Origin of the sequence: Psychroserpens sp. AS72 (genome assembly GCF_038900375.1) — a bacterium.
GTDB lineage: Bacteria > Bacteroidota > Bacteroidia > Flavobacteriales > Flavobacteriaceae > Psychroserpens.
The window spans coordinates 115,344-163,964 of record NZ_JBBMRC010000009.1 but is presented as its reverse complement, the minus strand read 5'-3'; the positions used below and the strand labels follow the sequence as shown (position 1 = coordinate 163,964).

At 32.1% G+C, this 48,621-nt stretch carries 50 protein-coding genes (1 of these 50 cut by a window edge); 18 read left to right on the top strand and 32 right to left on the bottom strand.

All coding sequences use genetic code 11. The features are described 5' to 3' along the window. Positions 1 to 455 precede the first annotated feature (455 nt). The 15 genes from WNY78_RS15330 to WNY78_RS15260 all read right to left on the bottom strand — a co-directional run bounded on the left by WNY78_RS15330 (position 456) and on the right by WNY78_RS15260 (position 15,065). A complete protein-coding gene (locus tag WNY78_RS15330; protein ID WP_342874094.1) occupies positions 456 to 896 on the bottom strand; it encodes a T9SS type A sorting domain-containing protein in 441 nt (146 codons plus the stop codon). Continuing rightward, complete coding sequence (locus WNY78_RS15325; protein ID WP_342874097.1) at positions 863 to 2,158, bottom strand: M43 family zinc metalloprotease; 1,296 nt, start codon at positions 2,156 to 2,158, stop codon at positions 863 to 865. The genes WNY78_RS15330 and WNY78_RS15325 overlap by 34 nt, the downstream gene beginning before the upstream one ends. A 36-nt stretch (positions 2,159 to 2,194) precedes the next feature. Further along, on the bottom strand, positions 2,195 to 2,668 hold the full coding sequence (locus WNY78_RS15320) for a hypothetical protein (RefSeq protein ID WP_342874093.1): 474 nt from the start codon (positions 2,666 to 2,668) through the stop codon (positions 2,195 to 2,197). A gap of 439 nt (positions 2,669 to 3,107) precedes the next feature. Then, complete coding sequence (locus tag WNY78_RS15315) at positions 3,108 to 3,341, bottom strand: DUF6095 family protein (protein ID WP_342874092.1); 234 nt, start codon at positions 3,339 to 3,341, stop codon at positions 3,108 to 3,110. Further along, the gene (gene murQ / locus WNY78_RS15310; protein ID WP_342874091.1) at positions 3,331 to 4,149 is read right to left on the bottom strand and encodes an N-acetylmuramic acid 6-phosphate etherase; all 819 of its coding nucleotides are present in this window, start codon (positions 4,147 to 4,149) and stop codon (positions 3,331 to 3,333) included. The genes WNY78_RS15315 and murQ overlap by 11 nt, the downstream gene beginning before the upstream one ends. A 133-nt stretch (positions 4,150 to 4,282) precedes the next feature. Then, positions 4,283 to 5,224, bottom strand: coding sequence for a pyridoxal-phosphate dependent enzyme (locus tag WNY78_RS15305; RefSeq protein WP_342874090.1), 942 nt, complete (start codon positions 5,222 to 5,224; stop codon positions 4,283 to 4,285). Positions 5,225 to 5,305: 81 nt separating this feature from the next. Then, complete coding sequence (locus tag WNY78_RS15300; RefSeq protein ID WP_342874089.1) at positions 5,306 to 7,525, bottom strand: NADP-dependent isocitrate dehydrogenase; 2,220 nt, start codon at positions 7,523 to 7,525, stop codon at positions 5,306 to 5,308. Between the two features lie 177 nt (positions 7,526 to 7,702). Beyond that, positions 7,703 to 8,272 carry a pentapeptide repeat-containing protein gene (locus WNY78_RS15295; RefSeq protein WP_342874088.1) on the bottom strand — a complete coding sequence of 190 codons (570 nt, stop codon included), beginning with the start codon at positions 8,270 to 8,272 and terminating at the stop codon, positions 7,703 to 7,705. A gap of 718 nt (positions 8,273 to 8,990) precedes the next feature. Beyond that, complete coding sequence (rplS, locus tag WNY78_RS15290; protein ID WP_040279939.1) at positions 8,991 to 9,341, bottom strand: 50S ribosomal protein L19; 351 nt, start codon at positions 9,339 to 9,341, stop codon at positions 8,991 to 8,993. A 336-nt stretch (positions 9,342 to 9,677) separates the two neighbouring features. Continuing rightward, positions 9,678 to 10,016 carry a hypothetical protein gene (locus tag WNY78_RS15285; RefSeq protein ID WP_342874087.1) on the bottom strand — a complete coding sequence of 113 codons (339 nt, stop codon included), beginning with the start codon at positions 10,014 to 10,016 and terminating at the stop codon, positions 9,678 to 9,680. A gap of 11 nt (positions 10,017 to 10,027) precedes the next feature. After that, positions 10,028 to 10,705: a tRNA (guanosine(37)-N1)-methyltransferase TrmD gene (gene trmD / locus WNY78_RS15280; RefSeq protein WP_342874086.1), complete on the bottom strand. Its 678-nt coding sequence runs from the start codon at positions 10,703 to 10,705 to the stop codon at positions 10,028 to 10,030. A gap of 74 nt (positions 10,706 to 10,779) precedes the next feature. Continuing rightward, positions 10,780 to 11,220: a GNAT family N-acetyltransferase gene (locus WNY78_RS15275; protein ID WP_342874085.1), complete on the bottom strand. Its 441-nt coding sequence runs from the start codon at positions 11,218 to 11,220 to the stop codon at positions 10,780 to 10,782. A gap of 81 nt (positions 11,221 to 11,301) precedes the next feature. Further along, entirely contained in the window at positions 11,302 to 11,910 is a 609-nt protein-coding gene (locus tag WNY78_RS15270; protein ID WP_342874084.1) for a tRNA (guanine-N1)-methyltransferase, read from the bottom strand. Positions 11,911 to 12,051: 141 nt separating this feature from the next. After that, entirely contained in the window at positions 12,052 to 13,500 is a 1,449-nt protein-coding gene (locus WNY78_RS15265) for a glyceraldehyde-3-phosphate dehydrogenase (protein WP_342874096.1), read from the bottom strand. A gap of 149 nt (positions 13,501 to 13,649) precedes the next feature. Further along, positions 13,650 to 15,065 (bottom strand): trypsin-like peptidase domain-containing protein, encoded by a 1,416-nt coding sequence (locus WNY78_RS15260; RefSeq protein WP_342874083.1) that lies wholly within the window; start codon positions 15,063 to 15,065, stop codon positions 13,650 to 13,652. 153 nt (positions 15,066 to 15,218) lie between these two features. Between WNY78_RS15260 and dapF the strand changes: the two genes are divergently transcribed. The 5 genes from dapF (at position 15,219) to WNY78_RS15235 (ending at position 19,275) form a co-directional block, all read left to right on the top strand. After that, positions 15,219 to 15,992 (top strand): diaminopimelate epimerase, encoded by a 774-nt coding sequence (gene dapF, locus WNY78_RS15255; RefSeq protein WP_342874082.1) that lies wholly within the window; start codon positions 15,219 to 15,221, stop codon positions 15,990 to 15,992. Beyond that, a complete protein-coding gene (locus WNY78_RS15250) occupies positions 15,992 to 16,522 on the top strand; it encodes a GNAT family protein (protein WP_342874081.1) in 531 nt (176 codons plus the stop codon). Before dapF ends, WNY78_RS15250 begins: the two co-directional genes overlap by 1 nt. Continuing rightward, positions 16,512 to 17,555 carry an endolytic transglycosylase MltG gene (gene mltG, locus WNY78_RS15245; protein WP_342874080.1) on the top strand — a complete coding sequence of 348 codons (1,044 nt, stop codon included), beginning with the start codon at positions 16,512 to 16,514 and terminating at the stop codon, positions 17,553 to 17,555. The genes WNY78_RS15250 and mltG overlap by 11 nt, the downstream gene beginning before the upstream one ends. Further along, positions 17,555 to 18,481 (top strand): DUF2279 domain-containing protein, encoded by a 927-nt coding sequence (locus WNY78_RS15240; RefSeq protein WP_342874079.1) that lies wholly within the window; start codon positions 17,555 to 17,557, stop codon positions 18,479 to 18,481. The genes mltG and WNY78_RS15240 overlap by 1 nt, the downstream gene beginning before the upstream one ends. Before the next feature lie 107 nt (positions 18,482 to 18,588). Then, positions 18,589 to 19,275 carry a peptidoglycan-binding protein LysM gene (locus WNY78_RS15235; protein WP_342874078.1) on the top strand — a complete coding sequence of 229 codons (687 nt, stop codon included), beginning with the start codon at positions 18,589 to 18,591 and terminating at the stop codon, positions 19,273 to 19,275. 50 nt (positions 19,276 to 19,325) lie between these two features. On the opposite strand, the gene WNY78_RS15230 is transcribed toward WNY78_RS15235, so the two are convergent. The 5 genes from WNY78_RS15230 to dnaA form a co-directional block, all read right to left on the bottom strand. Continuing rightward, complete coding sequence (locus WNY78_RS15230) at positions 19,326 to 20,300, bottom strand: class I SAM-dependent methyltransferase (RefSeq protein ID WP_342874077.1); 975 nt, start codon at positions 20,298 to 20,300, stop codon at positions 19,326 to 19,328. A 125-nt stretch (positions 20,301 to 20,425) separates the two neighbouring features. Continuing rightward, on the bottom strand, positions 20,426 to 21,142 hold the full coding sequence (locus WNY78_RS15225; RefSeq protein WP_342874076.1) for an SAM-dependent methyltransferase: 717 nt from the start codon (positions 21,140 to 21,142) through the stop codon (positions 20,426 to 20,428). 2 nt (positions 21,143 to 21,144) lie between these two features. Beyond that, positions 21,145 to 22,554, bottom strand: coding sequence for a PQQ-dependent sugar dehydrogenase (locus tag WNY78_RS15220; protein WP_342874075.1), 1,410 nt, complete (start codon positions 22,552 to 22,554; stop codon positions 21,145 to 21,147). Between the two features lie 74 nt (positions 22,555 to 22,628). Continuing rightward, on the bottom strand, positions 22,629 to 23,084 hold the full coding sequence (locus WNY78_RS15215; RefSeq protein ID WP_342874074.1) for a low molecular weight protein-tyrosine-phosphatase: 456 nt from the start codon (positions 23,082 to 23,084) through the stop codon (positions 22,629 to 22,631). Positions 23,085 to 23,091: 7 nt separating this feature from the next. Next, the gene (dnaA, locus tag WNY78_RS15210; RefSeq protein ID WP_342874073.1) at positions 23,092 to 24,519 is read right to left on the bottom strand and encodes a chromosomal replication initiator protein DnaA; all 1,428 of its coding nucleotides are present in this window, start codon (positions 24,517 to 24,519) and stop codon (positions 23,092 to 23,094) included. A gap of 190 nt (positions 24,520 to 24,709) precedes the next feature. Between dnaA and WNY78_RS15205 the strand changes: the two genes are divergently transcribed. Beyond that, positions 24,710 to 25,120 carry a thioesterase family protein gene (locus tag WNY78_RS15205; RefSeq protein WP_342874072.1) on the top strand — a complete coding sequence of 137 codons (411 nt, stop codon included), beginning with the start codon at positions 24,710 to 24,712 and terminating at the stop codon, positions 25,118 to 25,120. Here WNY78_RS15205 and WNY78_RS15200 read toward each other — a convergent pair. The 5 genes from WNY78_RS15200 to WNY78_RS15180 form a co-directional block, all read right to left on the bottom strand. Further along, positions 25,117 to 25,737: a YigZ family protein gene (locus WNY78_RS15200; protein ID WP_342874071.1), complete on the bottom strand. Its 621-nt coding sequence runs from the start codon at positions 25,735 to 25,737 to the stop codon at positions 25,117 to 25,119. The genes WNY78_RS15205 and WNY78_RS15200 overlap by 4 nt on opposite strands. Positions 25,738 to 25,990: 253 nt before the next feature. Continuing rightward, complete coding sequence (locus WNY78_RS15195) at positions 25,991 to 26,866, bottom strand: DMT family transporter (RefSeq protein ID WP_342874070.1); 876 nt, start codon at positions 26,864 to 26,866, stop codon at positions 25,991 to 25,993. Next, the gene (locus tag WNY78_RS15190; protein WP_342874069.1) at positions 26,863 to 27,480 is read right to left on the bottom strand and encodes an HAD family phosphatase; all 618 of its coding nucleotides are present in this window, start codon (positions 27,478 to 27,480) and stop codon (positions 26,863 to 26,865) included. Before WNY78_RS15190 ends, WNY78_RS15195 begins: the two co-directional genes overlap by 4 nt. Beyond that, the gene (ribD, locus tag WNY78_RS15185) at positions 27,467 to 28,564 is read right to left on the bottom strand and encodes a bifunctional diaminohydroxyphosphoribosylaminopyrimidine deaminase/5-amino-6-(5-phosphoribosylamino)uracil reductase RibD (RefSeq protein WP_342874068.1); all 1,098 of its coding nucleotides are present in this window, start codon (positions 28,562 to 28,564) and stop codon (positions 27,467 to 27,469) included. Before ribD ends, WNY78_RS15190 begins: the two co-directional genes overlap by 14 nt. Continuing rightward, on the bottom strand, positions 28,561 to 29,025 hold the full coding sequence (locus WNY78_RS15180) for an LEA type 2 family protein (protein ID WP_342874067.1): 465 nt from the start codon (positions 29,023 to 29,025) through the stop codon (positions 28,561 to 28,563). The genes ribD and WNY78_RS15180 overlap by 4 nt, the downstream gene beginning before the upstream one ends. 53 nt (positions 29,026 to 29,078) lie before the next feature. On the opposite strand from WNY78_RS15180, the gene WNY78_RS15175 reads away from it, so the two are divergent. Then, positions 29,079 to 29,570 carry a GNAT family N-acetyltransferase gene (locus tag WNY78_RS15175; protein WP_342874066.1) on the top strand — a complete coding sequence of 164 codons (492 nt, stop codon included), beginning with the start codon at positions 29,079 to 29,081 and terminating at the stop codon, positions 29,568 to 29,570. Beyond that, positions 29,567 to 30,451 carry a peptide chain release factor N(5)-glutamine methyltransferase gene (gene prmC / locus WNY78_RS15170; RefSeq protein ID WP_342874065.1) on the top strand — a complete coding sequence of 295 codons (885 nt, stop codon included), beginning with the start codon at positions 29,567 to 29,569 and terminating at the stop codon, positions 30,449 to 30,451. The genes WNY78_RS15175 and prmC overlap by 4 nt, the downstream gene beginning before the upstream one ends. A 231-nt stretch (positions 30,452 to 30,682) precedes the next feature. On the opposite strand, the gene WNY78_RS15165 is transcribed toward prmC, so the two are convergent. From WNY78_RS15165 to WNY78_RS15155, 3 genes are all read right to left on the bottom strand, one after another. Then, a complete protein-coding gene (locus WNY78_RS15165) occupies positions 30,683 to 33,151 on the bottom strand; it encodes a glycoside hydrolase family 2 protein (protein WP_342874064.1) in 2,469 nt (822 codons plus the stop codon). Further along, positions 33,141 to 33,848 carry a copper homeostasis protein CutC gene (locus WNY78_RS15160; RefSeq protein ID WP_342874063.1) on the bottom strand — a complete coding sequence of 236 codons (708 nt, stop codon included), beginning with the start codon at positions 33,846 to 33,848 and terminating at the stop codon, positions 33,141 to 33,143. The genes WNY78_RS15165 and WNY78_RS15160 overlap by 11 nt, the downstream gene beginning before the upstream one ends. A 109-nt stretch (positions 33,849 to 33,957) precedes the next feature. Next, entirely contained in the window at positions 33,958 to 36,246 is a 2,289-nt protein-coding gene (locus tag WNY78_RS15155) for a family 20 glycosylhydrolase (RefSeq protein ID WP_342874062.1), read from the bottom strand. Positions 36,247 to 36,282: 36 nt separating this feature from the next. Between WNY78_RS15155 and ligA the strand changes: the two genes are divergently transcribed. Together ligA and WNY78_RS15145 are read left to right on the top strand one after the other, a co-directional pair. Then, entirely contained in the window at positions 36,283 to 38,277 is a 1,995-nt protein-coding gene (gene ligA, locus WNY78_RS15150) for an NAD-dependent DNA ligase LigA (protein ID WP_342874061.1), read from the top strand. Positions 38,278 to 38,375: 98 nt separating this feature from the next. Continuing rightward, complete coding sequence (locus WNY78_RS15145) at positions 38,376 to 39,116, top strand: hypothetical protein (RefSeq protein ID WP_342874060.1); 741 nt, start codon at positions 38,376 to 38,378, stop codon at positions 39,114 to 39,116. Here the strand turns inward: WNY78_RS15145 and WNY78_RS15140 are convergent. Both WNY78_RS15140 and WNY78_RS15135 read right to left on the bottom strand, forming a co-directional pair. Then, positions 39,113 to 39,496: a DoxX family membrane protein gene (locus tag WNY78_RS15140; protein ID WP_342874059.1), complete on the bottom strand. Its 384-nt coding sequence runs from the start codon at positions 39,494 to 39,496 to the stop codon at positions 39,113 to 39,115. The genes WNY78_RS15145 and WNY78_RS15140 overlap by 4 nt on opposite strands. Before the next feature lie 116 nt (positions 39,497 to 39,612). Next, the gene (locus tag WNY78_RS15135; RefSeq protein WP_342874058.1) at positions 39,613 to 39,774 is read right to left on the bottom strand and encodes a hypothetical protein; all 162 of its coding nucleotides are present in this window, start codon (positions 39,772 to 39,774) and stop codon (positions 39,613 to 39,615) included. Between the two features lie 40 nt (positions 39,775 to 39,814). Here WNY78_RS15135 and WNY78_RS15130 point away from each other — a divergent pair, with 40 nt between their 5' ends. Further along, on the top strand, positions 39,815 to 40,423 hold the full coding sequence (locus WNY78_RS15130) for a hypothetical protein (protein ID WP_342874057.1): 609 nt from the start codon (positions 39,815 to 39,817) through the stop codon (positions 40,421 to 40,423). A gap of 1 nt (position 40,424) precedes the next feature. Here the strand turns inward: WNY78_RS15130 and WNY78_RS15125 are convergent, their stop codons facing one another. Both WNY78_RS15125 and WNY78_RS15120 read right to left on the bottom strand, forming a co-directional pair. Continuing rightward, positions 40,425 to 41,339, bottom strand: a complete 915-nt coding sequence (locus WNY78_RS15125; protein ID WP_342874056.1) for a metallophosphatase — start codon at positions 41,337 to 41,339, stop codon at positions 40,425 to 40,427. 4 nt (positions 41,340 to 41,343) lie between these two features. Continuing rightward, positions 41,344 to 42,102 carry a 5'-nucleotidase gene (locus tag WNY78_RS15120; protein WP_342874055.1) on the bottom strand — a complete coding sequence of 253 codons (759 nt, stop codon included), beginning with the start codon at positions 42,100 to 42,102 and terminating at the stop codon, positions 41,344 to 41,346. 72 nt (positions 42,103 to 42,174) lie between these two features. On the opposite strand from WNY78_RS15120, the gene WNY78_RS15115 reads away from it, so the two are divergent. The 7 genes from WNY78_RS15115 to recN form a co-directional block, all read left to right on the top strand. Continuing rightward, positions 42,175 to 42,693: a hypothetical protein gene (locus tag WNY78_RS15115; protein WP_342874054.1), complete on the top strand. Its 519-nt coding sequence runs from the start codon at positions 42,175 to 42,177 to the stop codon at positions 42,691 to 42,693. Then, complete coding sequence (gene dapA / locus WNY78_RS15110; protein ID WP_342874053.1) at positions 42,694 to 43,575, top strand: 4-hydroxy-tetrahydrodipicolinate synthase; 882 nt, start codon at positions 42,694 to 42,696, stop codon at positions 43,573 to 43,575. Between the two features lie 132 nt (positions 43,576 to 43,707). Further along, a complete protein-coding gene (gene bamD, locus WNY78_RS15105; protein ID WP_342874052.1) occupies positions 43,708 to 44,523 on the top strand; it encodes an outer membrane protein assembly factor BamD in 816 nt (271 codons plus the stop codon). Positions 44,524 to 44,535: 12 nt separating this feature from the next. Then, entirely contained in the window at positions 44,536 to 44,865 is a 330-nt protein-coding gene (locus tag WNY78_RS15100; protein WP_342874051.1) for a DNA-directed RNA polymerase subunit omega, read from the top strand. After that, positions 44,819 to 46,087 (top strand): bifunctional phosphopantothenoylcysteine decarboxylase/phosphopantothenate--cysteine ligase CoaBC, encoded by a 1,269-nt coding sequence (gene coaBC, locus WNY78_RS15095; protein ID WP_342874050.1) that lies wholly within the window; start codon positions 44,819 to 44,821, stop codon positions 46,085 to 46,087. The genes WNY78_RS15100 and coaBC overlap by 47 nt, the downstream gene beginning before the upstream one ends. Beyond that, positions 46,080 to 46,967, top strand: a complete 888-nt coding sequence (locus WNY78_RS15090; RefSeq protein ID WP_342874049.1) for a DUF4835 family protein — start codon at positions 46,080 to 46,082, stop codon at positions 46,965 to 46,967. Before coaBC ends, WNY78_RS15090 begins: the two co-directional genes overlap by 8 nt. 56 nt (positions 46,968 to 47,023) lie before the next feature. After that, a protein-coding gene (recN, locus tag WNY78_RS15085) for a DNA repair protein RecN (protein ID WP_342874048.1) crosses the window boundary here: on the top strand, positions 47,024 to 48,621 show its 5' portion. 55 nt of this gene lie beyond the right edge of the window; only the first 1,598 of its 1,653 coding nucleotides appear in the window; it begins with the start codon at positions 47,024 to 47,026; the stop codon falls past the right edge of the window.

The window sequence follows — 48,621 nt, the reverse complement described above, 5'->3', positions numbered from 1 at the left end:
TTTATTTTGTTGAGGATTTTTTTTGTTTTATACTTTAGTTTGATACATCCTTTAGATTCTTGTCTTTAAATGTTTGTGCCTTGTTTATTTGTGAGTTTTTAGTGTTATCTTTCTTAATTTCTATTCTCTTTTCAAAGAGAAAACTACTTTACAATAAGCTTAGGATAATTATTATAATTAATCTCATTGTCAATATTATGAGGATATAGAACGTTTAATAGCAATACAATTTTTCGTTTAACTAAGAACTCTTGAAATCAATATAAACAGGAGAATATGCAATGTAATATGTATATTTTAAAAAAGCATATTAGAACTTATAGTTCTATTTTGATACTGTAAACAATATATTTATATATTGTCCTAAAGTTTAACCTTATCAGTTATATATACATATATCTTAAACAAAAAAAGAGATCTTTTGAGACCTCTTTTTTTTGTTATTCTAGTATTTATTATTGTTTAATTACTCGGATTGTATTTGTTTGATTCTCGATGGATATTATTATAAAATAAACTCCAACTTGAACATTAGACATGTCAATATTTTGAATAGTATTTTGAAGGTCTATACTTATAATACCTTGACCTAAAACATTAAACACTTCGACTTTATCAATAGCTCTTGATGATTTTATTTTCAATATATCTTTAACTGGGTTAGGGTAATATGTAAATCCTTCAAATGTATTATGTTGAAGACCTAAGCTACTTGATGACCAAGCACAAATATTAAAGTTTCCTTTTAAATCATCACCAAATTCCCATACACGTATAAGTAAGACTTCTCCTGGCGTTCTTCCTATGATAGTTACACTAGAGAATAAATTATCACCATTATTATCGTCACAAGCAATTTCGATCAAAGTTCCAGACGAACCAGAGTAAACCTCCATAATGGTATCAAAAATAGGATTATCATCAGCAAGAGAGGTTTCAATGGTGAGATTCCCTGAGGATGGCACCATGACTTTAAACCATACATCTCCAGCACATAACTAGAGCATGAAACTTTATTATCATTTTCAATAGAATTAGTAGCTCTTGCATTTGTAGCAGTAACAATTGTTTCACAAACGTTGCTACCCACTGGTAAATTCATACCACCAGAGATTTCATCATTATCTGGAGGACATTCCGACGAATTTCCATCCTCTCCTATGACAACTATCGTGATGCTCAAATTTTCTGTAGAGCCGCACAATCCTTCTCGTTTTACAAAATAGGTGGTTGTGGTTGTTGGTGATACTGTTATACTTGATCCTGTTCCAATAGGGCTATCGGTTTCCACGTTAACATCATCAGGAAAAATATATTCTGAAATACATGAAGTCTTATTATACCAATGAATATTGGCATCTGTACCATTAATACCACCTGAAGCAGTCAAAGTTGTTGAGTTACCTAAGCATATCGTATAGTAACTAGCAGAAACGACTTCTAGTGCTGTGGACTTTATACATGTTTCTAAGGTAAACGGAGTGCTTTGTATTTGGTTATCTGAAACTAAAATAGTCCCATACTCATCGGTGAGGGTGTATCCTTCACCTAAATTACAGCATACATTATCTCCAAAAGCATCGTAAATGGTGAAATTATAAATACCATCTATTAGACAAAATGTTTCTGCATAATCTAAATTGGCATAAATAGATGGAATACCTAGCGCATCATCTAGACCTTCGTCGTATGGACCACCAGAGGCGACGATTTCTCCGTTTTCATTTTTAATATCCCAACTAATATCTTGAGGGTATTCATCAAAATTAATTAATAAGGTTATTACTCTATTTGAGTCTCCAGGACACGCTGGGTCTTGTGTATCATAATTGTAGGCAAGTCCTTGAGAACTGAGTAGTAATTCTCTGCCTCCCAAATAAGATTCAAACGTTGCTCTCATTCTTTGTTTTTGACCCTCAGTGAATAAATTCTTACAGGCATCACTAGAGTAATCCATGTAATTTTGTACCATATCTACTGAACCACAAGACACAGATCCTATTTGGTAACCAAAATTAGGATTATCGCTATTTGGAGTGTCGGAAACCAAGTCATCAAGAAGGCAATTAGTATTGGGACCTTCTCCCCAAATATGAATTAGATTTAGCCAATGCCCAACTTCGTGTGTAGCTGTGCGACCCTTTTTATTCGGATTTATATTTCCAGTACTACCACCAACCCAAAAATAGTCAACCTAAATGCCATTGGTAGGTCTATCAGGAAAGTTATAAACTGGATATTGTGCGAATCCGCTTAATCCTTGAGGGATGTCAGCAATCCAAAAGTTTAAATACGATCCAGAAGACCAGCCATCTTTACCACCAACATCTGAATTAGAAATATAATCTTGACCTTGACCTTCAACAACCGAAATATCTGTTGCATTATAGGTTCGGGTAATTCCGGTAGTGGGAAAACCACAAGGATCATATTGTGCAAGGGCAAATTCAATTTCAGTATCAACAGCTTGTGGCCAAATGTCATCAGCATCAGTATTTAAACGTCTAAAATCTTGATTTAGAGCGTCAATTTGTGCCTGTATGAGTTCGGCTGATATGTTTTCCTCATCATCATGATATACGACATGCACCACAACAGGTATGTTAATCACTCCGCTTATAGATCTTAAACTTGGATTTTCTTCTAATTGTTTTATTTTTTCTTCCATCACCCTCCTTCTCTCTTTGAGATTGGGATCTTTTTTTAATTGTTCTTTATAAAGTATATCGGTACCACAATGTTCTTGAGCAAATGCTAGTTGAGTTAAACAGAGGCAAAGGAATAGCGAAAAAAGTAAAGATTTACACATGTGTTTTTGATGATTAGTTGATGATATTAATAGCTCAAATATGTTATGATTAACACATTACTAAATTAAACAACACTGTGTCATTTGTCAATCACATCTTAATGTGGTATTTGATCATATGCCAAACGATATCTGAGACTGAGTTCTTATGGATACTATCGACTACGATACTATTTATTAATATTTAGAAGTACATTAAAAAAAAAAGGAGTTTAGAATCATCTTGTATGTGTATATTTGCTATATAACTCATACAATTTTTATAGTATTATTGGACGTTTCTCAATGAGAAGAGTTACTATTTAAACATACTGTCCATGATTGTTTTTAACCCTTTAAAGGCAAAATAGATGGCTAGGATACAGAATATTGAAGCAACAATTAGAATAGGGATATAAAGTGATTTTTCTGAATTACTCAATGCCACATAAAAAAGGGTAGGACCTAGAAACATTAAAACTAAAGCTATTCCCATGGTTTTAATTCCTTTTACAAGTAAGTTTTTATTTGTTCTTTTGGTTTCAGTTTCCATTGCTATAATTTTGTATCACAGTTCTTACGTTTTTATGTTTTTCTAACAAACTCTGAGCTTCTTCAAAACTAATATTTAATTCCTTTACAAGCATTTTGATACCTCTATCAACCAACTTGTTATTGCTCAATTGCATGTCTACCATTTTGTTGCCTTTTACTTTATTCAACTTAATCATGGTAGATGTTGAAATCATATTAAGTACTAATTTTTGAGCTGTTCCTGCTTTCATTCTAGAACTTCCAGTTACAAATTCTGGACCGACAATAACTTCTATAGGATATTTGGAAACTTGAGATAATGGGCTGTTTTTATTACAAGTAATACAACCTGTAACAATTTTATTTAAATTACATTTTTCTAATGCTGCTATTACATAAGGTGTTGTGCCAGAAGCTGCAATACCAATGACAACATCTTTTTCTGAAATATTAAAATTTTGAAGATCTGTCCATCCTTGGTTTGTTGAGTCTTCGGCAAATTCTACTGCTTTTCTTATAGCTATATCTCCTCCAGCTATAAGGCCAACAACTAGATCGTGAGAAACTCCAAAAGTTGGAGGACATTCTGAAGCATCTAAAATACCTAGTCTACCACTGGTTCCTGCACCAATGTAGAATAATCTTCCACCAGTTTTTAGTTTAGATACTATTTGTTCTATTAGTAATTCAATTTGTGGAATTGCTTTTTCTACAGCCAAAGGCACAGATTTGTCCTCAGTATTCATATTGGTCAATAATTCATTTATAGTCATTTTTTCTAAATGATTATAATTTGAATCTTGCTCAGTAGTTTTTGTGAATTTCATAATGTAAAAATAGCTATTTTTTTCTTCTGCGTTAGTGGTAGAAGTGACATCCTCTTACATTTTTGTAAGAGATATAACGGATGACACGACACTTTGTAGTTTTGCTACATAGGGTAACGCCCAAAATTTTAAATTATATATTAAAAGGTAAGTTGTTAACGTCCACATTTCCTCCTGAAATAATGATACCTATTTTGTTGTTTTTGAATTGTTTTTTTTCTTTTAAAACTGCAGCAAAAGCTACAGCACTTGATGGTTCAATGATAATTTTCATGCGTTCCCAAATAAAGCGCATTGCTTCAATTATTTCAATTTCGGATACCCTAAAAATGGAATTCACATGTTTCTGAATTATGGGGAAATTATGATGACCTAATTGAGTTCGTAAGCCATCAGCAATAGTATTAGTTGTTTTATTGGATTCTATCTTTCCTGATATTAATGAACGATATGCGTCATCAGCTTCTAACGGTTCTCCTCCAAAAACGTGACAATTATTCCCGAAATAATGAGTTGCTAATGCAGAGCCAGCTATGAGTCCACCTCCTCCTACAGGACAAAATATGGCGTCCAGGTTTGGTTGTTCATAAAGTAATTCAATTGAAGCTGTGCCTTGTCCTAGAATAACATTGGGATCATTAGAAGGATGAATAAAAGTTGCTCCAGTATTATTTACAATATTATCTGCAGTAGATTGTCTTGCTTTAGTTGTTGGTTCACATTCAATAATTTGTCCACCATACTCAATAACAGCATTTTTTTTAACCTGTGGAGAATTTGAAGGCATCACAATCGTTGCTTTTACTCCTAAATTTTTAGCAGCTAAAGATAAAGCTTGAGCAAAATTTCCAGAAGAATGTGTTACTACTCCTTTTTGTTTTTGCTCTTGAGAAAGTAGCATAATCGCATTTGTTGCTCCACGCATTTTATAAGCACCACCCTTTTGAAAGTTTTCACATTTAAAATATACTTCAGCATCTATACGATTATTAACCAAACTAGAGGTTAACACAGGAGTATTATGAATGAAGAGTTTAATTCTATTATGGCAATCTATTAGATTCTCTTTTGTCATAGTGTAAATTTACAATATGTTGGAAATAAAAAAAAGACCGTCATAAAAGACGGTCTTTAAATTTATAAAACAAATAGATTATTAATCTATTATTTTGTTTAGAGTAGTACTAGGTTTCATAGCGTTAGTAGTTATATCTTCATTTGGTTGAAAATAACCTTTAAGGTCTACTTCATGTCCTTGAACAGAATTTAACTCATCAACGATTTTTGCTTCATGAGCTTGTAAGTCTTTAAATACTTTAGCAAACTCGTTTTTCAAATCTTGATCTTTAGTTTGGTTAGCTAGAGCTTCTGCCCAAAATAAAGATAAATAAAAGTGACTTCCTCTGTTGTCTAATTCTTTCACTTTTCTAGAAGGTGATTTTCCATTAGACAATAATTTTTCTGTAGCATCATCTAAAGTTTCTGATAAAATGATTGCTTTTTTGTTGTTATTTACATTTCCGAAGTGCTCTAAAGAAACCGCAAGTGCTAAAAACTCACCTAGAGAATCCCAACGTAAATGGTTTTCTTGTAAAAACTGTTGTACATGTTTAGGAGCAGAACCACCAGCACCAGTTTCAAATAAACCACCACCATTCATTAAAGGAACGATTGATAGCATTTTTGCACTGGTTCCTAATTCTAGAATAGGAAATAAATCTGTTAAATAATCACGTAATACATTTCCTGAAACCGAAATTGTATCCTTACCATCCTTGATTCTTTCGAGTGTAAATTCTGTTGCTTTAATAGGTGAGAGGATTCTTATATCTAAACCAGTTGTATCGTAATCTTGTAAATATGTATTTACTTTTTTGATTAATTCGGCATCATGAGCTCTCTTTTTATCTAACCAGAAAACTGCTGGAGTTTTTGAAGCTTTAGCACGTGTAACAGCTAATTTTACCCAATCTTGAATTGGCGCATCTTTGACTTGGCACATTCTCCAAATATCACCAGCTTCAACTTTATGGGATGTTAGAACCTTACCTGAAGCATCAATAATTTGAACTTTTCCATTTGAAGCTATTTCAAAAGTCTTATCGTGAGAACCATATTCTTCTGCTTTTTGTGCCATGAGTCCAACATTAGGAACTGTTCCCATTGTTGTTGGATCAAAAGCGCCATGTTTTTTGCAGAAATCTATAGTTGCAGAGTAAATACCAGCATAACTACTATCTGGAATAACTGCTTTTGTATCTTGTAATTTGCCTTCAGCATTCCACATTTGACCAGATGTACGAATCATTGCTGGCATAGATGCATCAATAATAACATCACTTGGAACATGTAAATTTGTAATACCACGATCACTATTAACCATTGCCAAATCTGCACTATGATCTAGAGCAAATCTAATATCGTCTCTAATTTCGTCGCGTTTATCTTCTGGAAGTTCACTTAACTTTTCTAAAAGATTCCCAAAACCATTATTAACATCAACACCTATTTTTTCAAAAGTATCACCATGTTTTTCAAATAAATCTTTGAAGAATACTCGTACAGCATGACCAAAAATAATTGGGTCAGAAACTTTCATCATTGTTGCTTTCATATGTAATGAAAACAATACACTTTTATCTAAAGCATCTTCTACTTGTTCTTCTAAAAACTGAAGTAATGCTTTTTTACTCATGATTGTAGCATCAATGATTTCGCCTTTAAGTAAATCTAAACCTTCTTTTAAAATTGTTGTAGTACCAGATTTATCTGTGTGAACAATTTTCACTGTTGTAGCTTCTTCTAGAGTAACAGATATTTCATTGTGAGCAAAATCACCATGAGTCATTGTAGCAACATGAGTTTTAGAATCTTTAGACCATACACCCATTGAGTGTGGGTTCATTTTCGCAAAATTCTTTACAGCTTTTGGTGCACGTCTATCTGAGTTACCTTCACGCAATACTGGGTTAACAGCACTACCTTTAATTTTATCATAACGTACTTTGATTACTTTTTCATCATCATTAGAAGGCTCATCTGGGTAATCAGGTAATCCGTAACCGTGTTCTTGTAATTCAGAAATTGCAGCTTTTAACTGCGGAACTGAAGCACTAATATTAGGAAGTTTTATAATATTTGCATCAGGGCTTTTTACTAGTTCTCCTAATTCTGCCAACACATCTGGCACACGTTGTGACTCGTTTAAAAAATCAGAAAAATTTGCCAAAATACGAGCCGCTAGAGAAATATCTCTACTTTCAATATTTATGTTTGACGATTTAGTGAACGATTTTATAATAGGTAACAGTGAATGTGTTGCCAAAGCAGGAGCTTCATCTGTTTTAGTATAAATGATTGTAGGAGTATTTGCCATAAAATATATAGAATTTAGTATATTAAAAAAGCTTAGAAATTAAGCTGTGCAAATATACGAAAAATTGAGGTTTTTTTGAAATGTATAAATCACTAAAACATGCCTTTTTATGGATGAAGTATTTATTTTATTAAATGCTATTAAATCAATAGTAGAGAATTGGTTTTTAATCAATTTTTAGTCAATGTTAATCTGAAATATATCAAGAAGTCCTAAAGCATTTTCTGCTGAAAAGCTAGCATTCTTAATTCGGTTGCTATTTGGATTCATACTAAGATTGTAAGATGTAGAGAAATCTACTTTTTCTAAAATGGATTGATCAAAAATGGTTTGGTATAAATCACAGTTCTCAAATGTAGAACCACTTAAATTTACATTGGTAAAATCAGTTTGTTTTAGTTTACAATCTTTAAATGTTGTGTTTTTAAGCTCTAAACTATAGAAAGAAGATAAATTAAGTTGTGAACCAATAAAGGTCATAGACATTAAAAATGAGTTGCAATCCTGAAACGGGAAACCAACAAGTTTACAATTTTTGAATGTCACATCATTTAGACTCGTGTTTTTTGCTTTTACCATACTAAAATTACAATCAATAAACTTACACTCTAAAAAACTTATAGAGGAAATATAAGATTCAGAAAAATCACAATTAATAAACGTGCAATTATCATACTCTGCTAGAGCTAAGTAATCAACAGTGAAATTATGACTTTTAAATGTTTTATCACTTATATATAGGTTCATGTATTAAGATGGTTTGAGAACCCAAAGATAAAATAAGAATCTTATATAAAAAACAAAAGCCATATCACTGTAGCTGACTACTTTGACATGGCTTTTTTGAAATAGCTTTACTTAATTTATTTAACAATGCTGTTAAAACTAAGACTAAAAACTACTGTTCTCAAGTCTTATTCAATTTATGTATCACTAAATCAATGAAACGGTTCATAACTTTCAAAATGTATTGACCTGTTACTACTAGGTTTCGTTTTTAGATTGTTATTCTTGATGTATATTGTTTACTATCTTTCACTTTCGTGTTAAATACCACAATAACATTGCTCTTCCTTTTCGCATTTACTTTCGTTTCTGCTACTTTTTCTAAGCTTTCCACTTAAAACCTATTACCTGTTTGCACATCTAATACACTTTAAGCTTCATGGTTTTATAGTTACATGCTTACACATACTTTTTCTAAAACCTCAAATAACAATACTATATAAAGAACGTTTCTTTAATACAATTTAACATTAATTTGAAAGTTAATTCAAAACCAAACTAAGTTTGTTATTAATTGTTTAGTAAAATTAGGTTTTTATTTGAGGATTTCCAATTTATAGGTGATTTAGATATTCACATCTTATAAACCGTAGTTATTAACTTTTGTTGATAACAGGCTAAATATAAAAAGCCTTGACAATTAATTGTCAAGGCTTTATGAATTTTATGTAGTCGAAACTTATTTTCTTCTAACTTCTTTAATTCTAGCTTTCTTACCAGTAAGACCTCTAAAGTAGAAGATTCTTGCTCTTCTAACTTTACCTTTCTTATTCACTTCAATTTTTTGAAGTGCAGGTAAATTAATAGGGAAGATACGCTCAACACCTACAGTACCAGACATTTTTCTAATTGTAAATGTTTGAGAAGAACCAGATCCTTTAACCTGTAATACAACACCTTTAAAAAACTGTGTACGTACTTTTTCACCTTCTCTAATTTCGTAATACACTGTTAATGTATCACCAGCTCCAAACTCTGGAAAATCTTTTTTTGTTACAAATTCGTCTTGTACAAATTTTACTAAACTCATTTTATACTATTTATAATGATTGTTTCAAATCAACATTCACGATTCTCGCCAGAGGTTAATCCAAAAGTGGGTGCAAAGATAGTTAATAATTGATTATGCACAATTAATAATTAATTTTTTTTGGATGTTCCTTTTTGCTCATTCCTACAAGGTTTTCAAAACCTTGTAGAATCACAAAACATTAGTCATCCAAGACTCGCTTCCGCTAAAATGCGAAGAGCTCAAACAACCCTTTCAACTGAGAAGCAATCATGGCTACTTATTTAAACAATAAGAATGCACGAATAATCCTTAACACAAGTTCTATCTAACTAAAATGTAAATAAAGAAACTGTATTATGAATCTAAAAATTCATTTTTAGGCATATCTTTTTTAAAGTCGTTTACAACAAAAAGTAAAAAACCAATACAAAATAAGGCATAAGCTAATCCACTAATGATATTTATTATAGCATTGATTTGAATAAATGTATCCATACCATAATGTCCAGATATTAAACCCATAAAAATGCTACCAGTGTTTAATATAAAGGCAGTTATACTACCAATTAATATGAGTATTGTTGACGTTGTTCTTTTTTTAGAATACAACATGAAGCTTGCTACGATAACACAGATGCCTGCAAGAAAATAAATGACAGAACTTATTGAGTAAAGAAATTCGAAATGATCCATATCATATGATTTTAATCTTCCAATAAATCTGGACGTAATTTTTTAGTTCTTAAATAGGCTTGTTCTTCACGCCATTTTTCGATTTCCGGAAAATTTCCGCTAAATAAAACCTCAGGAACTTTCATCCCATCATACTCTCTTGGTTTTGTGTAAATAGGAGGAGCAAGAAGTCCATCTTGAAAAGAATCAGTCAATGCAGACGTCTCATTACCTAAAACACCTGGAATAAGTCTAATGATTGCATCACACAAGACAGCAGCACCAAGTTCACCACCTGACAATACATAATCTCCAATAGAGATTTCTCTAGTTATAAACTTATCTCTAACGCGTTGATCTACACCTTTATAATGTCCACAAAGTATAATAATATTTTCTTTGAGTGATACTTGATTGGCAATACCTTGATTAAGACGTTCACCATCAGGAGTCATATAAATAATCTCATCATAATCACGCTCGCTTTGTAATTTGGTAATACATTTATCTATAGGTTCTACCATCATCACCATTCCTGCACCACCTCCAAACTGAGTGTCGTCTATAGCTTTGTAGCCACCTGTTGCAAAATCTCTTAAGTTGTGAAAATGTACACTTACCAAATTAGCTTCAATTGCACGTTTTAAAATAGAAGCTTCAAAAGGGCTTTTAAGCAATTCTGGTAAAACGGTTATGATATCTATGCGCATTGTTTGTGATTTTGGATTGCAAAGATAGGGTAATTATAGGTTGAACAAAAAGCTAATTATGATTAGCCGATTTATCATTTGTTATTACTCCAAAAAAACTGCAAATCACTATCCTTAACAAATCCCAAGCGTTCATATAAATGTTGTGCAGGATTATCAAAAGCCGTTTGAATAACCAATCCTTTATTGTTTTCTGTTTGGCATAATTGCTTTGCACGAGAAATCAATGCCTCACCAACACCTTGTCCACGATGTGTTTCACTTACAAACAAATCATTAAGCATATAGATAGGTTTCATTGATACAGACGAAAATAAAGGGTATAACTGAGTAAACCCAATAGCTTTATCATTGTCATAGGCGATATAGATGACAGAGTCGTTTTTAATCATACGCTGTTTTAAAAAACGTTTTGCAGATTCAATGTTAGAATCTTGTTTGTAGAACGTACGATAGTCATCAAAAAGTGGTGCTAAATCGTTAAGGTCTTTGAGTTTTGCGCGAGTTATAATCATAAAAAAAATCTGTAATTAAAATTACAGATTTTTATTGATATTGTGATGAAGATACTGAAACAAGTTCAGTAAGACGATTTGTTAAGCTTTCTTCTGCTCATTAATCATGTCTTGCAATTGACGTCTTACTTTTTGTTCACGCTCTAAAGCATTTCGTCTATGCTCTTCAAATTCTTCTTCTATTTCCGCTAAACTTTTATTAGCTTGTTTAGTAACAGCATTGCTACTTTTAAATCTATAAATAAAGAATAACAACAATGCAGATAATACTCCAACAATACTCCAAAGCGTCAAGCTATAATTTGGTTTTGTCATTGGTATTCCAAATAATTCCATACTGTCTTTTTCTACAATGGTATTATCTAAACTTGTTTTTGTATTACTAAGATTTAATTTTAAATCTTCAATTTCTTTGGCTTGCGTTTCTACGATAGCTTGTGTATCATTTAAATTTTTGTGCACTGCTTTAAGCGAATCAATAGTATGAGCTTTTAGTGCATACAACCACGTTTTTTTTACAGTTTTGTAATCTTGCCAACTGTTTGATCGTCTAATGACATATTCAAATTGATTATCAATTGTACCACTATTTAATGATAGTTTTTCGTCATCGTTTGTGCCTTGTGCGTTTGTAGTAGAAAACAATAAAAGTGTTAATACTGTGAGTAAAAGCGTTTTAAAAAATCTCATTTTTGGTTTGGTTGAAAATTAATAGCTAATTAATAGTTGGCAATATAATAATTTATAGTGTAAAAAGTATAAAATTTAGCCTCACAAAATGCAAGGCTAAATTATATACGGTTCAAAATTTATTTTGGATGTTAGTATCTACTAGTAGTATGCAAAGCGTCTTACTTTAGCAATGTACTTAGCTAGCCTAATCACCTGATGGCTATAGCCATACTCATTATCATACCAGATATATAAGATGGCGTTTTTTCCATCTTTACGAACTATTGTTGCTTTACTATCATAAATAGCAGGAGCAGAGCACCCAACAATATCGCTAGATACTAATTCATCATTCATTTCATATTTAATTTGCTCTACAAGATTTCCTTCTAGTGCATATTTTTTCATAACGGTATTAATACTTTCTATAGAGGTCTCCTTATCTAACTCCAAATTAAGTATCGCTAAGGATCCATTAGGTACAGGAACTCTAATAGCATTTGACGTTAATTTGCCTTCAAATGAAGGTAATGCTTTAGTAACGGCTTGGCCTGCACCAGTTTCAGTAATGACCATATTAAGTGCAGCAGCTCTACCACGACGATATTTTCCGTGGAAATTATCTACTAAATTTTGATCATTTGTGTAGGCATGAATTGTTTCTAAATGTCCGCTTATTACACCAAAAGAATCTTCCATAACTTGTAAAACAGGAGTAATAGCATTTGTTGTACAAGAAGCTGCAGAAAATATATCAACCTTGTCTGGATCATGTTCTAAATGATTAACACCATGAACAATATTTGGCACGCCTTTTCCTGGAGCAGTTAATAATACTTTATCTACACCTTTTGATTTTAAATGTCTTTTTAAAGCTTTATCATCTCTAAAAGCACCTGTATTGTCAATAACTAAAGCGTTATTAATTCCGTATTTAGTGTAATCTATATCTTCTGGATTATTAGCAGAAATAATATTAACTGTCGTACCATTAATAATAAGTGCACTGTTTTTAGTATCTGCAGTCACAGTTCCTGAAAAATCACCATGTACAGAATCGTTACGTAATAAAGATGCACGTTTTTCTAAAACAGTTTCATCTATAGCACCACGAGTAACAATAGCTCTCAAACGTAATTGACTTCCTTTACCAGTCCTAGTCATTAATTCTCTAGCAACTAAACGACCAATTCTACCAAAACCATAAAGAATAACATCTTTAGGCTCAATGGCTTTATTCTTTTTTGCATCTTTTAGTTTAGCGGCAACAAAAGCAGTAGCATTGCTATAAGTTTGATCTTCTAAATGAAACTCGTAAGTTAATTTTCCAATATCTAATTTAGCAGGAGGCATGTCTAAAGCTAAAATAGCTTGAGCAATTTCTACCGAATCAAATATAGAGATTGGCTTTTGTACAAATTCTCCAGCATACTCGTGAAGATTTAAAATTTCGCTCACATTGCGATCAATTAATTGGTTTCTAAAAAGCACCAATTCAATTGATTTGTCGTACCAAAGATCGCTAACAATCTTAATAAATTCTACTGTAGCTCGTCTTCGATCTGCTTGAAAAGCAAGTTCTTTTTCGTAAGTTCCGTTAAAACCCATTGTCATTAATTTAGTGTTGTGTTGTATAAATTTTTTGCAAAAATAGTATATTTCAAACGTTTTCGTAGTGTAATATTGAAAAATTAAAAAACCTTCAGAAAACTTAATTTCTGAAGGTTTTTTTCTACTAACTAATTCACTAACTAATCCTATTGGAAAATAACTTCCTTACGTTCTAAATTGGAATTCATATATTCTAACTTAAAGATTGCGTCTTGTGTACTACCGTATTTTGCAACAAAACTTTGAATATCTTCAATAGTTTTAATTGGGATATCGTTAATACCTGTAATAATATAACCAGGTCTAATACCTAATTTAGCATATAAGAACTTATTTTTATTGTTTTGAACAACTACACCATTTGTGATTTCTGTCTTCTTTTTAAATGTCTGCGGAAGATTACGTAACTCCATATCTAAAAAATCAACACTTACAATATCACTTTTTGAGAGCGTCACAGGTATCGATTTAATTTCGTCATTTCTTAAAACTTCAACAGTTACAACATCATTAGGTCGCTTTGTTTTTAAATAACCACTTAAATCTGAAAACTTAGATATTTCAACATTATCAAGTTTCGTTATAACATCACCACTTTTAATTCCTGCTTTTTTTGCTCCTGTATTGTCTTCAACTTCATTCACAAAAAAGCCTTCTGTTGCATTTACGCCATGTTCTTTGGCAATACGACTAGGCAAAGCTCCACCTGAAACACCTAAAATTCCATCTTGTACATCTCCATATTCAATAATATCTTGGATGATTTTTTTCGCGATATTACTAGGTACTGCAAATGAATATCCTATATAAGAACCAGTTTGCGAAGAAATAGCAGTATTAATACCTATAAGTTCTCCACTAGAATTTACTAATGCTCCTCCAGAATTCCCTGGATTAACAGCAGCATCTGTTTGAATAAAAGATTGCGAATTTCTACCAGATAAATCACGTGCTTTTGCACTAATAATTCCTGCAGTTACTGTAGAAGTTAAATTAAACGGATTTCCAACTGCTAAAACCCATTCGCCCACTTTTGCAGTATCAGAATCACCAAATGCTACCGCAGGTAATTCATCTTCAGAGTCAATTTTTAAAAGAGCGATATCTGTTTTTTCATCAGTTCCTATGAGTTTAGCTTCATAGACACGATTATCATTAAGTGTAATTGAAATTTCGTTAGATCCAGCAATTACATGATTGTTAGTAATTATATAACCGTCTGGTGAAATAATAACACCACTTCCTGTTCCTACTTGTGCTCTCTGCCTAGATTGACGACCATATATTAGGTCTTCAATAGTTTGAGCTCGCGTAACCAATGCCGTATTTTTCACGTGAACTACAGAGTGAATTGTGTTTTCTGCAGCTTGAGTAAAATCTGGCGTATTAACGTTTAATGCGTTTATAGAACTAGTGTCATATGTCGCATTTAAAAATGATGGTTGCGTTTTGCTGTCTTTAACTGTGACCGCTTGTTCAGTGTTTAAAAAATAGGTGTAGGCAGATAATGCAATTATTCCACCTAACACAGAAGCAACTACTAAGGTTAAAATCTTTTTCATTTGTTATTAGGGTTTTTATTGTTTAAATCTATTAACGATTAAAATTAACTAATTATTGAAATGAAAATTCAACTTTAACGATTTTTAACGTCACTATTAACGCTCATTTAACAGTCCGATTTTTGATTCATTATTCCTATATTTGCACGACTTATGAAACTTACTTTCTATAAATATCAAGGAACAGGAAACGACTTTGTGATGATTGATAATCGTCAGCACGTTTTTGATAAAGCTAATACGAAACATGTTGCGTTTTTATGTGACAGACGATTTGGTGTTGGAGCAGATGGTTTGATATTGTTAGAAAATCATGACTCTTGTGATTTTAAGATGGTATATTTTAATGCCGACGGAAACGAAAGTTCAATGTGTGGTAATGGTGGACGTTGTATTACAGCTTTTGCTAACTTTTTAGGTGTGATCAAAAATGAGGCAACTTTTGAAGCTATTGATGGTTTGCATAAAGCCACGATAAAAAACGGAATTGTGAGTCTGCAAATGCAAGATGTCAATACGGTAGAAAAACATAAATCACATGTATTTTTAGACACAGGATCTCCACATCATGTTCAAATGGAAGCTAAATTAAAGGGTTTTGATGTGAAGTTCTTCGGAAGAAAAATTCGCCAAGGTTCGCCGTATAATGAAAGTGGAAGCAATGTTAACTTTGTTTCTAAAATTTCCGATGAAAAATTTGCAGTAAGAACTTACGAAAGAGGTGTAGAAGATGAAACCTTATCCTGTGGAACAGGAGTTACAGCTGTAGCTTTGGCAATGCATTTTATTGGAGAAACCGAAAAGAATCTAATTACACTTCAAACAGAAGGTGGCGATTTGCAAGTGGCTTTTGAAACCACAAATACCAGCTATAACAATATTTGGCTTATTGGACCTGCAACTCAAGTTTTTAAAGGTATTATATAATGATAACACTCAAAGGAGAACATATTTATTTGAGAGCGTTAGAGCCAGAAGACTTGGATTTTATTCACAGGATTGAAAATAATCAAGATATTTGGGAGATTAGTAATACGATTACACCTTATTCTAAGTATTTAATAAAACAATATTTAGAGCAAGCGCATAAAGATATTTTTGAGGTCAAACAATTGAGACTCGTTATTTGTGATTTTAATCATGTCGCTCTTGGAATGATAGATGTGTTTGATTTTGATTTTAAAAATAGACGTGCTGGTATTGGGATTTTGATAAATGATTCGGCTAATAGACAAAAGGGCTACGGAAAAGAAGCACTACAATTATTGACAAGCTATTGTAAGTTTCATTTAGATTTACATCAATTGTATTGTAATGTTTCCGAAGAAAACGAACACAGTTTAAAATTATTTAAAAATCAAGGTTTTGAAATCATAGGACTAAAAAAAGATTGGAACTACGTTAATGGTTCTTATAAAAATGAATACTTATTACAAACGATATTAAATGTACATTAAAAAAATAATTTGGGCAATTGCCATCATTGGTTTAATCCTAGCAGCAATTTTTGGTTACTACATCTATAATGCAATGCTAGCACCAAATACTGCATTTAATAATGATGAGGCTTATATTTATGTGCCTTCTAATGCCAATTATGCAGAGGTTAGAGAGCAATTAGAACCGTTGTTAAAAGATATCGATGCTTTTGATGCTTTGGCAAAGCAAAAAAAATATACCACAAACCTTAAGGCTGGACGTTTTGCAATTAAAAAAGGGATGAGTAATAACGATATTATTAATTCCATCCGTCAAAATAATTTACCACTCCAAATTGCTTTTAATAATCAAGAGACATTATCAAAACTGGCTGGTCGTATAAGTACGCAAATTGAAGCTGATAGTCTTTCGCTATTAAAAGCGATGACAGATCCTGAGTTTTTAACAGCTAGTGGATTTACAGATAAAACAGCACTTGGGATGTACATTCCAAATAGCTATGAGTTTTTCTGGAACACATCTGCAGAAGGATTTAGAGATCGCATGTTGAAAGAATATAATCGCTTTTGGAATGATAGCAGAAATGCCAAAGCAAAAGCTATTGGTTTAACAAGAGATGAAGTGATGACTTTAGCATCTATTGTTCATGAAGAATCTAAACAAGCGAGTGAGCAACCTAGAATTGCTGGTGTTTATATGAATAGAATTAGAATTGGAATGCCATTACAAGCAGATCCAACATTGAAATTTGCAGCATATCAATTACCAGAATATCAAAATACGATCATTAAAAGAGTGCTTAACAAACACAAAGAGATTAAATCTCCATACAATACGTATATGAATACGGGTTTGCCTCCAGGTTTAATTGCTATGCCAGATGTGTCTGCAGTTGATGCAGTGCTTAATTTTGAAAAGCATAGTTACTTATATTTTGCTGCTAATGCAAAAAAGTTAGGCTTTCATAAGTTTGCAAAAACATTAAGTCAGCATAATGCAAATGCAAGAGAATATCATAACTATTTATCGTCTCAAGGAATTAATAGGTAATGGTTAGAAGTCGTTACATACGTCTTGTTTTATGTTGTTTTGTAACACTATTTGCTAATTATCAATCACAATCTCAGTCTAAATTTGATTCTTTTTTAAAGCCAAATGACTCATTAAACACGTCACGAAGAAATGCTGTTGTTATTACTGAAGCATCTTTGGCAACTCTTACATTAATTGGTTTAGATCAATTGTGGTACGCAGATTTTGAACGTTCTAAATTTAAAACGATTAACGATTCTGATGAGTGGTTTCAGATGGATAAATTAGGACATGTTTTTTCTTCTTATCAGATTGGTAGAGTAGGAGCTAACGCACTTAATTGGGCTGGAGTTAATAAAAACAATCAACTTATTTATGGTGCAACTTTAGGCTTTGGTTTTTTAACAGCAGTAGAACTTTTTGATGGTCATTCTCAAGAATGGGGATTTTCATGGTCTGATATGGCAGCCAATGCAGCTGGAACAGGATTATATATTGGTCAAGAATTACTTTGGGATGAACAACGCATAACTTTAAAGTATTCATTTCATCAAACTCAATTTGCAAATCAACGACCAGATAAATTAGGTGATGGCTTTTTGGAGGAAGTTTTAAAAGATTATAATGGTCAAACGTATTGGTTGAGTGCAAATGTCAATTCTTTCTTTAAAGGGAGTAAATTACCTAAGTGGATTAACGTTGCATTTGGATATGGAGCAGAAGGCATGTTGACAGGAAAAACTGAAACTGTTGATAACCTATTTATAACTCAAAATAGGAGGCGTCAATTTTATCTTAGTTTGGATGTAGATTTGAGTCGGATTGAGACAAAATCGCGCGTTTTAAGAACGATTTTTGACGTTTTGAACGTCATAAAAGTTCCAGCTCCAACGATTTCGTTTGACCGAGAAAATGGCACCAAGCTCCACTACATCTACTTTTAACAACAGTTTAACAGCTTATTTTCAGTAACTTAATAAAAGTCGTATATTTGCATGCTGAAATTTTAGGACAGTTTAGGGAACATTTAGTCTTAAAGAAAATTAGCTTTATGATAAAAAAAATAAGTAATTATTTCGTCATTCCATTAGCTATTTGTGCCATGCTTTATTTGGCACTTAAACCTCAAGAATCATTAAATATTGATGATTATTCTACAGCAGGTTTAGAGCTCAACTATGATATGAGTCATGATCTTACTTCTCTTGATGAGGATGCTGAATATGATCATTTACAATTATCAAATCCATTTCAATCAACATACTTGTATTTTCCTCATTTAGGTAAATCTTATATAGGTTTTAAAGAAGCATTAGCTTTTAAAGAATCTAGAGGTAACTATTTTACAGTAAATACTTTGGGTTATTTGGGTAAATATCAATTTGGTGCAGAAACATTAAAACTCATTGGGATTTACAATCCTAACCAGTTTTTATACAATCCAAAACTTCAAGAAAAAGCGTTTTTAGCAAATGCTGAGCGTAATAAATGGATTCTTAGAAAAGATATCAAGCGTTTTGAAGGTAAGAATATAAATGGAGTTGAGGTTACCGAATCTGGAATCTTAGCAGCTGCACATTTAGCAGGACCAGGAAGTGTAAAGAAATTTTTGAGAAGCAACGGAAGTACAAACGTATCAGATGCTTATGGTTCTTCTGTAAGTTATTATATGAAAAAGTTTTCTGGTTATGACACCTCGTTTATAGAAGCTGATAAGAAGGCTAAGGCAGTTTTATAATTTTTATTATTAGGGTTGATGATTTTTCAAATGAGCGAAATTTATTTTCATTATCGCTTTTTGTAGACACCAAAAACAAAATTTGAAGGATTAGATTTTAAAAACTCATCTTCAAATGAGAATAATTTATCTAATACATCAGTTTTCTCTTTATCTAAGTCTATAAAATGATGAGATATATCTTTTAAAGCATTCATTAATATATTGCCTCCATAAGGTTTTTCTATAACAGTCTCAAAATTATCATGTATAGTTGGCATTATACTTATTGAGTCAACACATTCTGATGGATCTGCAACAATCATTCTAATCAACCCAGAGCCAAAGAACCTATTTTTTACAAAATTAGAATTGTAACGCTTTCTATAGGATTTGGGTATTAACTTAAGAGCCTTATTTATTTCTTTAATTTGATGCTTCGGAAATTGTAATCTATTTGGTCCTACATACTCGTTAATGATGAGTAGTCCATCACTATTAAGACAAGTATAAACTTTGTTAGTTAGTAGTTCTTCAACATTTTTAAAATGATGAAGTGATGCATTAAATAGCACAATATCATAATGATTTTGTTGAAAATTGAATTCACTAATATCTGAACAAATAAAATTAATAGTGTTCAAGTTTTTTGTTTTGGCAAGTTTTTTGGCAGCTTCTATTCTTTCATTAGAAAGATCAAGGCAGGTTATTTGTTCGAAATTTTCATACTGCGCTAATTCAATTTCATGACCGCAATGTCCACTACCTAAAGAAAGGAGCTTTAAGTTCGATTTATTTTTAAGAAGTTCCTGTATTAAAAATTGTTTGTAATTAATGTTTGGGTCTCCAGACATCTTCAAATTCTTTCTTTGTTGCACATATGGAATTATCCACCAATTTGAACTTAATTTTGAAGATTTATTGAAGGCGCTTTTAGTTCTTGAAGAATTTGATATTGTAAATTTTGACATTATAAATTGCCATCCTCTTTGTTTGCCTTTCAAGAACGTATCAATAATATCATCAAATGTTATAAATCTCATCATCTAATTTCTAGGGTGTTTGCTAAAAGAATAATTTTGAAAGGCTTAAAAAACGAAATTAGTGTTTTAAATTTAATTCACAATTTTAAAGATTATGAAAAGTTAAAATTGTAATAATAGTGAAGTTGTTAATCCTTATGAATCACAAAAATTGCTGGTCGTTTATGTAGATCTACATTAGCATTTTTCCATTCACTAACGTTCATTGTCTTAATATATTCTGATGGTAATGTGATGTCACAAGCAATACAGACTCTTGTATTTGGATGGAGTGTTGCACAAATATCCTCTAAGATTTTATTATTACGATAAGGTGTTTCAATAAATAATTGAGTTTGATTTTGTTCAAAAGACAAACGTTCTAATCGTTTAAGAGTTGCTTTTCGTTCTGCTTTATCAATTGGGATATAGCCATTAAAAGCGAACGATTGTCCGTTCATTCCAGAACTCATTAATGCCAGTACAATAGACGATGGTCCAACTAAAGGTACAACTTGAATGTTGTTTTCATGAGCGAGCTTTACAATATCTGCACCAGGATCTGCAATACCAGGACAACCAGCTTCAGAGAGTAAACCCATTGATTTACCTTTTTTACAATCATCCAGAAAATTATGGGTTTCTTCTGGAGTCGTATATTTATTTAAAAGCTTGAAGTTTAATGAAGATTGTTGTTTTCTCGAATCTACCTTCTTTATAAATGCTCGAGCAGTTTTTTCATTTTCTACAATATAGTCATCTATCATTTCAATAATTTTTTTTACTGAAATAGGCAAGACTTCCAAAGGAGGATTATCACCAAGACGTGTTGGTATGAGATACAATTTCCCAAAATTGTTTGTCATAATTACTCAATAATAAGTTTACGAATACTTCTGTTTCCTTTAGAGTTTTTAATCTCTACGACATATAATCCAATTGCTAACATTTCCGTAGAAATAATAATTAATGGTTCTTCAAAATTTGAATGTGATGCCATTATTTTTCCTTGTACATCATAAATTGTTATAGATTCAATTTGATTTGACGTGTTTGTTGAATCAAAAGTGAGTTGGTTGTTTGCTGGATTAGGAAACATTTTAATGTCACCTAATGATTGTTCCTCTACATTTAAAATTTCTTCATTAATTTTAAAAATAGCACCTTGATATAAACTTACGATATATAATTCTCCATTTACATCTTCTCCAAAAGCAGAAAAACCTAGTCCAGATAAATCTTCAACAAAAGATAAGTCATAATTTCCTAGTGATACTTCTTTGACGTAGCCAATATTATCACTACAAAAGTCTGCAAAGAAATATAAGCCTTCTAATGTGGTTTGAGTTGTTCCTCTATAAACATAACCACCTGTGATAGAGCATCCTCCAGTACTGCTATGATCATATTGTGCTACAGGAGTTTCATGAGTTATCGTGTCACAACCGGTTTGATTGCTAAAAATTGTAGTTCCCTCAAAACATTTCCAACCGTAATTTTCTCCACCAGTTGAAGATGCATCCACTTTATTTATCTCTTCTATTTCATTTTGGCCAACATCTGCAGTCCATAAGTCTCCAGTTGTTCTATCAAATGAAAATTTCCAAGTATTTCTTAATCCATATGACCAAATTTCATCTAAAGCTGTAGATACACCAACAAATGGATTGTCGGCTGGAATTAAGTAAGTTGTTCCTGCAGTAATTTGCTCAGGAGTAACATCGACATCAATTCTAAGCATTTTTCCTAACAAAGTGCCTAAACTTTGAGCTCTATTTCCTGGATCACCTCCTGAACCACCATCACCTAAAGAGATGTATAGGTAACCGTCAGGACCAAAATGTAAATCACCACCATTATGATTGCCAAATGGTTGTACTACATTTAAAAGCACTACTTCAGAGTTTGGATCAGCAATGCCTACAGCACTTCTTGTAAATCTCGAAATCACAGTGTTTTCATTGTTGTCAATATAATTGACATAAAAGAAACCATTAGTAGCATAATTTGGATGAAAAGCCGTGGCCAATAAGCCTTGTTCTCCTCCAAAATCAGTAACTAAGTTATCTATATCTAAAAAGTTAGTTGAGTTTACAGAACCATCTGCGTTAATCACTTTTATTCTACCGTCTCTTTCTACAACAAAAAGTCTATCATCTCCAGCATGCTTAACATTTACAGGACTTGATAAACCAGTTACGAAAGATTCTAAAGAGATGTCTTGAGCGAAAGTTAATGACACAAAACAGCAAGTTATTAGAAATGTAATTTTCTTCATTTTTCTTAGATTTTAGGATTTTTTTTACAAAATACGAAAAAATTAAGCGATATAACTTGTAATGCTAATGATGACTAACTTAAAAGCTGTTGAGAAATTATACTTGTAGCTTTGTCCAAAAGTTTAAATACATTCTCAAATCCAGAATCGCCTCCATAATATGGATCAGGAACGTGTTTGTCTAAAGTGGATGTGTCAACTTCAAGAATGAGCTTTACTTTAGCAAAGTCATCTGTGTCTCTAGCAAGTTTAATGACATTATCAAAATTTGATTGATCCATTACGTAGATATAATCAAAAGTGTCAAAATCTGAAATTTTAAATTGTCGTACTTGTTGTTGAGAAATATCTATACCATGAGTTTTTGCAACAGCTATTGAGCGTTGATCTGGTGAATCTCCTATATGATAATTTGCTGTACCAGCAGAATCTACGTAAAACAAATCACTTGGCAATTTTGATTCTAAGAGACCGTGTGCCAATGGAGATCGACAAATATTGCCCAAACAAACCATTAGAATACTTGTCATGATATATTTATAGAGATAATTTTTTAGAAAGGTCTTCTACGTATTTTCTAAACTGTTTGTCTGTAGACGATAGGTTGTCAACAGTTTTACAAGCATGAAGTACAGTAGCGTGATCACGTTTTCCTATTTGAGAACCAATACTAGCTAAAGAGGCTTTAGTGTATTTTTTAGCAAAAAACATTGCTAATTGTCTCGCTTGTACGATGTGACGTTTTCTTGTTTTAGATTGTAAAGTACTCACATCCATTTGGAAATAATCTGAGACTACTTTCTGGATATAATCAATAGAGACTTCACGTTTTGTGTTCTTTACGAATTTCTCAACTATTTCTTTAGCAAGACTAATTGTGATTTCCTTTTTATTGAAAGAAGACTGAGCAATTAAAGATATGATAGCACCTTCTAATTCACGAACATTGGTCTTAATATGTTTTGCAACATACTCAATAATGTCATCTTGCATTTCAACACCATCACGATAGAGTTTGTTTTTAAGAATAGACACTCTAGTTTCAAAATCTGGGCTTTGTAATTCTGCAGAAAGTCCCCATTTAAAACGAGACAATAATCGTTGTTCAATATCTTGCATGTCAACAGGAGCTTTGTCACTAGTTAAAATAACTTGCTTTCCATTTTGGTGTAAGTGATTGAATATATGAAAGAATACATCTTGTGTTCCTGACTTTCCAGATAAGAACTGTACATCATCAATAATTAAAACATCAATGATTTGGTAAAAATGTATGAAATCGTTTCTATTATTCTTTTTTACAGAATCAATATACTGTTGAGTAAACTTTTCCGCAGAAATATATAAAACTGTTTTTTCAGGATATTTATCTTTAATATCAACACCAATCGCATGAGCTAAATGTGTTTTTCCTAAACCAACGCCTCCAAAAATTAATAGTGGATTAAATGATGTGCCTCCAGGTTTATTAGCAACTGCTAATCCAGCATTTCTAGCCAAACGATTAGAGTCACCTTCAAGGAAGTTTTCGAAACTATAATTAGGATTAAGCTGAGACTCAATTTTTACGTTTCTAATTCCAGGAATTACAAACGGATTTTTGAGTTCTGGGTTTTTGTTGTTTAATGGTACATCGACGTCTTGAGATTTTAAAGCACTACGATTAGAACTAGGGATTTTTTCTGTAAATGGTTGTTTGTTACCATAGGTATTCTCCATTTTGATAACATAAACCAATTTTGCAGATTCGCCTAATTGTTTTGTAAGTGCTACTTTTAAAATTTTAACGTAATGTTCTTCTAACCACTCGTAGAAAAATTTACTAGGAACCTGAATGCTTAATGCATTATCAGTAAGCTTCACTGCTAATATAGGTTCAAACCAAGTTTTGTAGGCTTGTGGTTGAATATTATCTTTTATAAATGAAAGACAGTTATCCCATACCGATTGCGCAGTTATATCCATTCTCTAAGGTTAATTTTTGTGTTGATAATTAGTTAGCAAAAAAAAGAGAAAGCCGAGTTTCTCTTCAATCATTCTAGGTGACAAATATGTGAACAAAATTCTTAATAAAAAAATCAAAAGGGGTTGATTATTTAGAAATTTTTCCTCATGTTTAATTCGACTCGAAAGTACAAAAAAAATATCAAAATTTATGAGAAACCTTTCTAAAACAATTGAAATAGAATTTAGAGTACGTTATGGAGAAACCGATCAAATGGGAGTTGTCTATCATGGGAATTATGCGCAATATTTTGAAATGGGTAGAACCGGTTGGCTTCGCGAAATGGGATTTTCTTACAGAGCGATGGAGGAAAGCGGAATTATGTTGCCTGTAGTTTCATTGTGCATAAATTACAAAAAGTCAGCACGTTATGATGACCTCATTAAAGTAAAAACTACACTTGTAAAATTACCAACAGCAAAAATTGAATTTGATTATGAAATTGTAAATGAAAAAGGTGAGATTTTAACAACTGGAAATTCTGTTTTGGTCTTTATTGACATTAATAAGAATAGACCTACAAAATGTCCAGAATATATTTTAGATAAACTGCGAAATTAATCGTTTAAATCCTTGATGTCAATTTCGTAAAGTGTATCAAAAATCTCAAATATTGAAGAAGCATCTTTTAATCGAACCGAAATGATAAGTTCACAACTCAATTCTAAAGTCTGATTTTTTATTTTTAAATTTTTTTCTTTAATAATTCGCATCACTTTATTCATGTTTTTGTAATCAAAAGTGATGCTATATTCGACGTTTACCGTTCTGGTTACTATTTTTGATGCCTCTAAAGCCATTTGAGCTCCAGTTTTATATGCATTTATTAATCCGCCAACACCAAGTTTTGTGCCTCCAAAATACCGTACAACTACAATAAGTATGTTGGTGACTTCAAAAGATTGGATTTGTCCATAGATAGGCATTCCTGCACTATTGTTTGGTTCTCCATCATCATTAGCTCTAAAAACATGATCTTTTTCTTGCATTCCAAGTTGATATGCATAACACCAATGTCTAGCTTGATGGTGTTGTTTTTTTAGATCTTCTAGGTGTTGTTTGACGTCATCTTCTGAAGTAATAGGAAACGCGTAACCAAAAAACTTACTGTTTCTGTCCTTAAATAGAACTTCTGGTGTAGGTTTGGTGATGGTTTTATAAATATCTGTTGTTTCCATTTATGCTAAGACCTGAGTTCGAATTAATATTTGTTTTCAGTTTAAATGAATTTTAATCAATTTGCAGTTATAATTTTGAAGGACTAACTAATTAATTTGAAAAGTTATAACAATAATTGGGGGAAATTCATTAAATCTTTTTAGAAACCCAAAGAAAATGTAATCTTATCGTATAAAATCATTACAATATCTTGATATTATAATAATTTTATACTTCAAATCTCACTTTTTTTTGGATTCTGAAAATTAAATCTTAGTTCGAACTTAGGTCTAAAGTAACAATTACAATAGAAATGATGGCTAATAAGATTCCTGCCCAATTTGTTTTTGAGATGTTCTCCTTAAAAAAGAGAACACCTAAAAGTGTTGTAATCATTACGATTGCTACATTGTTTACAGTAAATAATGTCGAGCTTTCAAGACTTTCGTGATTAAGAGCTTTTAGTAGATAGTACATCGAGTAGTAATTGGTAATCCCTAAAAAAGCACCTCCAATTAATGTTTTCAACGGAAATGTAAACGGCTGCTTACTTGCTCTAAAAATTAAAATACTACAACCAATAACAAACGCAAAAGCAAAAATTGTAGCAGAAAAAATAGGTATACTATTTTCTGGTAGGTATCTAGTTTCAATATATTTTATTGAGGTATCAATAATACCAGATCCAAAAAATAATAAGATTGGAAGCCACAAGCCTTTTGTTGGGTTGCTAATGTTTTTAGATTTAACAGAACTCAAATACACTGAAACTAATGCTAAAACAATTCCTATAATTTTTTGAGCACCTACGCTTTCATGATACACATAAATCCCAAAAATTATCGGAATTATAACACTCATTTTTGAAGCGACAGAAGCGACAGAAAGTCCTTTGCGTTGCGCAGTTAATGCCATGACATTAAAAATAGCAATAAATAGAAATCCTAAAACAATAGCACCATAAATCCACTTTGACGCTATGATGGTATGAATTTCTATAGGTTTGTCGTACATCCATAATCCAAACAAACAGGCAATAAAGTAATTGACAACAATAGCTTGAAGCGTATTGATTTTATATTTATCAAATAACTTAAAAGCGATAAATATAAGCGTAGAGGCAATTATGCTTAGAAGTAGATATATCAAAATAAATCTTTATTTATGTCAAATAAATCTACAATATCTTGAGAAGTTTCATCAATATTCCATGTATGAATCCCAAGATTAGAAGCAGTATCAGTGTTGTCTTTAGTGTCATCTATAAAGAAGCAGTCACTAGCTTTTAATTTGTTTTCTTTGAGTACAAACTCATAAATATCTGCATTTGGTTTTCTTAAATTGATTTCATGAGACAAGTAAAATACATCAAAACACGATTTGAATTCTTCATAAAAAAGTATGTTTTCAGCAATCCAACTAATATGTAAATTATTGGTATTACTCAGTAAAATGAGTTTGTATGTGTTGTCTTTAGCAAGTTGTTTTATGAATTCTAATCTGTGTTCTGGGAAATCTTTTAAGATATAATTCCAAGCGTCAATAATTTCTTTTTCTGATAGCTTAGGGAAATTATCTGTGTAGAACTCAATAAATTCTTCCGTAGAAATTAATCCTTGTTCATATAATGTATTGATAGAAACAAGTTCTTCGGGTAATTCATCGACTTCAAATAATTCTAGCGCATTTGTCATGGCACCTTGCTTATCTAAATTGATAAATACATCTCCAAAATCGAAAATGAGTGTTTTAATTGTTGACATATATATGTAGTGTATCGTCTATTATTTTTTCTTCGGAAATGAGCTTGCCATAAAACTCAGGCGCTTTAATCCCATATTTAAAAGTTGTGTTTCCTGTGAAAATGCGAGCTTCATCCCAAAGATTTTCATCAATAAAGGTTTGAAGTGTTTTTGTTCCACCTTCTATAATTATGGAGTTGATATTATGTTTATATAATATAGTACGAATTTGTTGTGCAATTTTAGTCTCTTTAGTCCAATCTATAGCTTCGTATAAACCACCACCAAATTTTGTGTTTGGAGGATAAACAGTCCACCCTGTTTCTGTTTTAAAAGGTTTTTCTAATGTGTCATCATCTTCAAAGAGTATGATTGTGTCCTCTTCATAATCAAAAATTGCAGCATCTTTTGAAAGTTTAAGCTGTCTATCAATGATAACTCTAATTGGGTCTATTCCTGTCCAATCACGAACCGTTAAACTAGGATTATCTTCAATTACGGTATTTGTACCAACCAAAATAGCTTGTTCTTCGGCTCGCCATTTATGGACTAGTTGTCTGGAGTATTTGTTGGTAATCCAAACAGGTTTCTTTTCGTCTTTTTCTAAAGGCGCAATAAACCCATTTGCAGTTTGAGCCCATTTTAATATAATATAAGGACGCTTTTTATTGTGAAACGTAAAAAAACGTTTGTGATGTTCTTTACATTCACCTTCTAAAACACCAACTGTGACATTACAACCAGCAGCTTTCAGTTTTGCTATGCCTTTTCCTGCAACTTCAGGATTATCATCAATGCAGCCAATAACCACATTAGCGATATTGTACTTTGTAATTAAATCACTGCAAGGTGGCGTTTTTCCGAAGTGAGAACAAGGTTCCAGCGTCACATAAAGCGTTGCATCTTTGAGTAATTCTTTGTTTTTTACAGAGTTTATCGCATTCACTTCTGCATGATGTCCACCATAAGCACTCGTGTAACCTTCACCAATAATTTTATTGTTTAAAACAATCACACTTCCAACCATCGGGTTTGGAGCAGTAGTGCCTAAACCACATTTAGCGATTTCTATACAACGTTTTATATAAGTTTCGTGAGTTTTCAATAGTCTAGTTTAACCATTTCGGTTTCATCAATAGGATATGTATATGAAAATCCAAACGTTTTATAAACAATGTCTCCTTTATATTGCACTTTAATTTGCTTATTAAGTAAACTCGTTAATAGCGAACCAATAGCATCAGTTCCTCTCATTTTTAAAATACTATCTGTACTAATATCCACTTTTAATGGAATCGTAAATTCTTTACGAGCAGGTACATCAAAGCTTTCAGATGATAATTTAGCTAATTTAATGTCATTTACATAAATAGAAATATCATCACTCTTTAAATTGCCACCAACATCGTTTGGGTTTTCAAAAAGAGCGGTTGCTGTTAACGTAATTATTTGCGAATTAGAATCTACAACTTCGATATCCTCAATACCTTTAAAAATTGGTTTTTCTTTCACAGAGCAACTCATCATACTAATGGTTACTGTTAATAATAAAATGAGTTTGCGCATGTTCTTAAAATAGATTTATCTGTATCTTCACAGCGCAAAAATACTATAATAAGTTGAGTGAAGAAGCGATAGTAATTAGAGAAATTAGAGCAGAGGATAATTTGCAAATGGAAGCAGTCATAAAAAGCTGTTTTATAGATTTTAAACTGCCTTTAACAGGAACAGCTTATGAAGATGCCGAAACACCTTTTATGTATGAAGCATATAAAGATGAGAAAGCAGTTTATTTTGTTGTAGCAAATGGGACTCAAGTTCTTGGAGGTGGCGGAATTAAACAACTCAAAGATTACGATGGTAACGTTTGTGAGTTGCAAAAAATGTATTTCTCATCATTGGTTAGAGGAAAAGGTTATGGAAAAAAGCTGATTGAGAAATGCATAGAAGCTGCCAAAGGTTTTGGTTATAAAACGTGTTATTTAGAGACTATTCCAGAGCTTAAAGCTGCAATTCATATTTATGAAACTTACGGATTTACACATAGAAATGAACCTTTAGGTAATACAGGACATTACTCATGTGGTGTTTGGATGGAAAAAGAACTATGATTTTAAAAGACATACTTAATATATACCATAAGGAATTAGATAATCTCTTCGGAAATGAGGAAGTCAATTCATTTTTCAACATTTTGATTGAACATTATCTCGATCTAAAACGAATTCATTTGGTTTTAGAACCAGAATATGTCATCACAAAAGAGGAGGAGCAACCGCTTTTTGAAGCTTTAGCACAATTGAAATTGCAAAAGCCTATCCAATACATTCTTGGAGAAACAGAATTCTACGGACTGCCTTTTAAAGTCAATGAGCATACGTTGATTCCAAGACCAGAAACCGAAGAACTCGTAGATTGGATAATAAATAATCATTCAGAGCGTAGCGAAGAATCTCAGCTAGAAGAATCTCAATTAAAAATTCTAGATATTGGTACAGGAACAGGATGTATTGCTATTTCATTAGCGAAACATCTTAAAAAAGCAAAAGTTTCAGCTTTAGATGTTTCCGAAGACGCATTGAAAATTGCTAAGCAAAATGCAAAGCTTAATGAAGTTGATGTTGAATTTATTCATGATAATATTTTGGATAGTCGTCATGCTGAAGGTGTTTCGGCATCTCATTATTATGATGTCATAGTCTCTAATCCACCATACGTTCGTAACTTAGAAAAAGCAGAAATACAACCCAATGTTTTAGAAAACGAGCCTCATTTAGCTTTGTTTGTAGAAGATGAAAATCCTTTACAGTTCTACAAAGCTATTTGTGAATTTGCGCAACTCAATCTCAAAGACAACGGAACTTTGTTTTTTGAAATCAATGAATATCTAGGAAAGGAGATGATTGAATTGATGACAAAATTTAACTTCAAAGATATTGAGCTTAAAAAAGATATGTTTGGAAAGGATAGGATGATTTTTGGTAGAAAATAGGTTTTTAAAAACCACCTCGCTTTCATCACCTTTATTAGGAATTAAATGTTTGTTGTTTTGTCATTGTCATGGAGTTCATAAGTTTCAGCATCTCCAAATAAGGTATTGCTGGCGCTCGTTTTTAACGAGTGTCCACAAAAGTTTACTCAAATGAGCACTCGTTAAAAACGAGCGCTAGCGAAGAATTGAATATTTATTATTTCGTCATGCTGAACTTGTTTCAGCATCTCATCACAGTAAGTCATTCAAAGTTTTAATCTTCAAATCATCCAATGTATTCGCTTCAGTTTTAAATTCGATTTCAATTGTTTCGTTAGGGATTAAGTCAAAATAGTTATCACTAAAATGACCTTTTTTCATAGTATATAGGAATACGTTTTTCTGAAGTGTTGTACTTTTTAGTTTGATTTTAAATCCGTTAGCAGTTTTAGTTATAGTTTGCTCGATTGGTGCTTTTTTGAGTTTTAGATCTTTTGGTTTCGCTAGATAGAAGTAAGATGTGTGATTGCTAAATTTAGAAACGACAACGACTTCTTCTTTGTTAATGTTGAGTTTATTTATATCTAATTCATTAACTATTTTGTTGTCTGTCCCAGCATAAATTGTTTCTGCTTTGCTCCATATTATGTTTCCGTCAAAATCTAAAATGTCTATTTGTAGAGTGTTTCCTATGCCTTCTAGATTGTCATTAATTAAATGAGTTCTTAAAATATTATCTTCAATTTCTGAAGAAACTAAAACATTCTCATAACTCTTTTTAGCCTGATAATGTAAGGCTTTCCAATTTCCGAAGACATCCAAACTCGACCAGGAAACCGCAGGCCAACAATCGTTAAGTTGCCAATAGAGCGTTCCCATATTATAAGGTTTTGCGCGACGATGCGCTTCAATACCTTTTGTAATCCCATAGGCTTGTAGCAACTGGCTCACATACACATAATCCTCTGGATTATCTGGAACTGGGAAATCGCGTTTCATGTAGTCATCAATAAGCTCAAATCCGCGACTATGCTTTTGATGGTTTTTAAAGCCTTCCGAAGAAATAGTAATAGAATCACTTTGGTTAATATATCTAATCGTTTCATAGCTAGGAAACGATTGAAATCCAAACTCACTCATAAATCTTGGTACATTTTCTTCTAAATGCTCAAAAGGATAGGCGTCATGCCAAATCCACCAATCGTGAGCGTCGCCTTCGGACTTATATTTTGGATTCCCTCGTCCGTATTTTGGAGACGATTCCCAGTATGGAGTGTCTGTAAACTTGTTAACTGTTTTTGGTAGAATAGAGTTAAATACTTTAAGATAGTTGTTCCAAATCTCGTCTTTCTCCTCATCACTTCTGTCTACTTGCCAGCCCCAACGATGCCAACCTTCGGAGTTTTCGTTGTTACCACACCATAATACAATGGATGCGTGATTGCGTAAACGTTTTACATTTTGAGTCGCTTCTTGCTGAACGTTTTCTAAAAAGTCTTCATCTCCTGGATACATGGCACATGCGAACATAAAATCTTGCCAAACCAGAATCCCTTTTTCATCACATAAATCATAGAACATGTCGTTTTCATAAATTCCGCCACCCCAAACTCGCAACATATTCATATTGGCATCAACGACATCATCTAATAATTTTTCATAATGCGCATCTGTCACTTTATTTTGCATGCTGTTTTGTGGAATGTAATTCGCACCTTTTGCATACACAGGAACATCATTTACTTTAAAATAAAACGATTCACCAACGCTATCTTTTTCAGAGACGAGCTCAATAGTTCGCAAGCCTTTTTTTAGAGAAATACTATCCAGAATTTTCTTGCCATCTTTTACAATAACTTTGATATCGTACAAATGAGGTTTACCTAAATTGTGTGGCCACCAACGTTTAGGGTTCATAATTTGTATAAAAATATCTTCGTAAGGTTCTGCAATGTTTTGGTCGTAAATTTTTTGGATACTACCATCACTAATATAAACTTCATATATAAGTTTAGTTTCTATATCTAATTTGTAATCTAATTTAATATATAGGTTAGATAATGTATCGTTAAGCGTTAATTGTTTTATGCTTGCATGATCAATTTTTAAATCATTCCAAGCACTCAAGGTGATAGGTCGCCAAATCCCACTCGTATTGAGTTTTGGTCCCCAATCCCATCCATATTGAAACTGAGCTTTTCTAGTGAAAATGCGATTACCTTCAGGAAGTGAGTAAGCTAATTTGTTCTTCTCTTTTGCTTCGGAAATAGAATTGTGTTCAAAACGTATGCGCAATTCATTTTCAGCTTTAAGAATTGATTTTGCATCTACCGAAAATTCTCTAAACGCATTATCTGTCTCCAAAATCAAACTATCATTTAAAAATACCGAAGCATAAGTATCTAGTCCTTCAAAATTAAGCTCAATATGTTTTTTGTTAAGAGTTTCTTTGTCTACGGAAAATTGAGTTTTGTATTCCCAATCGGTTTCAGAGATCCATTGTAGGCTATCTTCATTAGCGCCAATAAAAGGATGCTCTATTAATTTATGCTCTAGCAAATCTGAATGTACATTGCCAGGAACCGTTGCAGATTGCCAAACAGAATCTGTCACAGCTTTAAATTGCCAGTTCTCATGTAGATTAATCGTAAATGGTAAATCATGTTTTGGCTGGCAACTCATTAAAGTGATTAGAAAAACTACAAATACACTATACTTCATCTGCTATCACTTTTAAAATGGCTTTAATTTCTTTTATACTAGAAACGGTTTGAGGTGTATTTCCAAAATAATCTGGAGATTCTTTATTAATTACTTCGGAAGCTGATGCATGAATTTCATCAAAACCAGCATCTTTAAAAGTCTGAGCATTTTCCGAAGAAACTCCACTTCCCACTAAAATTGTAATTCTATTTTTTGCTTGTTTATGTAATGCTTTTAAAGTTTCTAATCCGTTAATAGCTTTAGGGTGTTGACCAGATGTTAGAATGCGTTCTACTCCCAATTCTATTAATAGCTCTAAAGCAATTTCAGGATTTGCTACAACATCAAACGCACGATGAAACGTAAATGATAAAGGTTTTGAAAGTTCAATAAGTTCTCGAGTTCTTTCAATATCTATAGTGCTGTCTTTATTTAAAACTCCTGAAACAATCCCATGACAACCCAACGCTTTACAGATTTGAATGTCTTTTTTGATAATCTCGAATTCATCGTCAGAATAATAGAAGTTGCCACTTCGTGGTCTAATTAATACAAAGGTTTCAATGTCTAATTTGTCAACGACTTGTTTTATTAATCCGTAGCTAGGCGTTATGCCTCCAATAGATAACTCACTACAAAGTTCTATACGTTTTGCTCCAGCGATTTGAGCATTTTTTGCAGATTGGTAACTATTTGCGCAGATTTCTAAAAGCATAAATTTTCTGTTCTGTCATTGCAAGACCTTTAGGTCGTTGCAATCTAATTGTTTTATTTAATTATTGAGATTCCTATGTCGTTTCACTCCTCTGAATGACAACAAGATATTAGTTTACAATTATTTCATCAATAAACGTCCAAGCTTTTTGTCCTGCACCTTGTTTTCCATCTGGTATTGTACCGTAGTTTTCAATATTTAATTTTATGTATCGTGTTTTCAACCCATTTGTTAAACCACTATTCTTTATAAAATTTGCTTTTATTAAAATATCATCGCTTGCAGAAAAATTAATTTTTGAGCTACTGCCATCATCATAATAAGCTTTAATATTTTCAGGTGCATATATCCATTGTCCTTTTCCATTATAGAATCTTGTCTCGATAGAATTAATGTCCATTTCCTCTCCTAAATCAATCACAATCTCAATATCTTCTCCCCAAAATCCTAGCCATTCTTTATCACCATAGCGAGAGTCGCTTCCCGAAATGCCATTAATTAATCCTTCTGGACCACTTCCTGAGTAAGATTTATGAGGTGTTTTATTAATCGTTATTGTTTTTCCAACTGCTTTGTGATAGTTTATCGTTTCAGAAAATACGTTTCCAAGGCGTTTTTCAGAATTAAAAACTGCAGCTTTAATTTTGGTGCTTTGAGTAATTGGTATTGGTTCTTTATATACATGAGAAAACAGATTCACAGGACTGCCATCTAAAGTGTAGTAGATGGTTTTGTCTTCTAATGTTGTAGAAAGTTTGTAGTAATTCTTATTCTCTTCGGAAATGAGCTCACCTTCAATCTCATATAAATGATTCGCATAATTGATGTCTAAAACATCTAAACGTTTGTTGAAATTTTCTACACGTTTTACAAAATTAGAATAGTCTTTATTTTCATTTTTAGACCAAACCACTTCACTCATTGCAAGAATACGTGGGAAAACCATGTATTCAACGTGATCTTCGGTTGGGATGTATTCGGTCCATAAATTTCCTTGAGCGCCTAAAATGTATTTGGATTCTTCTGCAGATAATTCCGTAGGAATAGGATTAAAACCATATACTTTTTCTAAGGGTAGAAATCCGCCAATCGCAGTTGGTTCATCCGGATTTGTAGATTGATAATAATCAAAATAGCAATGTGATGTTGGTGTCATCACTACATTATGTTTTTGTTTAGCAGCTTCAATAGCGCCTTTAGTTCCTCTCCAAGACATTACTGTTGCATTAGGAGCGAGACCACCTTCTAGAATTTCGTCCCAACCTATAATTTGTTTGCCTTTTGAGTTGAGGTACTTTTCAATACGAGTGATAAAATAGTTTTGCAATTCGTGCTCGTCTTTTAAACCTTCGGTTTTAATTCGGTTTTGGCATTGGTCACACGTTTTCCAGTTTGTTTTTGGTGCTTCGTCACCACCAATATGTATATATTCACTAGGAAACAACGGAATCACTTCATCTAAAACATCTTCTAGAAAATCAAAAGTGTCGTCTTTAGAACAAAAAATATGCTCAAAAACACCCCATTTTTGAGCAACATCAACCTGTTCTCCTGTGCAACCTAAATTTGGATACGCGCTAATTGCAGCTTGCGCATGTCCAGGCATTTCAATTTCTGGAATGACAGTTACATGTCGTGATTGTGCATAAGCAACAACGTCTTTGACTTCTTCTTGTGTATAAAATCCGCCATAACGTTTCCCATCAAATTGATGAGGTTGATCGCTGTAATGTCCTATTAACGTTTCGTTTCTATACGCAGCAATATCTTGCAGTTTTGGATATTTTTTTATTTCAATTCGCCAGCCTTGATCATCGGTTAAATGCCAATGGAAGGTGTTCATTTTAAGCATCGCAATCGCATCAATATATTGTTTGATGAAATCTACAGAGAATTGATGTCGAGCAACATCCAAATGCATGCCTCGATATTGAAATTGTGGAGCATCTGTAATCGTTAAACATTGAATGCTTATTTTTTCTTCGGAAAATGAACCGTTTTCAAATTCTGGAGGTAATAACTGACGTAAGGTCTGTACAGCGTAAAACGCACCTTGATCTGTTTTTGCACTAATTATAATTTTAAAAGGTTGAATTTCTAGTCTGTAACCTTCAGGGTTTTCAATGGAATCGTCTAACAGGAATTGGATATCATTACCATCTGTTAATTTGATAGCATCTCCTTTTTGCAGATATTTCCGAAGAAAATCTCCAGAAATTTTAAAAGAGTCGTCGTATGAGATTCCTATAGTACTTTCAAATAAAAAGTATCCTTGATTAATAGTTTGGCTGTTTGGAACTGGAATAATTTGCGGAATTTCAGCAACATACACTTTAGATTCGCAACTGTATAAAAAGCTGATAAAAACTAAGAGAACGACAATTTTTTTGAAAGACATTTTAGTATATTAGATGCTTTAAAGATAAGTATTTTAATGAGTGTAGAACAAAAAATAAATAGCCTTCGTGATGAACTTCGCGAGCACAATTATAATTATTACATATTAGATAATCCTACGATTAGCGATTTTGATTTTGACATTAAGTTAAAAGAACTTCAGGCTCTTGAAGAGGCACATCCAGAATTTTATGATGCGAATTCGCCAACGAAAAGAGTAGGTGGAGAAGTGACTAAAAATTTTAATACCGTTGTACATGAACATCGCATGTACTCTTTAGATAATTCGTACTCTAAAGAGGATTTGTTAGATTGGGAAAAGCGAATTGAAAAGAATGTTGATGGTAAAGTAGAATTTGTATGTGAATTAAAATATGATGGAGCGTCTATTAGTTTGACATATGAAAACGGACGTTTATTAAGAGCAGTTACACGAGGAGATGGTACACAAGGTGATGATGTAACCGCTAATATTAAAACGATTAAGTCTGTGCCATTGCAGTTGAAAGGCGAATTTCCGAAGAAATTTGATATCAGAGGAGAAATTGTCTTGCCTTTTGAGGGTTTTAATAAAATGAATGAAGAGCGTATTGATATAGGTGAGGAGCCGTATAGAAATCCGAGAAATACAGCATCTGGAAGTTTAAAATTACAAGATAGTTCTGAAGTAGCACGACGACCATTAGAGTGTTTATTGTATGGTATTATAGGACGTGATTTAGGGTTTGATACCCAATTTGAAAGTCTTGAAAAAGCTAGGCAAATGGGTTTTAAAGTTCCAAATGCAGCAAAATTAGTGACTTCTGTAGATGAAGTTTTAGAGTTTATAGCCTATTGGGATGTACATCGTCATGATTTGCCTTATGAGACAGATGGTGTTGTGCTTAAAGTAAATAATCTTCAGCAACAAGAAGAATTAGGTTATACAGCAAAATCACCACGTTGGGCTATGGCTTATAAGTTTAAAGCAGAGCAAGTGTCTACACGTTTAAATGAAATAACGTATCAAGTTGGCAGAACAGGAGCCATTACTCCAGTTGCAAATTTAGAACCTGTAGAATTGGCTGGTACGACTGTAAAAAGAGCGTCATTACATAATGCAGATCAAATTGAAAAATTAGATATTAGAGAAGGTGATGAGGTTTTTGTTGAAAAAGGTGGTGAGATTATCCCAAAGATTATAGCTGTTGATTTAACTAAGCGTCCAGCAAACTCTCAACCAACACAATACATAACGCATTGTCCTGAGTGTCATACAGAATTGGTAAGACAAGAAGGTGATGCGAAGCATTATTGCCCGAATTATAATGGTTGTAATGTTCAAATTATTGGTAGGATTCAACATTTTATATCCAGAAAAGCGATGGATATTGAAGGATTAGGTGGTGAAACGGTTGCGCTTTTAGTGAATGAAGGCTTGATTTCAAATTATAGTGATTTATATTCGTTGACTAAAGAAGAGGTGTTGCCATTAGAACGTATGGCAGAGAAAAGTGCTGATAATTTAATTAATGGTATTGAGGCTTCAAAGAAAATTCCTTTTGAACGTGTACTATTTGCTTTGGGAATTAGGTTTGTTGGAGAAACAGTAGCTAAGAAATTGGCTAAACACTATAAGAGTATTAATGCTTTGGCGAATGCTTCGTTAGAAGATTTAGTGACTGTTGATGAAATTGGAGTTCGAATAGCAGAGAGTGTTGTAGAATTCTTTTCTTCCGAAGAGAATAAAGCTATTATTGAGAAATTAAGACATCACGGATTACAGCTTGAGATTTCTGCGGAAAAGTTAGCCAACCAAACCGATCTATTAAAAGGACAATCTATAGTCGTTTCTGGAGTTTTCGAAACCGTTTCTAGAACTGAGCTTAAAAAACTGATAGAAGATAATGGTGGAAAAGTCTCATCTTCAATATCTTCTAAGACTAGTTTCTTGGTTGCAGGTGATAAAATGGGCCCAAGTAAGCTTGCTAAGGCAGAAACATTAGGTGTTGAGATAATTTCTGAGAAAGATTTTTTATTAAAATTGAAATAAAATTCTTACAAAGATGTTTATTTCATCGATTAAATGCATTATTTAGCGTTTAAGTGTTGATTTTGAGTTATATTTGTTTCGCTATTAAGGAACAAGTTATGAAATTAAGTAACATATTAGGGTTTATGCTCTTGCTTTTAAGCATTATGCTTTTAGGTTTAGAATTCTATGGTCTTGAAAAAAATGCTATTGGATTAAAAGCCACAGCCATGTGCCTTCTTGTTATTCTTTACTTAAATAAAGTAATCAAAAGAAATGCATTCTTTTTGCTTTTTTTGGTCACCTATACGCTAGCCTTAGGCATTGATTACTTGTCCTATGATGAAATTATAATGTATGAAGAAATGGATGTTTTTTTTATAATCTGCAATGCGTTATATGTTTTAGCTTATTTCTTCTTGATTTTAAGAATTTTCTATTTAATTAACTTTGTTAAATCGATAATAAAATATCCTATTCAAATGCTGTCTTTATTAGTCTTAGGTGTTTTTGTTGTATATATGATTACAGATTTGACAACCTCGAACTCACATGCAGTTGATGTAAATGTTGTTCAAATAATTTATATTTCTGTGATTGTCTTTATGATGTGTTTGTCAGTTATAAATTACATCTATAATGATTCTAAAAAATCAATGATACTTCTATCAGGTACAGTATTGATTGTGTTTTCTGAAGTTATACAGATGGCTTACTATTACTTAACAGATTTACAAAATGCATTGAATATTATTTATTCGTTATTTACAATCGCTGCATTTATGTTGTTTTACTTTCAATCAAAATTAATCCAAAAGCCTAAAGTAGTTGAAGAGCAATTTGAGGGTTTAAAAGCTTAACATTTTTCACCTATAAAAGGCATATCTTTTCTATGAATGTATAAAACTATTAGTGATAATATAAATGTCACTAAAGCTGTGTAGAATAAAGTACCACCATCTCCTTTTATTTCAATCCCTAGTTGGGTGAGGTGCATCATAATTGCTCCACCTATGATTCCTAATGTTAAAGTGGCTCCTAACCAGGCTGTTTTCTTGAAAAGCAATAATATTCCTGCAATTAATTCTGCAATACCAATCCCTATTCTCCCAATAGGTTCTAATCCTACTTGCGTAAAAATATACACGCTATCTGGATGCGCAGTAAATTTAAATCTTAACGTTTGAATTAAAATTACAGCAATAATAATACGTAATATAAGTGGAAAGTATTTTTTCATAATATAATAGTCTTGATTTTTAGACGATTAAAAGTCGAGAACCTACGATAGATTATAGGAATTTAATTAAAAACCGATAAAATGTATGTTTTTTACGTTGAAATACGTAAAATTTATTATATTTGATATACCCAAGTTGAACCTACTATGCTAAAATCACAAAAATTAAAGCCAAATAAGGCGTTGGTTGTTGTATTGTTTTCATTACTGTTATGTACTTCTGTAGCTATATTTTTTAATATGCTTATAGTGTCCCAAATAGTGAAATTGGTAACCATAACCGTTTTACTAACTTTTTATTTTTGCCAATTAAACAAAATGGCAAACGTATTTATCATTACTTTTTTGGTGCTTTTTATTGGAGATGCATTATCCGTATTTCAGTTTGGTGACTTGACTTCAAAACTTTCTAAAATAGCATACCTAGGAGCTTATTTATTATTAATATTTGTGCTTTTAGGAAAATTAAAACGCGTAAAATTTGAAGGTTTAGTTACAGTATATTTAATAATAGTTCTGCTGTTAAACTCTTATTTTCTTTATACACTCTATGGAGTAGCAAAAAGTAATTTTATAGATAATACAAATCTCATTATCTATATATGTCATGGAATTACGCTTATAGCATTAACATACTTTTCTTTTGCAGTTTATTTAAGTAGAGAAACAGCACAATCAATTACCTTTTTATTGTTGGTGTTTTGTTTTGTGTTTTCTGATGTATTACATTATATATGTAGTATGTATGTGTATTTCTGGGGCTTTGAAGTCTTTGAAAATGTATTGCATACTGCAGGTTTATTCTTGCTATATAAATATGTATATGATCATCATACAAATAGACATAGCGATAGACGAATAAATTTAACCGAGTACTTTGTTCCTACAACAGAGAAATTACGTCAGATACCAGTTAACCTATCATAGGTTAAACAATAATGGAAGTTCCGTTTGCAGCTTTATTTTTATCTGAATCAAAATAGAAATCTATTTTTCCTAAGTTAATTCCGTAACAACCTACTTGGTTGACTAACATGTTTTTTCCTTCGGAATTTTTCACAACCGTAGGTTTTTTCAAAAATGTATGTGTGTGTCCTCCAATAATAAGATCAATATCTTTAGTAATACCTGCGAGTTTTAAATCTGAAATTTTTTCTGGACGGTTTTTATAGTTATAACCTAAATGCGATAAACAGATAATAAGATCACATTTTTCATCTTCTTTTAAAATTCTAGTCATTTCTTGAGCAGACTCAGTTGGGTCTAGATATACCGTTTCTTTATACATGCGTTTTTCTACTAAACCATCGAGTTCAATACCTAATCCAAAAATTCCAATTTTAATACCATCTTTTATAATAACACGGTATGGTTTCACATGTGTATCCATAACAGTATTAGAAAAGTCATAGTTAGCAGAAACAAAGTCAAATTTTGCATGTGGTAGTTGAGCGTAAAGACCTTCGATACTATTGTCAAAATCATGATTTCCAATTGTAGCAACATCGTATTTAAGCATGCTCATGAGCTTAAATTCTAATTCTCCACCATAATAATTAAAGTAAGGTGTGCCTTGAAAAATATCACCTGCATCTAATAATAAGGTGTTAGGGTTTTCTTTTCTAATGGCTTCAACTAAACTAGCACGTCTTGCAACACCACCTTGATTTGGGTTTCTGCCATCATCAGGTCCAAAAGCATCAATATGACTATGTACATCATTAGTATGTAAAATAGTTATTTTTTTTGTTGTTGATGGAGTGAATGAGGTTAAGCCCATTCCGCCAAGTCCAATTAATGCTGAAGCTGCTGCTGTTTGTTGTATAAATTCTCTTCTCTTCATGTGTTTATTTTAATTGGATAAAACGATTATCAATAACTGGTTTTAAAGTATCTATTTTAGTAAAGTAATCAATGAGTACATTTCTAATTTTATAATCAAGAACGTAAAGACTATCATTAGTCTTAAAAAAGTCCATATGATCACCACCATTATATAAATAGTCATTAGTAGCTACATTAAATGTTTTACTAAAATCTAATGGTTTGCCATGTAATGATGTAGATTTAATGTTTCCGTCGACATCTAAAACAATATTAAGCTGTGAAATAGGATGCGCACGTTTAGCTTTAGACAAATACTCAATAAGTTCTTTAACTTGAGCACCTTTTAGTTTAACAACTACAGTAGAGTTATCAAAAGGCATGACTTCATAAGCGGTTCTTGTTGTAATGTTTCCTTTGGAAATAATTGAGCGAATACCACCATGATTTAATAAAACAAAATCAATATCCTCACCAGTTCTACTTTTAAAAACAGGATTAGATTGCTCATAAACAGCATCTGCCATCATATTACCAATTGCGGTATTGTAGTCACCATCACTTTTTGAATACGTATCAACAGCATAAGCAAGAACACTATCTAAATTTGCATTGACGTGCTCGCGATAAGGTTTAATAAAATCTTCTACGTTTTTATTAATTTCTAAACTATCAGAAATATTGATTTGTTTGCCTTCAATTTTATTAAGATAAACGTCTTGTTTTTTACAAGCACTTAAAATTAAGATTGAAAATAAGAGTATAAGTTGTTTATAATTCATGAATTTTATTATGAAATGTTTAGAATATCGTACTAAGTGTTTTTATTACATTTGTACAAAGCATAAATATAAATGATTTTAAAGGTATTTAAAGTAAAATCAAACCAAAAATACATCAACAAATTGTTAAATGCACGACAAGTTGCAGTTAGTAATACAAAAGTAAATACTGTTGGTGTTATTTTGAGTATGAATGAGTTTTCTGATTTTGAAGCCTTTAGATCATATTTTAAAAGCTTAGGAATACAAACAGCTAAGACAAAAATTATTGCATTTGTTGAAGATACTAAAGATTCAAACGAATTATGGGACACCTATTTTAATCCAAAGCACTTTGGTTGGAAAGGAAAAATAAACAATATTGACTTGCAAACGTTTGTAGATACTAAGTTTGATGTATTGATAAGTTATTATAAGCAAAACCATCTTGAACTTAACTTAATTACAGCAGCATCAAAAGCTAATTTTAAAGTAGGATTGACCAATGATGATGAGCGATTATTTGATTTAATGATTAATGTTAAGCCTAAAGAGTTTTCGGTTTTTAAAGACGAATTAAAAAAATATCTAACAGTTTTAAATAAATTATAAATGACAAAATTTCATGGTACAGGTGTAGCCATTATTACACCTTTTAATGATGATTTGACAGTAGATCATACTGCGTTAGCTAACTTGGTGAATTTTAATGTAGAAAATGGAACAGACTACATCGTTATTTCAGGAACAACAGGTGAGAGTGTAACCATAACCAAAGACGAAAAGAAAGCTATTACACAAACGATAATCAAAGCAAATAATGGTCGTGTGCCATTGGTTTTAGGTATTGGAGGAAATAATACGGCTAACGTCATTGAAGAAATTAAAGCTACAGATTTATCTCAAATCGATGCGATTTTGTCTGTATCACCTTATTATAGTAAACCACAACAAGAAGGGATTTATCAGCATTTTAAAGCAATTTCTCAGGCATCACCAGTTGATATTATATTATATAATGTTCCTGGACGAACATCATCAAACATGTCTCCAGAAACGACATTGCGTTTAGCAAAAGATTTTGAGAATATTATTGCTGTAAAAGAAGCAGGAAATAATGTGCATCAATATTTGAAATTACTACGTGATAAACCAGAAGATTTTCTAATAATCTCAGGTGATGATGATTTAGTTTTAGGTGTTGTATTAGCAGGTGGAGCAGGAGTGATCTCAGTTCTTGGTCAAGCAGTGCCAAAGCAATTCTCAAAAATGATTAATCTAGGATTAGAGGGAAAAGCGAAAGAAGCGTATGCTATTCATTTTAAATTAATGGACTTAACTTCTCTTATTTTTTCTGAAAATAATCCAGCAGGAATTAAAGGTGTTTTAGAAGCTTTAGATTTATCTAAATCAGTAGTGAGACTTCCATTAGTTGAAGCTTCAAAAGAGCTTAAGCAAAACATTAAAAAAGCGCTTAAAAAATTAGAATCTTAGGTCGAACTTATATTTAAAAGTTAAATATTACTTAAACATAATGAGAGCCTAAATTCAACAGTTATTTTTGAGTCAAATTAATGTTTTTATTATACGTTATAAATACGTACTTTTGCAACCTGTTTTTTATTTATGAAGAAATTATTTTATTTATTAGCATTATCGTTAGTCTTGAGTTCATGTAGTGAATATCAAAAAGCACTTAAATCTGAAGATATAGCAACCAAGTTTCAAATGGGTACTGAGTTATTTGATGCTGGAAAATGGTCTAAAGCAAATAGAATTTTAGCTTTAATAGTGCCTAATTACAGAGGGAAGCCACAAGCAGAAAAATTGATGTACATGTACGGTAGATCATTTTATGAAATGGGAGATTACATCACTGCAGGTTATCAATTAACCCGTTTTGAAAATGGTTATCCAACTAGTGAAAAAGCACAAGAAGCTTCTTTTTTAGCCGCTAAAAGTTACTATCAAGTATCACCTGTTTATAGTAAAGAACAACATGAAACTGTTGAAGCTTTAGAGAAATTACAGTTATTTGTAAATAAATATCCAGATTCTGAATTTCTTCCTCAGGCCAACGAGTTAATTAAAGAATTAGACTATAAATTAGAGAAAAAAGCATTTGAAATCGCTAAGCAATATAATAGCATTGCTTATTTTGAATCTTCAGATTATTTAGCAGCAATTAAAGCATTTGATAACTTCTTAGCAGATTTCCCTGGAACAAGCTTTAGAGAGCAAGCTATGTTTTACAGATTAGATTCTGCTTATAAACTTGGTATTAATAGTATCAAATCAAAACAAGAAGCTAGATTAAATACAGCGATTAATTATTATAACAGTTTTAATAAATTTTATCCTAATTCTGAATTTAAAGCAGAAGCAGATAAAATGAATGAAGAAATGAAAACTGCAGCTCAACAATACAATACAAAAAGTTAATTTACACATACAATGGATTTAAAGAAAACACACGCTCCTGTATCAACAGAAACTTATGATAGAAATATCATCGATGCATCAACAGATAATATCTATGAAGCAATTTCTGTAATCTCTAAAAGAGCAGAACAAATTAACACAGATATTAGACGTGAGTTAGTTGATAAACTAGAAGAGTTTGCAACTTACAACGATAGTCTTGAAGAAATCTTTGAAAACAAAGAGCAGATTGAAGTATCTAAATTCTATGAAAAATTACCAAAGCCACACGCTTTAGCAGTTCAAGAATGGTTAGATGACAAAATCTATTACAGAAACACAGACGACGACATCAAGGAATAATACAAGTATGTCTTCAATTCTAAGTGGCAAAAATATATTACTAGGCATAACTGCTGGTATTGCTGCTTACAAGACAGCTGGTCTTGTTAGGTTATTTATAAAAGCAGGCGCAAACGTAAAGGTCGTTATGACGCCTGCTTCTAAAGACTTCATTACACCTTTAACTTTATCTACTTTATCTAAAAATCCTGCATATTCTTCATTTACCAATGAAGATGACGATAATGCTATGTGGAATAATCACGTAGAATTAGGACTTTGGGCAGATCTCTTTATTATCGCACCAGCAACGGCTAATACCTTGTCAAAAATGGCAAATGGGACTTGCGATAATTTGTTGATGGCAACATATCTTTCGGCAAAATGTCCTGTGTATTATGCTCCAGCCATGGATTTAGATATGTATAAACATCAATCCACTAAAAATTCTTTTGAAAAATTGAATTCCTTCGGAAATGTGATGATTCCAGCAACGTCTGGAGAATTAGCAAGTGGTCTTGTAGGAGAAGGTCGCATGGCTGAGCCTGAAGATATCGTTACTTTTATAGAAAATGATGTGCTAGGTAAATTGCCATTACGAGGGAAAAAAGTATTAATTACAGCTGGACCAACCTATGAAGCTATAGATCCAGTTCGTTTTGTGGGAAACCATTCTAGCGGAAAAATGGGTTTTGAAATTGCTAAAGCAGCTGCTAATTTGGGTGCTAAGGTCACTTTAGTTTCTGGACCATCTCATCAAACGGTAGATCACAGTTTTATTAATGTCATTCGTGTCACAAGTGCTCAAGACATGTATGATGCTTGCCATAACTATTTTGAAAATGTAGATATAGCCATACTTTCAGCAGCAGTTGCAGATTATAGACCAAAAAATGTTGCTGATCAAAAAATAAAAAAGAAGGAAACAACGTTTACTATTGAGTTAGAAAAAACTAAGGATATATTAAAATCTCTTGGAGCTATTAAAAAACATCAGTTTTTAGTAGGTTTTGCATTAGAAACTAATAATGAATTGGAGTTCGCAAAAGGGAAATTAGAATCTAAAAATTTAGACCTCATTGTGCTTAATTCTTTAAATGATAAAGGTGCAGGTTTTGGAGGTTCAACAAATAAAGTTACTTTTATAACTGCATCTCATGAAATAATTGCTCATGAGTTAAAGTCTAAGACTGAAGTCGCTCAAGATTTAATGCAACAAATTTTAAAACAAACACATGCATAAGTATTTATACATTCTTTTAATATTAGTGGTAACAATGTCTTGGTCGCAAGAGCTTAATTGTAATGTGGTTGTAAATGCACAGCAAACAGGTAATGAGAATGTTCAGGTTTTTAAAACATTAGAGCGTCAACTTAAAGAGTTTGTAAATAATACACAATGGACCAACAAATCCTATAAAAATCAAGAACGTATAGATTGTAGTATGGTAGTTACCATTACCGATTATGATACAGATCGTTTTCAGGCCAGTTTACAAATTCAATCATCAAGACCTGTTTTTGGATCAACTTATGGTTCACCTACCTATAATTTTAATGATAAGGATTTTAGCTTTCAGTATTTAGAATTTCAGAATTTTGTATACAACCCAACCCAATTTGAATCTAATCTGATCTCAGTATTGTCTTTTCACGTGTATATGATATTAGGTATTGATGCAGATACGTTTAGTCCAAATGGAGGAGATGAATATTATCAACAAGCGCAAACCATTTTAAATTATTCGCAACAAAACAATGCTAAAGGATGGAGTCTTCAAGATGGTAGACAAACCCGTTTTATATTAATAGATAATATGTTGTCACCTACATTTGAAGATTTTAGAAATGTATTGTACAGCTATCATCGTGAGGGAATGGATCAAATGAGCGCTAATCCTAAGGCGGCAAAAAGCACCATTGTTGAGTCTATACAGCTATTACAAAAAATGAATAGCAAACGACCTAACTCATTTTTGATGCGTGTGTTTTTCGATACAAAGTCTGATGAAATCGAACAAATTTTTAGTGGTGGACCAACCGTTAATGTATCAGATTTGATTTCTACCTTAACCAAGATTGCTCCAATGCACTCCTCAAAATGGCGTAATATAAATTTCTAATCTTTTAGTTATTTCCATTAGTAATTTAGTTAACTTCACGTAAGATTTATAAGGTCATGCTTACACAACTTACCATTAAAAATTATGCACTTATTGATGAGCTTCAAGTAGGCTTTAACAATGGTCTTACCATAATAACTGGTGAAACAGGAGCAGGTAAATCTATTCTTTTAGGTGGTTTATCACTTATTTTAGGTAAACGCGCAGATCTAGCAAGCGTCAAAGATTCAACGAAAAAATGTGTGATAGAAGGTGTTTTTGATATTGCTAAATACAATCTAAAAGCGTTATTTAAAACTCAGGATTTAGATTACGAATCGCTTACCATTATAAGGAGAGAGATTTTGCCTTCAGGCAAATCAAGAGCTTTTATAAATGACACACCTGTGAGACTCGACGATTTGCAAGTTTTGGGTGAGCATTTATTAGATATTCATTCGCAACACCAAACCTTACAATTGACTAATGATGATTTTCAGTTTCAAATTATAGATGCTTTGGCAGATAATGACGAGAATTTGAGTCGTTACATTTCCGAATTAAAAAACTTTAAGACACTATCTTCGGAAATTGAAAAACTACAAAACCAAAAGTCAGAAGCATTAAAAGAACTCGATTATAATCTATTTCTCTTAAAAGAATTAGTCGATGCAAAATTAATTGTAGGCGAATTAGAAACTCTAGAAGCCGAATATGAAACGCTTAATAATGTAGAAGAGATTAAAGATAAATTAGGTCAATCTCATCAACTATTAGATAATGATGATGTTGGTATCACATCTAGTCTAAGAGAGATTAAGCAGCTGTTATCTAAGTTGGCAAATTATGGTGAGCAGTATCAAACTATTTACAATCGTATTGACAGCAGTTTAATTGAAATAGATGATATTTTTGCGGAAATTGAAAATCTCGAAGAGCAGTTAGAAGCAGATCCAAATCGCTTAGAAGTGGTGAATACAAAGCTACAAACCTTACATAATTTAATGCAAAAGCATGTCGTGTCTTCTGTAGAAGAACTCATTGCTATTCGTGAAGATCTCACACATAAAGTATCTGAAACTGAAAATTTGGATGCTCACATTTCCGAAAAAGAGAAAGAAAAAAAACAGTTAGAAACGCAATTATTTTCTATAAGTAAAACAATACATACTAATAGGAGTAAAATTATCCCTAAGTTAACCAAACAATTAGAATCCATTTTGGCAACATTAGGGATGCCTAATGCTAAATTTAATATTGACTTAAAGCATTCAAATTCATTTTTATCAAATGGAAGTGATGAGTTGCAGTTCTTGTTTTCGGCAAATAAAGGCGGACAATTCAACGACCTTAAAAAGTCGGCTTCAGGAGGAGAGTTGTCACGTATCATGCTTGCTATAAAATATATTTTATCAAATTACACACAATTGCCAACCATCATGTTTGATGAGATTGATACAGGAGTTTCTGGAGAGATTTCTAATAAGATGGCAAACATTATGCAGGACATGAGTAAAGCAATGCAAGTGTTTACAATTACACATCTACCTCAAATTGCAGCAAAAGGAGATCATCATTTTAAAGTGTTTAAAGAAGATGTTAATGAGGTGACGCAAACACAACTTAAAAAATTAACTCCAGAAGAGCGTATTGTGGAGATTGCTCAAATGCTTGG

Bases quoted from the DNA above. Each gene is read 5' to 3' on its own strand.
- WNY78_RS15295 (WP_342874088.1), bottom strand. From the start codon at position 8,272: ATGAACCTATATATAAGTGATAAAACATTTAAAAGTCATAATTTCACT.
- WNY78_RS15235 (WP_342874078.1), top strand. From the start codon at position 18,589: ATGATAAAAAAAATAAGTAATTATTTCGTCATTCCATTAGCTATTTGT.
- dapF (WP_342874082.1), top strand. From the start codon at position 15,219: ATGAAACTTACTTTCTATAAATATCAAGGAACAGGAAACGACTTTGTG.
- WNY78_RS15125 (WP_342874056.1), bottom strand. From the start codon at position 41,339: ATGAAGAGAAGAGAATTTATACAACAAACAGCAGCAGCTTCAGCATTA.
- murQ (WP_342874091.1), bottom strand. From the start codon at position 4,149: ATGAAATTCACAAAAACTACTGAGCAAGATTCAAATTATAATCATTTA.
- trmD (WP_342874086.1), bottom strand. From the start codon at position 10,705: ATGCGCATAGATATCATAACCGTTTTACCAGAATTGCTTAAAAGCCCT.
- WNY78_RS15200 (WP_342874071.1), bottom strand. From the start codon at position 25,737: ATGGAAACAACAGATATTTATAAAACCATCACCAAACCTACACCAGAA.
- WNY78_RS15155 (WP_342874062.1), bottom strand. From the start codon at position 36,246: ATGTCTTTCAAAAAAATTGTCGTTCTCTTAGTTTTTATCAGCTTTTTA.
- WNY78_RS15275 (WP_342874085.1), bottom strand. From the start codon at position 11,220: ATGATTATAACTCGCGCAAAACTCAAAGACCTTAACGATTTAGCACCA.
- WNY78_RS15220 (WP_342874075.1), bottom strand. From the start codon at position 22,554: ATGAAGAAAATTACATTTCTAATAACTTGCTGTTTTGTGTCATTAACT.
- WNY78_RS15100 (WP_342874051.1), top strand. From the start codon at position 44,536: ATGGATTTAAAGAAAACACACGCTCCTGTATCAACAGAAACTTATGAT.
- dapA (WP_342874053.1), top strand. From the start codon at position 42,694: ATGACAAAATTTCATGGTACAGGTGTAGCCATTATTACACCTTTTAAT.
- dnaA (WP_342874073.1), bottom strand. From the start codon at position 24,519: ATGGATATAACTGCGCAATCGGTATGGGATAACTGTCTTTCATTTATA.
- WNY78_RS15215 (WP_342874074.1), bottom strand. From the start codon at position 23,084: ATGACAAGTATTCTAATGGTTTGTTTGGGCAATATTTGTCGATCTCCA.
- WNY78_RS15285 (WP_342874087.1), bottom strand. From the start codon at position 10,016: ATGGATCATTTCGAATTTCTTTACTCAATAAGTTCTGTCATTTATTTT.
- coaBC (WP_342874050.1), top strand. From the start codon at position 44,819: ATGACAAAATCTATTACAGAAACACAGACGACGACATCAAGGAATAAT.
- bamD (WP_342874052.1), top strand. From the start codon at position 43,708: ATGAAGAAATTATTTTATTTATTAGCATTATCGTTAGTCTTGAGTTCA.
- WNY78_RS15135 (WP_342874058.1), bottom strand. From the start codon at position 39,774: ATGGTTACCAATTTCACTATTTGGGACACTATAAGCATATTAAAAAAT.
- WNY78_RS15250 (WP_342874081.1), top strand. From the start codon at position 15,992: ATGATAACACTCAAAGGAGAACATATTTATTTGAGAGCGTTAGAGCCA.
- WNY78_RS15305 (WP_342874090.1), bottom strand. From the start codon at position 5,224: ATGACAAAAGAGAATCTAATAGATTGCCATAATAGAATTAAACTCTTC.
- WNY78_RS15270 (WP_342874084.1), bottom strand. From the start codon at position 11,910: ATGAGATTTTTTAAAACGCTTTTACTCACAGTATTAACACTTTTATTG.
- WNY78_RS15230 (WP_342874077.1), bottom strand. From the start codon at position 20,300: ATGATGAGATTTATAACATTTGATGATATTATTGATACGTTCTTGAAA.
- mltG (WP_342874080.1), top strand. From the start codon at position 16,512: ATGTACATTAAAAAAATAATTTGGGCAATTGCCATCATTGGTTTAATC.
- ligA (WP_342874061.1), top strand. From the start codon at position 36,283: ATGAGTGTAGAACAAAAAATAAATAGCCTTCGTGATGAACTTCGCGAG.
- prmC (WP_342874065.1), top strand. From the start codon at position 29,567: ATGATTTTAAAAGACATACTTAATATATACCATAAGGAATTAGATAAT.
- WNY78_RS15260 (WP_342874083.1), bottom strand. From the start codon at position 15,065: ATGAAAAAGATTTTAACCTTAGTAGTTGCTTCTGTGTTAGGTGGAATA.
- WNY78_RS15265 (WP_342874096.1), bottom strand. From the start codon at position 13,500: ATGGGTTTTAACGGAACTTACGAAAAAGAACTTGCTTTTCAAGCAGAT.
- WNY78_RS15160 (WP_342874063.1), bottom strand. From the start codon at position 33,848: ATGCTTTTAGAAATCTGCGCAAATAGTTACCAATCTGCAAAAAATGCT.
- WNY78_RS15330 (WP_342874094.1), bottom strand. From the start codon at position 896: ATGGAGGTTTACTCTGGTTCGTCTGGAACTTTGATCGAAATTGCTTGT.
- WNY78_RS15115 (WP_342874054.1), top strand. From the start codon at position 42,175: ATGATTTTAAAGGTATTTAAAGTAAAATCAAACCAAAAATACATCAAC.
- WNY78_RS15165 (WP_342874064.1), bottom strand. From the start codon at position 33,151: ATGAAGTATAGTGTATTTGTAGTTTTTCTAATCACTTTAATGAGTTGC.
- WNY78_RS15225 (WP_342874076.1), bottom strand. From the start codon at position 21,142: ATGACAAACAATTTTGGGAAATTGTATCTCATACCAACACGTCTTGGT.
- WNY78_RS15145 (WP_342874060.1), top strand. From the start codon at position 38,376: ATGAAATTAAGTAACATATTAGGGTTTATGCTCTTGCTTTTAAGCATT.
- WNY78_RS15120 (WP_342874055.1), bottom strand. From the start codon at position 42,102: ATGAATTATAAACAACTTATACTCTTATTTTCAATCTTAATTTTAAGT.
- WNY78_RS15315 (WP_342874092.1), bottom strand. From the start codon at position 3,341: ATGGAAACTGAAACCAAAAGAACAAATAAAAACTTACTTGTAAAAGGA.
- WNY78_RS15140 (WP_342874059.1), bottom strand. From the start codon at position 39,496: ATGAAAAAATACTTTCCACTTATATTACGTATTATTATTGCTGTAATT.
- WNY78_RS15205 (WP_342874072.1), top strand. From the start codon at position 24,710: ATGAGAAACCTTTCTAAAACAATTGAAATAGAATTTAGAGTACGTTAT.
- WNY78_RS15190 (WP_342874069.1), bottom strand. From the start codon at position 27,480: ATGTCAACAATTAAAACACTCATTTTCGATTTTGGAGATGTATTTATC.
- WNY78_RS15320 (WP_342874093.1), bottom strand. From the start codon at position 2,668: ATGGAAGAAAAAATAAAACAATTAGAAGAAAATCCAAGTTTAAGATCT.
- WNY78_RS15130 (WP_342874057.1), top strand. From the start codon at position 39,815: ATGGCAAACGTATTTATCATTACTTTTTTGGTGCTTTTTATTGGAGAT.
- WNY78_RS15240 (WP_342874079.1), top strand. From the start codon at position 17,555: ATGGTTAGAAGTCGTTACATACGTCTTGTTTTATGTTGTTTTGTAACA.
- rplS (WP_040279939.1), bottom strand. From the start codon at position 9,341: ATGAGTTTAGTAAAATTTGTACAAGACGAATTTGTAACAAAAAAAGAT.
- WNY78_RS15300 (WP_342874089.1), bottom strand. From the start codon at position 7,525: ATGGCAAATACTCCTACAATCATTTATACTAAAACAGATGAAGCTCCT.
- WNY78_RS15090 (WP_342874049.1), top strand. From the start codon at position 46,080: ATGCATAAGTATTTATACATTCTTTTAATATTAGTGGTAACAATGTCT.
- WNY78_RS15180 (WP_342874067.1), bottom strand. From the start codon at position 29,025: ATGCGCAAACTCATTTTATTATTAACAGTAACCATTAGTATGATGAGT.